The organism is Actibacterium sp. 188UL27-1 (assembly GCF_016901225.1).
Lineage (GTDB): Bacteria > Pseudomonadota > Alphaproteobacteria > Rhodobacterales > Rhodobacteraceae > 188UL27-1.
This window is the reverse complement of the sequence record NZ_JAFEUL010000020.1, coordinates 1-50,167: the sequence shown is the minus strand read 5'-3', so window position 1 is coordinate 50,167 and position 50,167 is coordinate 1. Positions and strand designations below refer to the sequence as shown.

General features: G+C 56.8%; 46 protein-coding genes and 2 pseudogenes. 25 read left to right on the top strand and 23 right to left on the bottom strand.

Going from position 1 to position 50,167, the window contains the following annotated elements:
• The 10 genes from IU397_RS19455 to IU397_RS19410 all read left to right on the top strand — a co-directional run.
• On the top strand, nucleotides 1-1,371 hold a 1,371-nt coding region (locus tag IU397_RS19455; RefSeq protein WP_204416944.1), incomplete at its 5' end, for an Ig domain-containing protein.
• 337 nt (nucleotides 1,372-1,708) lie between these two features.
• Entirely contained in the window at nucleotides 1,709-3,265 is a 1,557-nt protein-coding gene (locus IU397_RS19450; RefSeq protein ID WP_204416942.1) for a TolC family protein, read from the top strand.
• 47 nt (nucleotides 3,266-3,312) lie between these two features.
• Entirely contained in the window at nucleotides 3,313-4,059 is a 747-nt protein-coding gene (locus tag IU397_RS19445) for an efflux RND transporter periplasmic adaptor subunit (protein ID WP_204416940.1), read from the top strand.
• A 20-nt stretch (nucleotides 4,060-4,079) separates the two neighbouring features.
• Nucleotides 4,080-5,468 carry an efflux RND transporter periplasmic adaptor subunit gene (locus IU397_RS19440; RefSeq protein ID WP_204416938.1) on the top strand — a complete coding sequence of 463 codons (1,389 nt, stop codon included), beginning with the start codon at nucleotides 4,080-4,082 and terminating at the stop codon, nucleotides 5,466-5,468.
• A gap of 6 nt (nucleotides 5,469-5,474) precedes the next feature.
• Complete coding sequence (locus IU397_RS19435; protein ID WP_239479933.1) at nucleotides 5,475-7,565, top strand: biotin/lipoyl-binding protein; 2,091 nt, start codon at nucleotides 5,475-5,477, stop codon at nucleotides 7,563-7,565.
• A gap of 352 nt (nucleotides 7,566-7,917) precedes the next feature.
• Nucleotides 7,918-8,793, top strand: coding sequence for an STAS domain-containing protein (locus IU397_RS19430; protein WP_204416936.1), 876 nt, complete (start codon nucleotides 7,918-7,920; stop codon nucleotides 8,791-8,793).
• Entirely contained in the window at nucleotides 8,786-9,154 is a 369-nt protein-coding gene (locus IU397_RS19425; protein ID WP_204416935.1) for an STAS domain-containing protein, read from the top strand. The genes IU397_RS19430 and IU397_RS19425 overlap by 8 nt, the downstream gene beginning before the upstream one ends.
• The gene (locus tag IU397_RS19420) at nucleotides 9,151-9,558 is read left to right on the top strand and encodes an ATP-binding protein (RefSeq protein ID WP_204416934.1); all 408 of its coding nucleotides are present in this window, start codon (nucleotides 9,151-9,153) and stop codon (nucleotides 9,556-9,558) included. Before IU397_RS19425 ends, IU397_RS19420 begins: the two co-directional genes overlap by 4 nt.
• The gene (locus IU397_RS19415) at nucleotides 9,555-10,553 is read left to right on the top strand and encodes an ATP-binding protein (RefSeq protein WP_204416933.1); all 999 of its coding nucleotides are present in this window, start codon (nucleotides 9,555-9,557) and stop codon (nucleotides 10,551-10,553) included. The genes IU397_RS19420 and IU397_RS19415 overlap by 4 nt, the downstream gene beginning before the upstream one ends.
• A gap of 4 nt (nucleotides 10,554-10,557) precedes the next feature.
• Nucleotides 10,558-11,694 carry a sensor histidine kinase gene (locus IU397_RS19410; RefSeq protein ID WP_204416932.1) on the top strand — a complete coding sequence of 379 codons (1,137 nt, stop codon included), beginning with the start codon at nucleotides 10,558-10,560 and terminating at the stop codon, nucleotides 11,692-11,694.
• A gap of 582 nt (nucleotides 11,695-12,276) precedes the next feature.
• Here IU397_RS19410 and IU397_RS19405 read toward each other — a convergent pair.
• From IU397_RS19405 to IU397_RS19395, 3 genes are read right to left on the bottom strand one after another with little or no spacing between them, the layout of a single operon-like run.
• The gene (locus IU397_RS19405) at nucleotides 12,277-14,037 is read right to left on the bottom strand and encodes an IucA/IucC family siderophore biosynthesis protein (protein WP_204416930.1); all 1,761 of its coding nucleotides are present in this window, start codon (nucleotides 14,035-14,037) and stop codon (nucleotides 12,277-12,279) included.
• Nucleotides 14,034-14,915: a GNAT family N-acetyltransferase gene (locus tag IU397_RS19400; protein WP_204416928.1), complete on the bottom strand. Its 882-nt coding sequence runs from the start codon at nucleotides 14,913-14,915 to the stop codon at nucleotides 14,034-14,036. Before IU397_RS19400 ends, IU397_RS19405 begins: the two co-directional genes overlap by 4 nt.
• Nucleotides 14,912-16,558, bottom strand: coding sequence for an IucA/IucC family siderophore biosynthesis protein (locus IU397_RS19395; RefSeq protein ID WP_204416927.1), 1,647 nt, complete (start codon nucleotides 16,556-16,558; stop codon nucleotides 14,912-14,914). Before IU397_RS19395 ends, IU397_RS19400 begins: the two co-directional genes overlap by 4 nt.
• A 94-nt stretch (nucleotides 16,559-16,652) precedes the next feature.
• Here IU397_RS19395 and IU397_RS19390 point away from each other — a divergent pair, with 94 nt between their 5' ends.
• Together IU397_RS19390 and IU397_RS19385 are read left to right on the top strand one after the other, a co-directional pair.
• Nucleotides 16,653-17,753 (top strand): hypothetical protein, encoded by a 1,101-nt coding sequence (locus IU397_RS19390; RefSeq protein WP_204416926.1) that lies wholly within the window; start codon nucleotides 16,653-16,655, stop codon nucleotides 17,751-17,753.
• A gap of 1 nt (nucleotide 17,754) precedes the next feature.
• A complete protein-coding gene (locus IU397_RS19385; protein WP_204416925.1) occupies nucleotides 17,755-19,044 on the top strand; it encodes a lysine N(6)-hydroxylase/L-ornithine N(5)-oxygenase family protein in 1,290 nt (429 codons plus the stop codon).
• A 58-nt stretch (nucleotides 19,045-19,102) separates the two neighbouring features.
• Here IU397_RS19385 and IU397_RS19380 read toward each other — a convergent pair whose 3' ends face one another.
• The 3 genes from IU397_RS19380 to IU397_RS19370 all read right to left on the bottom strand — a co-directional run bounded on the left by IU397_RS19380 (nucleotide 19,103) and on the right by IU397_RS19370 (nucleotide 23,715).
• The gene (locus tag IU397_RS19380) at nucleotides 19,103-21,277 is read right to left on the bottom strand and encodes a TonB-dependent receptor (protein ID WP_204416924.1); all 2,175 of its coding nucleotides are present in this window, start codon (nucleotides 21,275-21,277) and stop codon (nucleotides 19,103-19,105) included.
• The gene (locus IU397_RS19375; protein WP_204416923.1) at nucleotides 21,274-22,509 is read right to left on the bottom strand and encodes an MFS transporter; all 1,236 of its coding nucleotides are present in this window, start codon (nucleotides 22,507-22,509) and stop codon (nucleotides 21,274-21,276) included. The genes IU397_RS19380 and IU397_RS19375 overlap by 4 nt, the downstream gene beginning before the upstream one ends.
• 165 nt (nucleotides 22,510-22,674) lie before the next feature.
• A complete protein-coding gene (locus tag IU397_RS19370; RefSeq protein WP_204416922.1) occupies nucleotides 22,675-23,715 on the bottom strand; it encodes a siderophore-interacting protein in 1,041 nt (346 codons plus the stop codon).
• Nucleotides 23,716-24,170: 455 nt separating this feature from the next.
• Between IU397_RS19370 and IU397_RS19365 the strand changes: the two genes are divergently transcribed.
• The 4 genes from IU397_RS19365 (at nucleotide 24,171) to IU397_RS19350 (ending at nucleotide 27,854) form a co-directional block, all read left to right on the top strand.
• Complete coding sequence (locus tag IU397_RS19365; protein WP_204416920.1) at nucleotides 24,171-25,712, top strand: phytoene desaturase; 1,542 nt, start codon at nucleotides 24,171-24,173, stop codon at nucleotides 25,710-25,712.
• Complete coding sequence (crtB, locus tag IU397_RS19360) at nucleotides 25,709-26,746, top strand: 15-cis-phytoene synthase (protein ID WP_204416919.1); 1,038 nt, start codon at nucleotides 25,709-25,711, stop codon at nucleotides 26,744-26,746. The genes IU397_RS19365 and crtB overlap by 4 nt, the downstream gene beginning before the upstream one ends.
• 115 nt (nucleotides 26,747-26,861) lie before the next feature.
• Nucleotides 26,862-27,332 carry a TspO/MBR family protein gene (locus tag IU397_RS19355; RefSeq protein ID WP_204416917.1) on the top strand — a complete coding sequence of 157 codons (471 nt, stop codon included), beginning with the start codon at nucleotides 26,862-26,864 and terminating at the stop codon, nucleotides 27,330-27,332.
• Between the two features lie 294 nt (nucleotides 27,333-27,626).
• The gene (locus IU397_RS19350) at nucleotides 27,627-27,854 is read left to right on the top strand and encodes a hypothetical protein (RefSeq protein WP_204416915.1); all 228 of its coding nucleotides are present in this window, start codon (nucleotides 27,627-27,629) and stop codon (nucleotides 27,852-27,854) included.
• Nucleotides 27,855-27,935: 81 nt separating this feature from the next.
• Here IU397_RS19350 and IU397_RS19345 read toward each other — a convergent pair whose 3' ends face one another.
• Complete coding sequence (locus IU397_RS19345; protein WP_204416913.1) at nucleotides 27,936-29,114, bottom strand: phytanoyl-CoA dioxygenase family protein; 1,179 nt, start codon at nucleotides 29,112-29,114, stop codon at nucleotides 27,936-27,938.
• A gap of 277 nt (nucleotides 29,115-29,391) precedes the next feature.
• Here IU397_RS19345 and IU397_RS19340 point away from each other — a divergent pair, with 277 nt between their 5' ends.
• From IU397_RS19340 to IU397_RS19330, 3 genes are read left to right on the top strand one after another with little or no spacing between them, the layout of a single operon-like run.
• A complete protein-coding gene (locus tag IU397_RS19340) occupies nucleotides 29,392-31,002 on the top strand; it encodes a substrate-binding domain-containing protein (RefSeq protein ID WP_204416911.1) in 1,611 nt (536 codons plus the stop codon).
• Complete coding sequence (locus IU397_RS19335) at nucleotides 31,002-31,598, top strand: 5-bromo-4-chloroindolyl phosphate hydrolysis family protein (RefSeq protein WP_204416909.1); 597 nt, start codon at nucleotides 31,002-31,004, stop codon at nucleotides 31,596-31,598. The genes IU397_RS19340 and IU397_RS19335 overlap by 1 nt, the downstream gene beginning before the upstream one ends.
• Before the next feature lie 4 nt (nucleotides 31,599-31,602).
• Nucleotides 31,603-32,691, top strand: a complete 1,089-nt coding sequence (locus IU397_RS19330; RefSeq protein WP_204416908.1) for a hypothetical protein — start codon at nucleotides 31,603-31,605, stop codon at nucleotides 32,689-32,691.
• A gap of 160 nt (nucleotides 32,692-32,851) precedes the next feature.
• Here IU397_RS19330 and IU397_RS19325 read toward each other — a convergent pair whose 3' ends face one another.
• Together IU397_RS19325 and IU397_RS19320 are read right to left on the bottom strand one after the other, a co-directional pair.
• Nucleotides 32,852-33,457 carry a hypothetical protein gene (locus IU397_RS19325; RefSeq protein WP_204416907.1) on the bottom strand — a complete coding sequence of 202 codons (606 nt, stop codon included), beginning with the start codon at nucleotides 33,455-33,457 and terminating at the stop codon, nucleotides 32,852-32,854.
• 51 nt (nucleotides 33,458-33,508) lie between these two features.
• On the bottom strand, nucleotides 33,509-33,682 hold the full coding sequence (locus IU397_RS19320) for a hypothetical protein (RefSeq protein ID WP_204416906.1): 174 nt from the start codon (nucleotides 33,680-33,682) through the stop codon (nucleotides 33,509-33,511).
• A gap of 425 nt (nucleotides 33,683-34,107) precedes the next feature.
• Between IU397_RS19320 and IU397_RS19315 the strand changes: the two genes are divergently transcribed.
• On the top strand, nucleotides 34,108-34,401 hold the full coding sequence (locus tag IU397_RS19315; RefSeq protein WP_204416905.1) for a hypothetical protein: 294 nt from the start codon (nucleotides 34,108-34,110) through the stop codon (nucleotides 34,399-34,401).
• Here the strand turns inward: IU397_RS19315 and IU397_RS19310 are convergent.
• The 7 genes from IU397_RS19310 to IU397_RS19280 form a co-directional block, all read right to left on the bottom strand.
• Nucleotides 34,360-34,803 carry a hypothetical protein gene (locus IU397_RS19310; RefSeq protein ID WP_204416904.1) on the bottom strand — a complete coding sequence of 148 codons (444 nt, stop codon included), beginning with the start codon at nucleotides 34,801-34,803 and terminating at the stop codon, nucleotides 34,360-34,362. The two genes, IU397_RS19315 and IU397_RS19310, sit on opposite strands and share 42 nt — an antisense overlap.
• Nucleotides 34,752-34,919, bottom strand: a complete 168-nt coding sequence (locus IU397_RS19305) for a hypothetical protein (protein WP_204416903.1) — start codon at nucleotides 34,917-34,919, stop codon at nucleotides 34,752-34,754. Before IU397_RS19305 ends, IU397_RS19310 begins: the two co-directional genes overlap by 52 nt.
• Before the next feature lie 90 nt (nucleotides 34,920-35,009).
• Complete coding sequence (locus tag IU397_RS19300; protein ID WP_204417003.1) at nucleotides 35,010-35,618, bottom strand: cadherin-like domain-containing protein; 609 nt, start codon at nucleotides 35,616-35,618, stop codon at nucleotides 35,010-35,012.
• Nucleotides 35,549-36,142, bottom strand: coding sequence for a hypothetical protein (locus IU397_RS19295; protein ID WP_204416902.1), 594 nt, complete (start codon nucleotides 36,140-36,142; stop codon nucleotides 35,549-35,551). Before IU397_RS19295 ends, IU397_RS19300 begins: the two co-directional genes overlap by 70 nt.
• A gap of 17 nt (nucleotides 36,143-36,159) precedes the next feature.
• Nucleotides 36,160-36,858: an ATP-binding cassette domain-containing protein gene (locus IU397_RS19290; protein WP_204416900.1), complete on the bottom strand. Its 699-nt coding sequence runs from the start codon at nucleotides 36,856-36,858 to the stop codon at nucleotides 36,160-36,162.
• The gene (gene devC / locus IU397_RS19285) at nucleotides 36,855-38,030 is read right to left on the bottom strand and encodes an ABC transporter permease DevC (RefSeq protein WP_204416898.1); all 1,176 of its coding nucleotides are present in this window, start codon (nucleotides 38,028-38,030) and stop codon (nucleotides 36,855-36,857) included. Before devC ends, IU397_RS19290 begins: the two co-directional genes overlap by 4 nt.
• Nucleotides 38,027-39,145 carry an HlyD family efflux transporter periplasmic adaptor subunit gene (locus tag IU397_RS19280; RefSeq protein WP_204416897.1) on the bottom strand — a complete coding sequence of 373 codons (1,119 nt, stop codon included), beginning with the start codon at nucleotides 39,143-39,145 and terminating at the stop codon, nucleotides 38,027-38,029. Before IU397_RS19280 ends, devC begins: the two co-directional genes overlap by 4 nt.
• A 171-nt stretch (nucleotides 39,146-39,316) precedes the next feature.
• On the opposite strand from IU397_RS19280, the gene IU397_RS19275 reads away from it, so the two are divergent.
• Nucleotides 39,317-39,940, top strand: a complete 624-nt coding sequence (locus IU397_RS19275) for a TetR/AcrR family transcriptional regulator (protein ID WP_204416894.1) — start codon at nucleotides 39,317-39,319, stop codon at nucleotides 39,938-39,940.
• A gap of 386 nt (nucleotides 39,941-40,326) precedes the next feature.
• Here IU397_RS19275 and IU397_RS19270 read toward each other — a convergent pair whose 3' ends face one another.
• Nucleotides 40,327-41,328, bottom strand: coding sequence for an ABC transporter substrate-binding protein (locus IU397_RS19270; RefSeq protein ID WP_204416893.1), 1,002 nt, complete (start codon nucleotides 41,326-41,328; stop codon nucleotides 40,327-40,329).
• Nucleotides 41,322-43,400, bottom strand: coding sequence for a TonB-dependent receptor (locus IU397_RS19265; RefSeq protein ID WP_204416892.1), 2,079 nt, complete (start codon nucleotides 43,398-43,400; stop codon nucleotides 41,322-41,324). Before IU397_RS19265 ends, IU397_RS19270 begins: the two co-directional genes overlap by 7 nt.
• A 163-nt stretch (nucleotides 43,401-43,563) precedes the next feature.
• Here IU397_RS19265 and IU397_RS19260 point away from each other — a divergent pair, with 163 nt between their 5' ends.
• Complete coding sequence (locus tag IU397_RS19260; protein WP_204416891.1) at nucleotides 43,564-44,163, top strand: TetR/AcrR family transcriptional regulator; 600 nt, start codon at nucleotides 43,564-43,566, stop codon at nucleotides 44,161-44,163.
• 91 nt (nucleotides 44,164-44,254) lie between these two features.
• Here the strand turns inward: IU397_RS19260 and IU397_RS19255 are convergent, their stop codons facing one another.
• From IU397_RS19255 to IU397_RS19245, 3 genes are read right to left on the bottom strand one after another with little or no spacing between them, the layout of a single operon-like run.
• Nucleotides 44,255-45,295: an iron ABC transporter permease gene (locus IU397_RS19255; protein ID WP_204416890.1), complete on the bottom strand. Its 1,041-nt coding sequence runs from the start codon at nucleotides 45,293-45,295 to the stop codon at nucleotides 44,255-44,257.
• Nucleotides 45,292-46,299, bottom strand: coding sequence for an iron ABC transporter permease (locus IU397_RS19250; protein WP_239479928.1), 1,008 nt, complete (start codon nucleotides 46,297-46,299; stop codon nucleotides 45,292-45,294). The genes IU397_RS19255 and IU397_RS19250 overlap by 4 nt, the downstream gene beginning before the upstream one ends.
• Nucleotides 46,272-47,111 (bottom strand): ABC transporter ATP-binding protein, encoded by an 840-nt coding sequence (locus tag IU397_RS19245; protein WP_239479927.1) that lies wholly within the window; start codon nucleotides 47,109-47,111, stop codon nucleotides 46,272-46,274. The genes IU397_RS19250 and IU397_RS19245 overlap by 28 nt, the downstream gene beginning before the upstream one ends.
• A 249-nt stretch (nucleotides 47,112-47,360) precedes the next feature.
• On the opposite strand from IU397_RS19245, the pseudogene IU397_RS19240 reads away from it, so the two are divergent.
• A pseudogene (locus IU397_RS19240) lies at nucleotides 47,361-48,338 on the top strand (IS3 family transposase).
• 604 nt (nucleotides 48,339-48,942) lie between these two features.
• Here IU397_RS19240 and IU397_RS19235 read toward each other — a convergent pair.
• A complete protein-coding gene (locus IU397_RS19235; RefSeq protein ID WP_204416888.1) occupies nucleotides 48,943-49,107 on the bottom strand; it encodes a hypothetical protein in 165 nt (54 codons plus the stop codon).
• A 308-nt stretch (nucleotides 49,108-49,415) separates the two neighbouring features.
• Between IU397_RS19235 and IU397_RS19230 the strand changes: the two genes are divergently transcribed.
• Entirely contained in the window at nucleotides 49,416-49,628 is a 213-nt protein-coding gene (locus IU397_RS19230) for a hypothetical protein (RefSeq protein ID WP_204416887.1), read from the top strand.
• Nucleotide 49,629: 1 nt separating this feature from the next.
• Nucleotides 49,630-49,857, top strand: a complete 228-nt coding sequence (locus IU397_RS19225; RefSeq protein WP_204416885.1) for a hypothetical protein — start codon at nucleotides 49,630-49,632, stop codon at nucleotides 49,855-49,857.
• Nucleotides 49,858-50,011: 154 nt separating this feature from the next.
• Here IU397_RS19225 and IU397_RS19220 read toward each other — a convergent pair.
• A pseudogene (locus IU397_RS19220) lies at nucleotides 50,012-50,167 on the bottom strand (ISKra4 family transposase); the annotation flags it as partial.

Below are 50,167 nucleotides of genomic sequence, written 5' to 3'. Positions count from 1 at the left end.
CTCCAGGGGGTTCGCATCGACACGCTGCCGACAAATGGCACGCTCACCCTGGACGGCGCACCCGTCAGCGCAGGCGTTACCATACCCGCGGGACAGATCAGCGATCTGGTCTTCACGCCGGCGGCGGACGAACACGGGTTGGATTATGACAGGTTCGATTTCTCTGTCGGCGATGCGGCTGGTGGTTTCGACATATCCCCGAACACCTTTAGGTTCGATGTGGCGCCCGTTTCCGACACCGCCATCGTCACCGTTGCGGACGTTCTGGCCGAACCCGGAGAGCGAAAACCTTTGCCATTGTCCTTGGAACTGGTCGATCAGGATGGTTCCGAGACCTTTGCTCCAATCGTGGTGATCGAAAATATCCCGCCACAGGTTCAGCTCTATGTCGGCACTTCCGGCGTCCCCGTTAATGTGATCGATGGACGTGCGGAATTAAGCCCTCAGGACATTGTGGATCTGCAGATCGTAGCCTCGGCCGATGTAACGGCGGAGTTGATGATCACGGGCTCTACGATTGATGCGGGAGGTGCACCCGAACCCTTCGCCGCGACAATCACGGGAAAGTTTGAATCCCGAGGCGGCGGTTTGTTGAGTGAGCCGCTGTCATCCCGGGTCGGCTCAACCAGCGCAGGGGGCAGCCTTGCCGGGTCGGCAGGGTCGCAATCTGCTCTTTCGTCGGGTGTGTCAGCCCAAGAACAGCGGGTGGGATTTGAAGATACGTTGCGCAACTCATCGAGCGACAATGATGCATTTCGTCAGGCAGCGGGTGTTAAGATCTACCTTACAGGAGAGGTCGATGACAAACTGATGATCGTCGAGAAGGGCAATGTCATCAAGCTGTCGAAGGGATTGTTCCAGCACAGCGACCCGAACGAGACGTTGAGCCTGACCGTAGAACTGGCAAATGGTGGCGTTATCCCCGAATGGATGACGCTCAATAGCGACGAACTCCTCTTTTCTGGTGAACCGCCGTTGGATGCTCCAGCCTCTATGGAATTCGTGATCATCGTCAAGGATAGTCAAGGAAATGAAGTAAAAACAGATTTCAAGATCATCATCGTACGTGATGCGACTGAAGCGGATCGTCAGATATCAGGCGAGAACGATCAGAACGGGTCAGACGGGGATAGTCCTCCACCAGACCTGCCTGTTCCTATCGAAGGGATTGATGGCGCACAAGTTACCGTGCCATCGACAGATGCGGTGCGCGCGGCAATAAACGCTGCCGACTGGCAGTTCGGCCAATGGGACAATGACCTGGGAGAGCGGATCGAATTTGCCGATCAACTTGCTTCACATTCGCGATCGGCACATTTGCAGCAACAGGCAGTATTTTTGGACACCTTGCTCGCCACGGTAGCGGACTAGCAAGATGGCTGGAGCGACCCAAACCCTAGACTTCCACTCTTGGGTTGACGCATGCGGCCAGGATAGAAAGTCGAGCGCATCTACCAGTTCTGATCAATGTCCACCTTTGGAATTGGTAGATGTCCCTCAACAGTTCCAGATTTTGAAAAAATCATATGGAATAGGTGAAGCGTTGGCTTGGATCCCAGGGATTCGAGTGTGAACGTTAAGCCATGCTTACCAATAAAAACAATGGTTAAGGTGATCTGTTAACGAATCGTTAACCCTGCCTGAGTACCCAATTTCACAACGAAAAACCGCTAGATTAACTGGCATCGCTGCAAAAGCGAGGGACCCTATGAGCAAGAAACGACTGAGTTTGGGATTGGCTGCTCTGATGCTCGCCGGATGTGCGGTCAAACCTGATCCGATCACTTTGGAGCAACACCAAAGGCGTATTTTCGATGACGTTGCAAAGCTGAATGCAGTCAGTGTTCCTTTAACCACCACACTTACCCTCGACGAGGCCGTTGCACGCGGACTTCTTTATAATTTGGACCATAAGGTTCAGATCATGGAAGAAGTTTTGCAAGGCGCGCGACTGACGGTTGCAAATATAGACATGCTGCCAACCCTCGCTGCGAATGCTGGGTATGAGGATCGCAGCAGCGAAAGAGCGACCCAAAGCACGACGCTCTTTTCCCGCCGGACATCGGTTGAGCCGTCGTTTTCCGAAGATGCGGAAATTCGCGATGCGGACCTGACGTTCAGCTGGAACGTTCTGGATTTTGGATTGAGCTACTTCCGGGCGAAACAACAGGCTGATCGCGCGCTCATTGCCGTGGAAAAGCGGCGGCGGGTGATGAACAACCTCTCCCTCCAGATCGAAACGGCCTATCTAGAAGCATTGACTGCGCAACGTCTCTTACCCAGGGTCGAGCGATTGATCCGCCAGGCGGACCAGGCCGAGCGTCGGTCTGCCCAGATTGAGCGCGAGGGATTGCAATCAAGCGTCGCCGCATTGGAGTATCGCCGTAATCTCGTGCAGGTGGTGACGTCGCTCAAAGAGCTTAAATCATCTCTCGCAATCTCAAAATCCCGTCTTGCCTCCCTGATGAACCTGCCGGCAGGAACGCATTTCCGGCTAGCTAACCATCGCCAGGATCGTTTGCCAAAGCTGAATGTCAAACTGGGTGAGTTGCAGAATTATGGGTTGCTATACCGTCCAGAAATCCGGGAAGCCGCCTATCAAACACGAATTGATCGCGAAAGCGTCAATCAGGAAATCCTAAATATCTTTCCCGAACTGTCGATCATCGCGTCTGCCAATTCCTCGTCCAACAAGCTTTTGTTTGACAATGAATGGCGCCAGGCGGGATTACGCGCCACCTGGAATCTGATCAATTTGGTCCGCGGGCGCAAATCAGTGGATGCGGCCAAACAGCAGGTCAAGATATCCGACGCGCGGCGGTTGGCCCTGACCGCAGCAATCCTAGTGCAGGTTTCAATCGGGGTGACCGAGTATGATCAGGCCGTGGATTCCTACGGATCAGCCCTCAAGCTCAGCAACATCGAAGGGCGGATCCTGCGCATTGCTTCAGCCAGCGCAGCGGAGGACGAGGGCACTGAACTCGACCGGATCCAACGGGCAGCTCAGGCCATCTCTGCAGAATTGAACCGCGACAATGCCTATGTCGAGGCGCGCCTGGCCCTGTCCCGGTTGTTGGTGTCCATCGGATTGGACCTATTGCCCCCCGACGCGCAGTTCACCGACCTGGCACGGACCAAGGCGATCGTCGGTACGGCACAGGCCAAGATCAATGCAGGCCAGCTTTCATCGATCTTGAACGCCAATGCACCGAAAACCATTTTGGCTGCTGCACGGCAACCCAAACCACGCAAAGCACGCCGTTGAAGAGGGGCTGCATTCCAACGCATGCCACTTGGTGTGCTGGCCTGCTATTGGGAGCGGTACTGGCCAGCACTCCGGCCATTGGCCAGGATCCGGCGGGCGATGACCTTTTTGCGCAGCTTGAACGCGATATCGGGCAGCAGATCAGGGTGCAGGTCCTGGCCATCGAAGATGCCATATTCCTGAGCCCGCAGGCCGGGCGGATCGGTGCCGTGCGGTTTCGGGAGGGCGAGTATGTCACGGCAGGTGACACGATCTTGTCTTTCGTCTGTGATGTTTTGCAAGCGGAGCTGGTTCGCGCCAAAGCACTGGCCAACCGCAAGCAAACGGAATTGCAAGCCGCCACTCGGGGCCAGCGCCTAGGTTCGGAAAGCGGAACAGCGGTTGCCATCCGCCAGGCAGAGTTGGGGGAAGCCGAAGCCGAGGTCGCCGTATCAGAAAAACAGCTTAAAAACTGTACCATCGCGGCCCCATTTGATGGGCAGATCACGGACTTAAAGGTGAAATCGCACTATACAGTTTCAGCGGGTCAAGATCTGTTCCGCCTGGTCAACAACCGCGGGCTGGAACTGAAGACGGTCATACCCGCGCACTGGTTGGGCCAATTATCTGCGGGTGATGCGTTTACCATTAAGATTGATGAAACCGGCAGGACCTATTCTGCTCGAATCGAGCGGTTCGGCGGTCGCGTGGATCCGGTGAGCCAATCGATCCCGGTTTTTGGCAGCATCGACGATCAGACCGGAGATCTGTTGTCGGGCATGAGCGGGCAGGCGGAGTTTCGACAACTCAACTAGCAAAAGACCAGGGTGTTCCATTGGCCGTATCGCAAATCAGATCGAAACAGGCCGATACTCCGCAATCTGATCCGCGTTTGCACACCCTCGCCAACCTTTTGGCGCTGGAAAAGCGTATGCGGTGGGCAAAGCTGCCAGAGCTGCGATTTGTTGCAGTCAATGAACTCAAAGAGATTGTGACCTTCAGTCAGGCCATTCTGTGGGAGCATCCTCAGGGCAAGCCGGCGCGTGGGCAGATTACGGCCCTGTCCAATGTCGCAGTGATCGATAGGACGGCCCCCTTTGCGCTGCTCACGCATCATTTAATCCGGCATTGGGCCAAGCGCGGAGAACTAGCGGCCACCCGGGTATTTACTATTGACGATCTGACCGGAACCGACACGTCGAAACTTGTGACGGATTGGAAGGAATGGTTACCAAAATATCTGCTCTGGTGCCCGCTTAATGGCCCAAAAGGTGCGGCAGCGGGTTTGCTGCTATTGCGAAATCAACCCTTTGCGGAGGGTGAGGTAAGTCTGTCAGCTACGTTCGCGGATGCTTTGTCCCATGCGTTGATCCTTGCAAAATCTCGTCAGAGCATTGTTCGCGCCGTCAGGCCGTCCCGTGCCGGGTTGATTATCACAGTCGCAGCCTTGATCGCCCTTGCCATACCGATCCGCAGCTCTGTTCTTGCACCGGCAGAGATTGTGGCGAGCGACCCTTCCCTTGTCCGATCTCCAGTGGAAGCGGTCATAACCGAGGTTCATGTCACGCCCAACAGTCCGGTGACGCAAGGCCAATTGCTGGTCAGCTACGATGCGTCGGAATTGCGGGCAAGGTTGCGAATTGCCGAAGCTGCCGTGGCACTCGCACGCACGGAATTGCGGCAAACGGCACAAAATGCCTTGGGCGATCTGCGCGCCAATGCGGAGGTCGTCTCGGCGGAGGGGCGGGTCCGTACCGCCATGCTTGAGGTTGGCTATCTGACCGAAAGACTAAGCAAGACCGAGCTTCGATCCCCCCGCGACGGGATCGCCGTGTTCCAGGATGCGTTTGATTGGATCGGTCGCCCGGTCTCTGTCGGCGAGCGGATCATGCTGGTGGCCGATCCAAATCAGACCGAGTTGGAGATTCAGTTGGCTGCCACAGATCGCATTCCGATGCCAGATCAAGCGCAGGTTGCCTTCTTCTCCGATGCGGCGCCCGCTGCTCCGGCGGAGGCGCAAGTACATTACATCAGCTACCGGGCGACCAAGACGCCGACAGACGTCATCGCCTATCGGATGACTGCTCAATGGATGGATGGTTCAAGCTCCAGCCTGACGCTTGGACAAAGAGGCACGGCTAAGATTTATGGCGCGCGTCAGCCGCTTGCGCTGCAGGTGTTTCGGCGTCCGATTGCAGCATTGCGGAAATGGCTGGGTCGTTAGGTGACCATGGTTCCGTCCCTTCGTACCGATCTAAACATCTTGCCAACTGCGCCAGCGCCGAACGGATCGCCCGCTTGGATTATCCATGATCCTATTGCCAACAAATTCCATCGCATTGGATGGCTCCAGTTCGAGATTCTGAAACGTTGGGGCCTGGGGGATCCCAAAGTAGTAGCGCGGGATATCAGCCACAGCACGACCCTGACCCCGCAACCTGAAGATATCGATACCCTGGTCACCTATCTTGGGCAAAACAATCTGCTCAACCTGAAGGGTAATGACATCACCCAAGCGGTTTTACGGCAATGCGAGGCGGGAAAATCCAATCCGCTCACATGGTTGGTGAAGAATTATCTATTTGTCCGGATCCCGCTTGTCCGCCCGGATCATGCCCTGGACAGGCTTTATCTGGTACTGTGCCCTATCTTGGCGCCATTGTCCGTCCGATTGCTGATTGCGATCGCAGTTCTGGGCGCATTTTTGGTGCTACAGGATTGGGCGGCGTTCATTGCCGGGTTTGCTGACCTGCAAACACCCCATGGCGTGGCCCTCACCCTTGTTGTGCTGATGGGGGCGAAGGTCATTCATGAACTTGGCCATGCCATTGCTGCCAAACACCATGGCTGTCGGGTTCCCGCGATGGGTGTTGCGTTCATTGTGCTATGGCCATTGCTTTGGACCGACACGACCGAGGGGTGGAAGTTACGCGATCGCTGGCACCGGCTTGCTATCGACGGAGGCGGTGTGATTGCCGAACTTGGCTTGGCGGCCATTGCTTCCATTCTGTGGGCTGTTTCACCGGATGGTTCATTCAAAATGGCGATGCATGTATTAGCCAGCGTCAGTTGGATCACCACCCTTGCCATCAACCTCAATCCTTTTATGCGCTTTGATGGCTACTACCTGTTAGCCGACGCCGTTGATCTCCCCAATTTGCAACAGCGCAGTTTCGCGCTTGGGCAATGGTGGCTTCGGAAAGTGTTGTTCGGACCGCATGAACCGGAGCCTGAGGATTTCCCCACCCGTACCCGCAGATGGCTGATCTTCTATGCGTTCTGCACTTGGATTTACCGGTTCTTCCTATTTTTGGGGATAGCTCTGTTAGTCTATCATCTGTTTTTTAAGGCCCTGGGGCTCATGTTGTTCGTGATCGAGCTCTGGTGGTTCATCGGTCGGCCGATCGTCAAAGAGATAAAGAGCTGGAGCATGGGTGCACGTAACCTCACACGAACCTGGAGAGGGCCGGTCTATCTGATCGCGTTGGGAGTGGTGGGCTATGTCCTTGCAGCCCCATTGCCGCGATCGATTGCCTTCCCAGCGGTCCTGACGGCTGAGCATGAAAGCCTTTTGTTTTCTGGCGTTCCGGCCCAGGTCACAGCAGTCCATGTCCAAAATGGGGATCGGGTAGAGGCTGGCGCCCCTCTGATTGCTCTCCAATCCGCAGAGATCCAGCTCAATCTTCGCAAAACCCGTGCCCAACAGGAACAGATCACCCGAGAGATCGCCCAGAATGGGTACACATCGGACGGGATGAAACGGTCATCCCTGATGCGCGAGGAAGCTAACCGGCTACAGGCCCAGGCGCGATTGCTGGAAACAGAGCAAGACGCGCTGATCCTTGTCAGTCCCATCTCGGGCACCATGCGTGATCTACCAAGTTCCTTGGGGGAAGGCGATTGGGTCGGTCAAAATGAACCTCTGGGCATTGTCGTGTCGGATGAACAAATCTTGACGGTTTTTCTCCCCTTCGCAGCTCGGTACCAGCTGGACGAAACGGCGCCGATCACCTTTTCCTCCAGCGGGGATCCAACGCAAACCCATGTGGCGACATGGGAGAGGATAGAGACAACACCCATCGCCACATTGGACGAGCCTGCCTTGGCATCCATGTTCGGCGGTCCGATATCCGTGACGGTGGGCCGGGGTGAAACGCTATCTCCGACAAGTACATGGTTTCGCGGGGAGGCGTCATTGCAACCGGGCGGCTCCGTCGACTATGCCCCGGGCTTTGTCATCGCCAGGACCAAGCCGACGAGCTTGGCGGCGGATTACACCCGCAGGGTGATTTCGGTGTTGGTGCGGGAAAGTGGGTTTTGAGAAGCAATGCCCGAACCAACAGTCAGAATTTCTTGAAAACCGTTCGGTGTTTGCGCCGTATTCTGAATAATCTATACTATTTTAGGACTAAATACTGCCTCTGATAGCTTAAAATGATAACTAGAGCTAATAACGTTTAGGGTCTTATGCCGAGATTTTAGAGCTTTGAATTCATATATTTCAGGCTGGAAATTCAGTGCATCGGTAGGCATTTCTGAATGCCGATCATGCCATCTATACTTTACTTTAGCGGTAAAACCGTATTTGTCTTCTGACGTGTCTATGTAAAGAGTGACACTGTTGGCACGGCCTTTATCAGCCTGCCAAGCCATCGAATATAAAGGGATTTCCGATGACTGGCTCCGCCACTTCATCCACACTTGCCATTCTTGATGAAGATTTCGACGCTGTGCTGAACTCATGGTTGAGCACCCAGGGCAACGAAGGCCTCACGCGATCTGACCTGTTTTCCGACGATGAAGGTCGAGCGCATACGGCCGCTCTTTTGAAGGCCTTTGCCCAAGGTGTGCGTGACGGTGTGACGGGTGAGGATTTTGATCTTAAAGGTGACGCCTGGATTGATCTTCGCAGTGTCCTGTCGGAGATCACGCGGGAGCGTGTCCGCATTGGCGTGGAAGCAACCGATATGGCAGCGTTCGTTCAAGCGCTGAAATCGACGCTCTTCACTCGGTTGCGCCAACGCCTGTCCGATCAGCCTGAAAAACTGATTGATGAGGTTTGGTTGATCACACGGGTCGTGGATGCCTTTGCCCTTTACACGACCGAGATTTTCATTGCCGAGCGCGAGCAGGTCATTGATCGGCAGCGGATTGAGATGTTGGAACTGTCCACACCGGTGGTGGAACTGTGGGACAGGGTCCTGACGCTGCCACTCATCGGTACACTAGATTCGGTGCGCGCCCAGGATGTCATGGAAAACCTTCTTGAGGCAATCGTTCGGGAACGCGCCGAGATGGTGATCGTCGACATTACCGGTGTCCAGACCGTGGATACCCAGGTCGCCCAGCATCTGCTGCGCACGGCCTCTGCGGTTCGGCTAATGGGTGCCGAATGCATCATCAGCGGGATCAGTCCGAAGATCGCCCAAACCATGGTGCAACTTGGCGTCGATGTCGGTAACGTATCGACCCGGTCCACAATCCGAAGCGCCTTTAACGAGGCGCTTGATCGCCTTGGCTATGGTATTGTGCGGCATAGCAATGTCTGACGCGCTGGACGGTGGGTCGATCCATATGGTCGATGGTGTTTTGCTTGTGGGGATACATGAAGATGTGACAGACACGGATATCATGGGTCTGCAGGATAGGCTTGCCGACCGGGTTGCATCTGAACGGGCGCAAGGTGTGGTGATTGATATCAGCGCGCTTGAAATCGTGGACACATTCGTGGGTCGCGTCATTGCGCAACTTGCCAACATCGCCCGGCTTTTGGATGCCCAGACGTTCTTGGTCGGAATGCGACCTGCAGTGGCGATGACGCTGGTTGAGCTGGGCATGCATTTGCCGGAAACGCGTACCGCTCTCAGCTTGACCCATGCAATGGAGCGGCTCCGCTCCAACTCCGGATGATCCGTGAAGAGGGCAAGCTGGTTGAGCGCATCAGTCTGCGCAGTGACCGGGACGTTGCACGCGCGCGTCGCGTCGTCACCCAGGCGATGGACAAACTCGGCGCTCGGGCGCTTGGGCGGACCCGGTTTGTCACCGCGGTAAGTGAGATTGCAAGAAACGCTGTCGTTCACGGCCAAGGTGGCGATATCAGCGTCTTCAGCCATGACCGATCAAAGCAGGTCAGCGTGATCTGCGAGGATGGCGGGCCGGGGATCGAGGATATCGACACAGCCCTGCAAGATGGATTTACCACTGGCCGCGGTCTTGGACGGGGTCTGGGCGGCGCGCAGCGGCTTTGCGATGTTTTTGAAATTGAGTCGACGCCGGATACGGGCGTTACGATCCGCATGGCAGTCAATATATGATGCGATGGCTCAACATCGATGACGTCACCGTTGTTTCCGCTGCCCGGCGTCTGGCGCGGCAATCGGCCTTGGATATCGGTCTGCCGCAAACCCGGGCGGAGGAAATTGCTATTGTGACAACGGAGGCCGCCACAAATGCCCTGCGCCATGGTGGCGGTGGTCGCATATTGATACAAAAGACGCCGCTGCAAACCGGTATGGGGCTGGCACTCATCGTGGTCGATGATGGACCTGGCATTGCGCATATCAACACCGCCATGGCGGATGGAAACAGCTCTCGCGGATCAGCCGGCCTGGGGCTTGGCGCGATCCGCCGCCTGTCGGACCGCTTCGATATTTGGGCGGAAGCTGGAATTGGAACTGTGGTCGCCTGCGAATTTGCCGGACCCTCAAAGGACGCTGCGCCCGGATCGCTAGCTATCGCTGGTCTTACCGTGTGCCATCCAGCCGAAACACAGTGCGGGGACAGCTGGACAGCCCGAACCAGTTCATCGGGCACCGATATATTCCTTTGTGATGGGTTAGGTCACGGCCCTTGCGCCGCAGATGCCGCAAAGCAGGCGATCGAGGCGTTTGAGACCGAGCATGGTCTTCCTGCAGACGCACTGTCACGACTCTCCCGGAAATTAAATGGTCAGCGCGGTGTCGTCGCCGCCGCTGTCCGCTTCCATTGTAACAAAAGCGCGCTGTCCTACGGAGCCGTGGGAAATATCACAACCTTTGTCATACGGGAAGGTGAAACCAAGCGCTTTCCTGTCCGCGACGGTCGGTTGGGTGGGCCGCCACTCACAGCCTATGGCGAAACCTTCGATCTGTGCACTGGCGATATCGTCGTCCTGCACAGCGACGGGCTGTCGACGGTGCGATTGAGCGATTTCAAGCATAGTCTTTTTGCGCGATCCCCTCTGACGATTGCGGCGACGTTGCTCCATCGTAATTTTCGGGGGCGCGACGATGCCAGTATCGTTGTCGTCCGGCCAAGTCTGCTCGGTTGACGCGATGTCGGAAATCCTCACATCCCTCCCGATTGAAAGCGATACGGACATCGTTGGGCTGCGTCAGGTGACCAGTGCGATGGCGGATGTGCTTGGGTTCAGCACATTTGCAAAGACGCGCACGGTCACAGCCATTGTCGAATTGGGGCGAAATGCCGTTGTCTATGCCGGTGGAGGGCGTGTGCAATTCTCGCTGGGCACCCATGACAGCTTTGTCGCCATGCGTGCCGTGATTAGCGACCAGGGCCCAGGGATCCCGGCGGCAGATGATATTCTGCACGGCGACGTATCTATTGCTTCGGGTCGTGGACTGCGCGGCGTTCGACATATCGCTGACAGTTTTCAGGTTCGGACGGGCTCTGGCGGAACCCGGATCGATGCCGCATTTGTCAGCGGTGTTCCCGCGGATAAACTAATGACCTATGCGGAGACCGCGCGGGCGGCCGTTTCAAAGATCATAGCATTTGATCCGGCCGCCGAACTGGCACGTCAAAACCGCGAGTTACTGGACGCGATCGCAACCCGTGATCTTTTGATGCGAGAGGTTCACCATCGCACCGGCAATAACCTGGCCCTGATCAGCGCGCTGGTTCAGATGAGCAGGTCCAACACAACCAACACAGAGACAAAGCAGGTGCTTGCCGACTTGGATGCCCGGATCCATGCGGTAATCAAGGCGCATCAGATGATGCAGCAGACTGCGGAGAGTGACAGCCTGTCGCTGATGGATTTCCTGCGCCAGATCGCTGCAAATGCGGAACATGCCTTTAAGGTGCAGGATCGATCCATCTCGGTGATCACGCAAGGCAACGACGTGCAGATTGAAAGCCAGATTGCCATCAACGTTGGATTGATCGTGAGTGAACTTATCACCAATGCCTACAAGCATGCCTTCTCGGGCCGGTCGTCCGGTCGAATTGAGGTAAGTTTTGAGCATTTGCCGGAAGGCCCCAGTATATGCGTTGCCGATGACGGCAAGGGATTGTCAGATGCCGGCCAAGGTCCGGCACGCGCACATTCGCTTGGTTGGAAACTGATCCGCACGCTGACCCGGCAATATGGCGGCGCAATCGAAATCGACGGGACACGCGGGCTTTCAGTGACCATTCTTTTTGATCACAGTCTTCTGCTTCCCAAGTAAATAAGCTGCTTTGGTGGTGTGCGCCGCCACAATAGTCACGTGTAGGAGGTCAGCCTCTCCCTCGGTGCGAGGTGGGTGCCCACTTCTTTGTCATTTAGACGGTCGCAGTGATATTACTGAGAAAGAGACGATTCATTAAGTGTTTGCTTGTTGAAAGGCATGATGTACTGGGGCCGTCGCGCATTTGGTAGCGTTGTATTGCTTTGAAACCACATTTTGGTGATCTTTGACGGAGGTTGCCGATGGTGTCTTTGTTTTCGCGCAAAGGTTTTCTGCCGAGCGGGCTTAAGGCCGATCATTTTGGGGTCGATGGCAATAAAACCCATGGTCAGGCTCGTTCTGATCACGCAACAGCGGCTTACCAGTGTTGTGCCATTGTCACCGACCATCCGTCGAAGCACGCGGTTGGTTAACCGCGGGCGGGCAGATCCGCCATCCCCGGCCGACCGTATCTATCGCGTAGCTTGGCATTTTAGTCCTGAAACCACGGGATAGTATGGCTTCGATACATTTGGTCGCAGACGATCCAAGTACCTTAATTTGACGCAAGCGACGACATGGCCAATAGCAGCTGCGAACGGATCAAGCCGCAGGTGGAATGGGGAGTTCCCTGGCCTTTGTCTCCTGAGGGCTTGGGCACCGGTTCAGCGGATTGGATAGATCCGTTCCGCGAGTTGGAAGGGGGCGGGCAGCGCTGTCCTCATACCCTATATCGAAGCGCACACGATTGATGCACACCTTGGGCATGGTTGGGGCGAATAGATCGAACATACGGTGGCGCTCAGCCAAGTCTGGATGCTCTGTAGCGTAATCCGAGAGGACTTGACTGAGGAGATTGTAAAAGACCTGTTCTTTGACCGCACCGGCGCGGGCGAGTCCCGCGGACAGGAATCTCAAAACAGTGATGAAGTGAGCCGTTTGAATATCGTGTACAATGTACGCTGGCGGCTTTCGCGGCAGCAGCATCCGGATTGCGGGATCGAGACCGGCCATCTCTGGAAAATCGTGATCGACCAGATCCAAATCGCCTTGGAAATCCTTGATTGCCATCCCGACAGGCACGTCCTTATCCAGAACCACTGTCACATTCTGGCCGTGGGCAATGAACCCAACGCCATAGCGACACAGGAAATGCCATAGGGGCATGACAGTGACCTGAAACAGTCTTTTCAACCAATCTTCGGGCGAAAGCCCTGATGCTTCAGCATGGGCCAGAAGCAACGGCCTGCCACAAGCGCCTTCGTGAAACAGGGCGGCGGCCATAATCGCTCGGCGGCCGGGTCCAACCTTGTGATCTGCATTGTCCCGCCAAAGAGCGCCCAGGACCTCATGATGGCGGTAGGGTGCCTCGGGTGACTGCCGCATCAGCGGATGTTCGACCCAGTGCCCCAGTGCTTCGCGCAGAACCAAGACCGTGTTGCGCAAGACGGGATCATTCTCCACGGTTGTTGCGAGCCAATCGGAAATCGCGCCGCCATGTTCAATGTATTTGCCCGGCATCCCCCGCCAGGCTGACGTGTTCAGGATACTCAACGACAGTTTCACGTCATAGGGACTACCATTGACGGGTGTCAGGGTGCGCAAGCTTGGCGAGGCGACAAAATCGGGCCCGTGGAAGCCGAGCGGTACGATGCGCCCCGTCATCAGTTCTGCGACAAATGCCTGCTGCACAACGTTCCGCCATTGCCAGGGATGGACCGGGATAATCTGATATGTTCCGCTTTTCGGGGATCGCCGATGCAATTCGGCTGCCGCATCTGATCCGATCGCGCTGGCCAGCACTGTGTCTTCCTCCGCCTCCTGTGATCGGCCGGTTCGAAGAAGGCCATTTTCGACGGCCAACCAGAACAGTTGGATTGGTTTGTGATATTCCGGTGCGTAGGCTGACAGAGCGTCACATCCCCATCCCAGGCGACCCTTGTTGGCGACGGCTTTTGGATGGCCATCAAGGGCGGCATGCAAGCTGCGGGACGGCTGCTCAATCAGGTCCTTGGCTGTGAGAGTGCCATACATGCGGTCAAGTTCAAGATCTTGATGCAGGGTGTTCGAAAGCTCCCGCAAAAACGTCGCCTCGGTCGCGGGGGACATGCCAAATTCATTGCGCGCATCCACGGTGAATTGCAGAGGACACGGAGCGGATCCTTCATCGATCGAGAGGCTGCCTGGGTCGATATCAAGATTATCCCAGATCCGGCGCGTGGCGCTGAACCGATAGATCCTGCCAGACGTCAAGGTGAGCGTATATGCGTCGTGACCTTTCGGAAAAAGTAGTTCTTCCCAGGTCAGTTCGCTGATCATTTTTGCCAAAAGCTGGCGTCTTGCCCGATCAAACCGATCCGTCATAGGGCGACCCGTCCGAAAAAGTCATCGCGGCTGCAATGCATCAGGGCGGACCGTTTATGGGGGAAGTCGAATTCCTTGATCTTGCGATAGGCCAGCGCGTCGGCGTAGCGAAGTAGTTTTTTGTTATCGATACGCGGCTCACCGACGACAAGGTCGGTCATGGGACAATCAAGAAAGATGTAATGGGTCAGTGCCCGGATCCACGCTGAGGTTCGCTTGCGACCAAGGGCTGTCACCTCACCGATCAGGCCGTGCCAGCCACGGTCCCATGGACCGGAATCGTAGTGGGCACCAAGCCGATCCTCACGTGCCCAGTAGATCTCAAAATAACCAACCGGTTGGTCGTCATAGCATCCGATGACGGAAAAGCTGTGAGGGTCCGATAGTCGATCGCTCAGAAAGGCTCGCAGATCGTCACGCGATTTGTCTTCTTCCCAAAAATAGGCAATCCTGGGGTCATTCTGCCAGCGATGGAACATGTCGAGATCGCCGTTGATGTCGACGGACCGGAAAGACACCGTCGTGTCTGCGTCGGTGAAATGTCGTTCATAAACCAAGCCTGTTGGATGTGGGGGCCGTAAGGGATGGTTGCGACCGTCAGGGCCCTCTATCAGCCCGGCACATTGGTACAAACCGGATGGATGTTTCAGCCAAGGCTCAGGCGCTTGCAGGAAACCGGATTTGTGAATGCGGGCGCGACCGTCGCGCAGGTCGATATAACCAGGCTGACGGCTGGTCAGACCGTTCATCCTCATCTCGGATGGCACCTCAAGACAGGTGACCGTCGGATCCTGGGCAAACTGTCTTTCCACCCAACGGTGAAAGGCGCGGGCATCATATGCTGGTGTAAAAGACGGGGAGTCGGCGTGACGGGTCATGCGTCCAAAGTCTCCGCAATTGGGTTGGAAAGCTCAAAGAAGGTGGCGATCTGACCGCGCGCATCGCCATCAGCCTCGTTCATGCCGCTGATGCTGGTTGTGAAATTGCCTTTGCAGGTCAGCGTTGATCGGTCGAGGAGGCGGGTATAAAGCGTGTCATCCCCCGGAGTTTGAATGCGGGCGCGGATCAGGAAATTTCGCCAGATGTCATGCAGATCCTGCTCCTCTGTAAGATCGTCCAAGACGAGGGTCGCAAGGGTGTTCAACACGCTGTTCACAACGACATAGTAGGTCACCAGACCATCGCCGAGTTCTGCGTCTACGATGTTTTCCGTGCCTTCACCGATGCCCGGGCAGGCTTGTGTCAGGCGGTCGGTAAAGCTGTCCAGATGTCCGGTGCCCTGGCAATCCCGCACCCAACCGGCAACCGGCCATCCCTCAGACAGGCCCACCATCAAGTTTTGCTGATGCGCTCCAAACAGCAATCCGTAGCGGGCCCTCAGTTCAAGGATGGGCCAGACCACCACATTCAAGAACTGGGTGAACCACTTCTTTGGTGCGTCGGGGCCCAATCTGATGAGCAACCCTCCCAAAGGGGACGGACCGTGCGGTGACGGTTCGCAAAGGGCGGCCAGCAAGACAGGCCCATTGGATGTTGCGTCACGAAAGGGATTGTCACGCAGCACGGTGATGGTCGGATCCAAGATGTTGCCGGACATATCCCGCAGCGCAGCATAACCTGGCTCTCCCAGGATATGCAGAGTTGGGAAATCTCGCTTGATTTGTTTGCCCAGATCAGAACGCAATAGATCCGACACGTGGATACCGCGGAGAACCTCCCGCAGGGAAAGATGCCGGACCGAGTTGGTGAGGCGAAGGCTAAGGGATGTTTTCACCATGAATGGTGCGTGGGTTGCATGCAGGCATCGCATGGAAGATGTCGCCGTCCAACTGCCGGATCCCTCTCCCAGATCCTTCAGGACCCCAGCAGAATAAAGGGTTTGCATGTCATCTGTTTGAAAGAGCTGCTTGGCCTGCCAAGGGTGCCATGGCAGCGGGATGAGATCATCCGGTGTGGTGCCAAGATCCGCCTGCGCAAGGGTGCGGAAGAGGCGTTCGGCGTCGGGATTTATTTGCACATGATCCGGTCGCGCCGCGACCCATTGCAGGCCGAATATTCCGGCGTGTTCCGGCGCGTATCTTTCCGCTTCGGCAAGGGTCATTTCGTCACGACTGCGCGGATTGGGGTGAAATGCGTGACCTGCCTTCAGTGCCTGTTCAGCTTGGGCAAAGGTCCATTGATCGGCCCGCCCCTGGCGCTGTGGCGCCGCGCAAATGGCATCCAAACTATCCAAAACCCGAGCTTGAAAAAGGGATCCGCCCGCAGCAGATAGATCCGTCAATAGGTCCCGAATGCTGATCTGGTGGGCCGCTGACCCTTCGCCGTGCAGTATGGTGCCGTTGCACAGAATACGTAGCCCGGATCGCGCTTTCAGTCCGATCCTGACCCGAACGCCGTGATGATCCCGGAATTGTAGCAACCCGTCGCAGAACTGGGCCTTGGCAAGGCGATCTTCACGCAGCGCGGCGTTTATAAATGCATCAAGCGCCGGTAATTCTATTTGAGTATCAGGTAGTTCCATAGATGTGCGCCCTTTTGCCAATCATCAGAATCTCCGTTTACCCGACGAGATAAAATAATTACTGACTATTTCAGTAAGGAATCACAAGGGTATTATGGCACCATCAACGATCTTTGGGCCTGTTCTTGCCGGTCATGCCTTTCAGCAGACTGCGCTGATTGGGATGGTGCCTGTTTTGGCGCAGCTTTTGCAGCTGTCAGAGCATCAGATCGGCCTGGCCGTGGCGGCAGGTCTGCTTGCATCGGCTCTTGGCATGCCAGTGATCGGGGCTGTTGCGGGAAGGCGCGCGGTTTTGTTTGGCCTTGTTGGTTTGTTGGCGGCCAATCTTGCCCTCATGGCGCTTTTGATAAGCCCAGCGCCGGTGTTTGGGTCGGCGGTCATGCTAAGCGCTCTGGTCTGTGTTCGACTGATCCAGGGTCTTTCAGTCGGAAGTCTTCTGATCGCCGCGCAGCATGCGAGCGCGCAGGGACCGTGTACCCGCCGTGCGCTTGGCGCCGTTCAATCCGTGGCCGGTATCGGACGGATCGGTGCGGCGTTATCCATCGGGCCGCTCCTGCTCCTCTCTCCGCTGGCGCCGCTCGTGCCCTCCCTCATCGGCGCGGTCCTGAGCCTGTTTCGAGTGAAGCATTTGCCGGCTCTCAAATGCACACGAACAGTCCGCCCACCCAATGTCTTGGTGTTTCGGGTGACAGCCCTGACGCAAGTGGCGGTTGGGGCGTCTCAAGTCGGGATCGCGCCTTTGATCCAAGCAGCACTGGATCACCCCCCCGCCGCTTCTGCGGGCTATGCTGGCCTATGCCTTGCTGCGGCAAATTTGGGCTTGTTCATAGCCGCAAGGTTCCTTTTGCCGCACGTCTCAAGGCAACGCGCCCGGATGGCCGCGCTGTGTTTGCTGGCCTCTGGTCTGATGATCGTTGCAGCAGGACATATCGCGATCATTGCCGCCTGCAGTTTTGTTATCGGTGCCAGTACTGCACTTTTGTTTTCCCTTAATCTGTCGGAGATCATGACCCGCAAGGATTTTGCCCAGCTTCAGGTCGCCGGTTGGAACGGTGCAATCCAAATTGCGTCGTTGGCTGTCGGGGTCGGACTGGGATCGATGCTCATGGCATTGGATCCCACTGCCCCGTTCGCCATCGCCGTGTTTTCGGGTGCCGCCCTGGCCCTGTCTCCTCCCTCAATCCAAAGGAAATGACATGACACTGGACCTCGCTGGGATCGGGATCGGCCCGTTTAACTTGAGCCTTGCCGCACTCGCGGACAACGTGACTGGCCTTGATGTGGCGTTTTTTGACCGAAAGCCCAACTTTACCTGGCATCCCGGATTGGCTTTTGAAGATAGCGAGATGCAGACCTCCTACCTGAAAGACATGGTTACCCCGGTTCAGCCGACCAGCTCATGGAGCTTCTTGAATTACCTGGTCGTGCAGGGCCGGTTTTATGACTTCATGGCCGCGCGGTTTGACACGGTCTCTCGACGGGAATTTACCGACTATATGGCGTGGGTTGCCGAAAGTCTGGGCACTTGTACATTCGCAACGAGCATTCAAGAGGTAGACCACGACGGCAACAGGTTCACGCTGAAAACGGATAGTGGCCAGACGATCCGGGCGACGTCAATTGCCGTCGGAACGGGACCTGTACCGCGCATTCCCGCTGACGCACCACTGGGTCAGAACTGCTATCACGGTATCGAGTATCTGAACCGTAAAGCGGATATGCGCGGCAAGCGCGTTGTCGTCGTGGGAGGAGGCCAAACGGGTGCGGAGATCGTCCTCGATCTTCTATCGGAACATCCCGGACCCGATGAGTTGACCTGGTTGAGCCGCCGGGATGCGTTTTGGCATCTGCAAGAAGGCAGTTTGGTCGACCAGATTTTCACCCCGGCCTATCAGCGGGCCTACCGGCAGCTGCCTGCGGAAATTCAACAGCATGCCTTGGCCAACCAGAAATACAGCAGTGACGGCTTGACCCCGGCCACTGCTGATCAGGTGTACCGTGCGCTCTATCGTCAGCGTTACGTCAATGGGCATGGTCAAACCTCCCTCCGACCAGGACGCGAGGTTACGCACATCACGCCGCGTTATGGCGCTTTTGAGCTAACCGCCACTGCGACCGACGGCCAAACAGAGGGCCTGACAGCTGACGTGGTTATCCTGGCGACGGGCTTCGAGACGACACTGCCCGATTGTCTTTCGCCTTTGGCGTCGCGTATCGATCTCCAGCCCGGCGGAGCGCTGCAGTTGGGAGACGCGTATCGGGTTCAATGGGACGGCCCAGATGACGCACCAATCTATGGATTGAATCATGGCCGTCAGTCGCACGGGATCGTCGATCCGCAACTCAGCCTGACCGCATGGCGCAGTGCCGTAATCCTGGAAGACCTCACCAACAGACATTTGTTTGCTGCATTACGCGGCAATCAGGTCGGGTTGGTCGATTGGGAAACTATGTCAGGCCCTGTCGACATTCGGATCAGTGCCTGACTGACCCGGCCCATCTAACACCAACTGGTCCTGCAAGCGTGGCGTTGGGTGTCCGGTTTCAGAACGAAACCGAATACCCAACCGCAATCCGGCGGCCTTGATCGGCGACCCGCACGGCATCGTCGGTCAGGGGATCGGTACGCACACTGCTGGCCGTCGGGTTGATTTGATCCTGGTCAAACAGATTGCTGACCCCGAAGTTGAGCGTCCCATTCCCCAATGCGTATGAGCCGCCAACGTTTACCCGTACCGTGTCGCCAAGAACAGGTTCGCCGGGCTTGTCCCGTCCGCTCGCATATACGACCTCGCCTGACAGGGTCAGTCCGTTATTGAACGCGCGATCTGTGTAAAGCGTTGCGGTGTAGGTGGAAGGGATCCGGTTGATCGGCAGCCAACTGTCAATGTCGTCATCACCATCGTCGTCAAAACGACCTTCCGTGTAGGCGACTTGCGCGCCTGCACTCCAATTCGTTCGAAACTGGTAGTCTGCACTCAACTCAGCCCCCCAGATCCGCTCTTTCTGCTGCGTGAGGGTATTTGTGGCGCTATCGAAAATGGTGCCCTCATCGGAGGTGGACAGGAATGCGGACGCATCCAGAGAAAGGGTGTCGGTCTGGTATCTGGTTCCCACCTCCCAAGTATTCACGATCTGTGCTTCTGGCCGAATGGAATCAATTGAAATGGTCTGGTTGGCGGCTGTCGGAACAGCCGACACGGCCCTGCGTGTGAAACTTCCGACATCCGGTATTGAAAATCCTTGGCTGAAACCCCCATAGAAATCCAGGTTCGGCGTTGCGCTGTAAACCGTGCCGATATTGCCCACCACCGCGCTGTAATCGAACTCACCCCCGTCCACGTCAAGCGCGGGCAAGGCTAACGGAACGAACGTGCCGCCAACCGCCCGCAACGAAACGGCATCGGGTCGTGTGAAATCCGAAACTGTCAGCGAAAACTGCTCTGCCCTCAGACCAGCACTGATTTGCCAGCGATCGCCCACTGGAACTTCCGCTTGGGCAAACACGGCGACACTGTTTTGTGACATCGGCGCAAGCACATCCGTCCCGTCTAGCAATTCCTGCTCCACCTCATCGCGACCCAAATCAAGCCCCCAGGTCAGGGTCGCATCCGGGGTGACCCAGTCGAAGGGCGATCGCATGGTGATGGAAAGACCGTAGGTGGTGGTAAAAAGCTCTGTTTGCGCCGCTGGGTCCTGCACCGTAGTGCCGGGACCATCACTGTAATACAACGTGTTGTTCGGACCTGCCTCGACAAATGCCGCTCGACGTTCGATGTCGGTCACAAAGGCCGTGACCTCAAGTTCGCCCAGCGGCGTGTCTGTGTGGCGATATGTCAGATTTGCGCTTGTCCCGCGATCTTCAACCGGTTTGCCGGTGTAAGAGCGGTTTGTGACACTCACCGGGTTTGTACTGTAATCGGTGAAAACATCGATCTCCTGTTCCAACTGGTAGCTGTCGAACCGGAACTCCAATTCATGGGGGCCACGGGCCCAGTCCGCGGCAAATCCCAGTGTGTAGCGATCTGTGTTGTCGCCATTGCCCTGACCAACCAGCGGGTCTGGGGGCAATCGGCTTCCGTCGCCATCGTAGAATTGCCCGCTATCGCTGCGCGACAGCTCAAACCGCAGCCCCAAATCACCCATACGCCGTTCATGTGACAAAAAGAGTTCGTTGCTGAAGCTGTCATCATCTCCATCCTGGAACGAAAATCGCGTGTCCAAGGTTGTTCTTGTTCCCTCACCCGCCGTCTTGGTGACGATGTTGATAATGCCGCCCGTAGCCCCGTTACCAAATCGTGCGGTTGATCCCTTGATAATCTCGATCCGTTCGATTGAGCTTGGGTCGATCAGCGAAAGCTCACGGTCAAACCCGCGCAGTTCAGATGTGCGTGCCACACCATCGATCAAGATCTGGGTCGTTCGACCGCGCAGGGTTTGACTGGCGCCACCGATCGTCCCGTTGGCCGGGGCCAGACCCGGAACGATGTCACTAAGGGCGCCCGACAGGGATTGCCCACTTGCGATGCGCCGCTGGATAGCATCGCCTTCAACGACCTGTACGGTGCCGGGGATCGCGTCTTTACCGGCCCCGGTTCGCGCCGCCTCAATCACCACGGTGCCCAGATCAAATGGTTCTTCGCCTTGCTGCGCTTGGACAGACCCAGCGGCGAAAAACCCCAGATAGGCAACACTGGACAGAAGCCGAGTCATGGTCATGGCAAGATCTCCGATTGTTTGGCAAGGGGAACAGAGCGTATGCGTGCGGGCAGGAGCGTGAGGGCCATCCAGCCCGTGACACCGGACAAAAGGGTGGCGATCAGAAAGACAGCGCCATAGCCCATATGTTCGGCCATCAGGCCTGCGATCATGCTGCCGATCATGTACATCAACAGCGTCATGCTGGTCAGAAGTGTGAAATCGGTGCCGGCCTGCCTGAGGGAAGCAAACCGCATGAACGCGGTATAAAGCCCGACGATCTCGATATACCGCAGAAAGGTGTCGAAAATGGACAGCCCAACCAGCGTCCATTGGGCAAATCCCTGGGTCGCCGCCAAGTAAAAGGCGCCAAAGGCAAGGGTGCGCCCACAGATCAGAAAGATCAGGAACCACAACAATCCCCAACGGCTGATCAATATGGCACCAATGAACGCTCCTATCAGGCCGACCGCGGCAGCGGAACCCCCGGAAATGGCCCCGATCTGAGCGAGGCTAAAGCCTTGATCCACGAGGAACGGTTGCTCCAGCGCCTTGACCAGCCCCTCTGGCAGCCGAAAGAGCAACGCGAATGCAAGCATCGCAAGAGCACCGTCAATCGACAGAAAACTGTCGAAACCAGCCCGGCCCGCATCCCGGGGCAGCGGTCTGCGATTCGCAGCTTCCGGAAGAAGGAAAAACGGCGTGATCAGAAGGATTGTCACGCTTGAAAGGATCCAAAGCGTCAGTGCCCAACCGATAAGGTCATGGAGGATCAGGGTGCCCGATCCACCGATCAGCACTCCAATGGCAACTGATGATCCCTGGAGCGCATTGCCACCCGGCTGGAGATCAGGCGGAAGATGTTCGACGGCCCATCCGTCCGACGCGATATCCTGGGTCGCCGATGACAGAGACATGGCCATGAGGATTGGGAAAAATGTTGCGGCATCTTCAAGCGGATCCAACTGAGACAACGCCAGTATTCCACCAACCGTGATCAGCAGGCATGTTGCGATCACCGTTTTGCGACCCACGCGGGCGCTGTGGCTGAGCCGGTCAATCCAGGGGGCCCAGGCGGCCTTTAACACCCATGGAGCAAGCAGCAGCCCCATACCGCCGATAACATCAAGGCCAATGCCACCGGCCCGTAAGATGGGCGGCAGGGCCGCCGCGACGAGATAAAGCGGCACCGCCTGGGCCAGATAAAGCCCAACCAAAGCAATGGATGTGCGGTTATGAGGAAGGACCAGCATAAGACCACTTTCGTCGAAGGGATTTATGCTGGCTCAGGCTGGCAAGACCTCAGATCATGGGGCTTTCGGAAAGGCAAGTATTTTTGTCGGATACTTGCTTCATGAGCGCTTACGGTGGATCTGGCCAAGCGCGCGCGGAAAATGATACCTTGAAAAGGAGGTGTTTTACTTGCTCCAATAGGCCGCGATATAGGTCTGCTGTTTTGTGATATTCGCGCTCTTTACCGCATCGCGAACGGGCTGGACCAGTGATTTTTCTGCTGCAAACCACAGGAAACGATCTGGATGCGCTGTAAGCCCAGACAGGGCGAGTTGCGCTAGATCATGCCCCTGCATAATCGTGGTGAGCCGCATACCGTCTGGTGCGTCGAAATGATAATCGCGGAGGGCTCCGCCGCTTGCGCTGATAACAACATCTCCAACCGTATTGGAGGGTAAGGTTTCCAGAATACGGGCAATGGCCGGAAACGCGGTTTCATCCCCATACATGTTGATGGCTTTGACCTTGGGGATCCCTCCGCCCCCCGGGCCGATAAATGCGACGCGATCACCAACTGCCGCTGACTGAGCCCATGCGGTTGTCCGCCCTCCATCATGCAAGAAGACATCACAATCCATCACCCCCACCGCGTGGTCAATGAAACGGGTCGTGTAGACCGGGCGGTGCAGGGCTCGCTCACCCTTTGGCCAAACCGTCGTCCCGTTCTCAGAAACATACGGCCAGTCCACCGTGTCCACATGGGCGGGTGGCAAGACCAGCCGAAAATGGATCGCGTCATCGGTGAAACTGCCCAGGCCATCGGATGCCAGGCGCATTCTCAAGAACGATGTGCCAAGTGGCGTGATGTTCTCGATACGACCGAAATGAAAATTGGCAGGGATGCCGCCGGGCTGCTTGGCATCTGACCAACGCATTTGCTCAACTGCCTCGGGGATCAGTTGGACAAGATGTTCAACAAGGCTTTCTTTTAGCATATGAAGCCGGTCCGATTTTGCTGCCCTGACCGTGACACGGGCACCGACAGGACGAATTTCAGCGCCTACGGTGCCGAACCGCGTCATGCACGTCACGGCAACGTCTGTATTGCGGACCACATCGAGGCTATGGGCATCAGCTTCCCGGAGAAGCGCGTGGCGTAGTACGGGAAATGCAACACCCGTCAAATCGGCATGACTGTGCAATTTGAGGTCTGAGATCAGGATCATAGGGGCGCTCCGTCATGCTGCCATCGCGTCGTTTTGCGAAACCGGTAGTGCGGTCCAAAGGGCTACTTCCGTCCAGCCAATCATACGCATGGCCAAAGTATTCGCGCCTTTAGACACAGAACGCGAAGCCGTGTTCCGATGGTTCGTTCGACCGCGCGATGTGGCTGGTTGGGGAGAAGCTGCAAAGCGTAACATGACACAAACACGCAACATGGCGCGGTGACAAGCCGCAAACAACTCATTGGCTTTATAAATCCGATACTTTCAATAAGATTATGACAGTCGACGCAGGCCCCCTGATGCATTGAGCCATCGGCATATGGCATCGCGCGTCTCCCCGTACAGACAGGATTACCGCGCTAGCCTGTTCCATAGCCGCTGACATTAAACCGCATTTGTGTCAGACTTTCGCAACACCAATTGTCAACTGAACTGGACAGGTGTAGCGTCAAGTCATGAGACAAACGACTCCTCCCCGCGCGATTGTCATTGGTGCCGGTCTTGGCGGTTTGGCGGCGGCCATGCGGCTGGGCGCCAAGGGCTATTCGGTTACCGTGATGGACAGACTGGACATGCCCGGTGGGCGTGGGTCGGCCATTCATCAGAACGGACACCGGTTTGATCTGGGGCCGACGATCGTGACCGTGCCCCAGGTTTTCAAACAGCTTTGGGCCGCTTGCGGGCGCGATTTCGAGGCTGAGGTCGACCTGCGGCCTATGGCTCCGTTCTATGAAATCCGGTGGCCCGATGGGTCTTCGTTCAAGATGAGCTTGAACGAAGATGACGTGCGGGCCGAGATCCAGCGCCTCAACCCCAGCGATTTGAAGGGTTATGAGCGGTTCCTTAAAGATGCCGAACGGCGCTACTGGTTCGGGTTCGAGGATTTGGGCCGCCGCCCCATGCACAAGCTGTGGGACCTGATCAAGGTGCTTCCCAAGTTTGGGATGATGCGGGCCGACCGGTCGGTCTATGCCCATGCAGCGCGGCGGTTCCGGGATGAGCGGCTCCAGATGGCGTTCAGCTTTCACCCGCTGTTCATTGGCGGCGATCCGTTCAAGGTGACCAGCATGTATATCCTGGTCAGCCATCTGGAGAAGGAGTTTGGCGTCCATTACGCCATGGGTGGCGTAGCTGCGATTGCCAAGGCGATGGCAGGTGTCATTGAAGACCAAGGTGGCGATTTGGCATTGGGCACCGAAGTTGATGAGATTTTGCTGGATGGCGGAACGGCCAAGGGTGTGCGGCTAATAGGTGGCGAGGTTGTCCCCGCGGACCTCGTGATTTCCAACGCCGATGCGGGCCATACCTATGACCGGCTGCTGCGGAACCAGCCGCGCAAACGGTGGTCTCCCGCGCGGTTGAAGCGGTCGCGCTGGTCGATGGGGCTGTATGTTTGGTATTTCGGCACGAAAGGCACGGCAGCGATGTGGCCCGATGTCGGGCACCACACGATCCTGAATGGGCCGCGTTACCGGGGGCTGGTCGACGATATCTTCCTGAAGGGCAAGCTGTCGGATGATATGAGCCTTTACGTTCACCGCCCGTCGGTCACTGATCCCAGTTGCGCGCCGGAGGGAGATGATACCTTCTATGCGCTGAGCCCTGTGCCGCATCTGGGCCATGACAACGGCGTGGACTGGCAGGCGGAGGAGCCGCGCTACCGCGAAAAGGTGACCCGCGTGCTGGATGGGCTGATCCCCGGTTTCGCCGATCGGATAAGCGCCAGCGAAGTGTTCACGCCCGAGACGTTCCGGGACCGCTATCTCAGCCCCAATGGCGCGGGCTTTTCCATTGAGCCGCGCATCCTGCAATCCGCCTGGTTCCGCCCCCATAACGTGAGCGAAGAGGCTAAGGGGCTTTATCTGGTCGGTGCGGGCACCCACCCTGGTGCAGGTTTGCCTGGCGTCATCGCCAGTGCCGAGGTGCTGGGCAAGCTGGTGCCCGATGCAGGCCCCGTGCCCTACATGATCTCTCAACCGAAGATGGCCGCCGAATGATCGACCCCGATGACATGACCCATTGCGAGGCGGCGATCCGCCATGGCTCGCTGTCATTCCACGCGGCCTCGCGCGTGTTGCCGAAACGATATCGCGACCCGGCGCTGGCGCTTTATGCGTTTTGCCGATTGGCCGATGACGCCGTGGATCTGCATAGCGAGAAGGTAGCCGCCGTTTTGCGCCTGAAAGAGCGGTTGGAGTTGGCCTATGCCGGTCGGCCGCTGAACCAACCGGCCGACCGGGCGTTTACGGCGGTGATAGAGGACTATCACATGCCGCGGACCTTGCCCGAAGCACTGCTGGAAGGGTTGGCCTGGGACGCGATGGAGCATCGGTATCAGACCCTCAGCGATCTTTTCGCCTATTCCGCCCGGGTGGCCAGCGCCGTAGGTGCAATGATGGCCGTCATAATGGGCGTGCGCGATCGCGATGCCCTGGCGCGCGCCTGCGATCTGGGTGTTGCAATGCAACTGACGAATATCGCGCGCGACGTGGGCGAGGATGCGCGGGAAAACCGGATCTACCTGCCGCTCGACTGGCTTGAGCAGGCCGGAACCGAGCCGGAAGCGTTCCTGCGCGAACCGTTGCCTACTGACCCTATGCGCCGCATGGTCCGGCGCCTGCTGGCCGAGGCGCACCGTCTGTATATCCGGGGGGAGGCTGGCATCGCGGCGCTGCCCCTGTCCTGCCGCCCCGGCATTTTTGCCGCGCGCCACATCTATGCAGGCATCGGTGGCGATATCGCGCGGGCGGGCCATGATAGTATCAGCCGCCGCGCCCATACCGGCACCGCGGCCAAGCTGGGTTGGCTCATGCTGGCCAGCGGCAAAGCGGCTTCCAGCGCAGTGATGCCACGATCCGCTGTGATCTACGCACCCGTGCTGCCAGAGGTCACCTTCCTAGTGGAGGCCGCGGCACAAACCGGACGGGCCGACACCCCTTGGGGCGAAGGCCGGACCGGCGATCTGGTCGGTCTGTTTGCGGCGCTGAAGGAGCGGGATGCTGCACAGAACCTGGGTGAGCGAGCGGCCTAAAGTTCAGGCAGTTACACACCCGGCAACTGGAAAATGTGAAGGCATCCAAGGCACCGGGCGCAGGGATCTGCGTTCGGGGTGTCGATTTCGTGCAAAATGCTCTAATTGTCCTTCCATGGATTGGATGCTTTTTATCATTTTCTTTGCAGCCTGCTGCGCTGCTGCCTCGACCGGGGCGATGTTCATGCCGGACCAATGGTACCGTGACATCGACAAACCGGGCTGGACGCCGCCGGATTGGGTATTCCCGGTCACCTGGACCATCCTTTACGTGGCGATTGCTGTGGCCGCTGCGCGGGTCGCGCCGTTATCCGAGAATGCCTACGCAATGGGGTTCTGGGCGTTGCAAATGGTGCTGAACGCATTGTGGTCGCCGGTTTTCTTTGGTCTACACAAAATAAAGGCGGGCGCGATCGTTGTGGTCTGCCTTTGGTTGGCGGTTTTGGGGGCAATGGTTGCCCTATGGTCGCTAGACACCATCGCGGGGATACTTTTTGTACCCTACCTGATCTGGGTCACAATAGCGGCCTCATTGAACCTGACGATCTGGAAGCTGAACCCGGAGGAAGCAGCGGAGGCGGCATGACCGACTGGCATCGTGATCCGCTGTACCGAGGCTTGCCCCTGGATGAGGTGCCTCGCATCACCCAGAGTGTCCGCTGATTTCTGACCGCAGCACTGGGGAAAAACTGACCCTCGGCCCCGGTTTCGCGTGTGGTTAAAGAGCGCTGGGTCAGCGGCCCTGAGTGATGTGGTTGCGCAGCCGGACCCAGCGTAATCGGCGCGGTTGACCGCCTTCTGACTCAGTTTCTACATAATTTGGCCATGCTGTGATGGCATCGACTAAGTGCTATTGTTGTTCATCATGCCGGACTAGAACATGCTGTCGTTGATTTGGATCGCAATCTCGGCACTGCCGTTGATCTTGAAATATTCCGAAACCCGCAAAGTTATTGCGTTGCTCTTGGTCGTTGTGGGTCTGGTGTTGAACCTGACGGGGCTGTTCATGGTGTCATTCGCGGTTGTTCTACCATGCATCATCGCGTTGTTCGCGTTCTGGGCCGTCAAGGATCGTCGGGCGAAGGCGATGCCGCAACCGGTGGAATGATGTCCGCCGGGTAGCCCGGCCTGCGGTCCGACATGTCAGACCGGACGCACCAGGGCGATCAGATGTCAGCGCACCACGATCCTAAGGTCGTCGGCGAGAGGACTGTTGATCAAACAGCGCGTGCAATTCCCGGTTTGGCATATTTGATAGAATAGCACGTTTCAGCAAGGCAGCTTGGCTTTCGGGGGCGAGGCCATCGGCAGGCGGATCCCGGTCAAGGTTGGTGGGAAAGGCATATCCTTCGGCTGTGGCGGCGATGACTGCGTTGAACTGTTCCTCCTCCAGATCACCGGACTGCCATGCCGCGGCAAGTGGCGCGGAAAGCGTTTTGCACATAGCCCTGCGATCAACGCTTTCCATGGCGCGCCCGAACGGGGACGAGACCTGGAAAAGGTTGACCATACGGTGGATATCGGAGCTGCGGTTCTCTCCTGCCGCGTGAAACAACGCTGGATTAAAGAACAGCGCATCGCCTTTCTGTAAGGGCAATTGCACGTAGTTTTCCTCGAAATAGGCGCGGAAATCGTCGCGCCTCCAGGCCATGTAGCCCGGCCGGTAAAGCTGTGAGAACGGCAAAAATTTAGTCGGGCCGCTTTCCACGGACATGTCGCAATGGGCCAATCCACCTTGCAGCGTCATCAGCGGCGACAGGTCGTGGACGTGGGCTGGATAAGTGGCGCCAACCTCTGCCGTCTGGAAACCCAGGTGATAGTCGCGATGGGCCGACTGCGCCTTGCCCCCTGGATGCACGACATTGATCTGGGCCGTCATCTGATAGTTTGGGCCAAGCCAGGCTTCGCTGGCCGCGTCCATCGCAGGCGATGCAAAATAGCGAATGAAGGTGTCGGGGGCCGCGGTACAGAGTTTCTGCAACGCGTTCCAGATCCGGTCATTGCTGCCCGCGGTTGCGAAATGGTCTGCACCGCCACTGGCTTCTTTTTCGATATTGATGATCTGGCCATAGACGGCTGTTGCTGCATCAATCGCGGCATGGTCGGGCTGGGCCTGTTTCAGCACGAAAACACCGGCGCCACGTTGCAGGATCGCAGCCCACTCCGCCATTAGCTCTCGGCGCTTATCGTGGCGTGCAAACTGGCTGGCAATGGCCGGGATATCATATATGGGGATGTTCTTTTCAATGGTCGCTGCATTGGGCGCGTTTGCCGGATCCTGCCTTTGCGACACGAGCGCAGCAAATTCGCCAAGATCGCAAAGCTGTGCATCGTAATAGCCGCTGGCCAGGATCTGTTGGTCTTTCATGGGGCGTCCTCCTCCTCTGCTAGAGACGAGCCTAGCCTGATCTCGGCCAATGTGGATGCAAAAATGCATGGATCGCGCTGGCCATTGGGGAACACGTAAAACGGTTTGGTCAGGAACCAATGGGCGGCCATGCCCCAATCATTTGTAACGAATTTCTAAAATAGGTGTGGCAGGACATGATCTTGCCATGCTTACGCTGGGAATTTGCCATTTCGGTGTCTACCTGCGGTCACGGAACGCGGTAATATTGATGTAAGGTATTAAAGGGTGGGTTTTGATGAAACGTTTGGCAGTGTTCTTGGCCGTAGCCGTTGTGATTGTAGGGGCGGCTGCGTTTATCCTGCCATCGGTGTTTGGCCCGTCGAGCCGATTGCACATCGTCTCCGGTTCCGAAAACCGGGCTTTGGAGCCGATCATCCAAGACTGGGCGCGTGCAAACCGCACGGAAGTCGAAATCACCTATCAGGGATCCGTCGATATTGCCCGGGCCTTGGGCGAAGGGACAGAGACGGTCTATGACGCCGTCTGGCCCGCCCACTCGATCTGGATCGAACTGGGCGACACCGACCGCGTCGTCAAACACCGGGAATCGATCCTGCGCTCTCCCGTGGTGCTGGGTATCAAACGCGATATCGCCCAGCGGTTGGACTGGATCGGGCGCGACAACATAACAATCCAAGACATTCAAGCCGCGGCAGGGGCAGATGAGTTCCGGTTGGCCATGACCTCGGCCACGCAATCAAATTCAGGCGCATCGGCCTATTTCGGGTTCCTGTATGCGTTGGCCGGTGATCCAGACGTGCTGACGCAGGATCACCTGGCCGACACGACCGTTCTGGATGGCGTGCGGGACCTGCTGGCACAGATTGACCGGTCGTCGGGGTCTTCCGGTTGGCTGAAAGACAGCTTTGTCGGACATACGGACAGCTTTGACGCGATGTTCAACTACGAGGCCTTGATGATCGAGGCCAATCAATCGCTGGAAGAGGCGGGCCAACAACCCCTGAGCATCATCTACCCCTCTAACGGATTGTCCGTTGCCGACAGCCCCCTGGGCTATGTCGACAAAGGCGACGCGGGCAAGGAAGAGGCCTTTCTAAAGTTGCAGGAGCATCTGCTGTCAGAGGATGCGCAGAATGAACTTCTGTCCCTTGGGCGCCGCACCGGGTTGATCGGATTGTCTGCGGATAGGGCCGACCCAAAGATCTGGCGCGCCGATTGGGGGATCGATCTGGAGCGCAGCATCGCCCCCGTCCCGGCGCCAACATCTGATGTGATCGGTCAGGCGCTGTCGCTGTACCAGACAGAGCTTCGCAAACCGTCGCTGACGGTTTGGGTGTTGGATGTATCAGGCTCCATGCGAGGGGAGCCGCTGAGCGAACTGAAATCTGCCATGAACCTGCTGCTGGATCCAGAGGCGGCGGCGGTCAATCTGCTGCAGCCATCGGCGCGGGATGTGACGATTATTCTGCCATTCAGCAACCGAACCGGACAACCTGTCGTTTTCAAAGGGGCTGACCCGACAGAGTTGCGTAAGGCGCAAAACATGGTCAACGGCTTGCGGGCCGATGGCGGAACGGACCTTTACAGTGCGATTGTGGTGGCCTTGCAGCAACTCGACCAATACGCGCAGGATGACACGCTTTTTGACTATCTACCGGCTATCGTTGCCATGACCGATGGCGCCTCCGACACGGCGCGCCGTGCAGACATGTTGCAGTTCATGGGGCAAAGCGGCTTTGGCAAGGATATTCCGATCCATGCAATCGCCTTTGGCAAGGCCGATGAAAGCCAGTTGAAGGAGTTGAACGACGCCACGATTGGTCGCTTGTTCAAGGCAGGAGACGATCTGGCCAAGGCCCTGCGGTCGGCCAAGGGATATAACTGATGGCCCTGACCGACCCATTGCGACAGATCCTGGCGGGTTGCGCATCGGCGGTGATCTTTCTCACGCTGTATTTCGGGCTGACCCTGGTTTGGTGGGCTGCATTCGGCCTAGCCCTTGTCAGCTATTTGGCACTGCTTCTTTTGTTGCCGCGCAAACCGCTGGACGACGAAATCGTTCTTTCGGGCACCACCACCCAGGCTGATCTGAGCGAAGCGGCCCGGATCATGGACAATGCCGCCTACCGGTTGCTGAATGCTGTGCTCCGCATTCCCGAGGAGGAACGGGGAACGGTGGAGGCAATCATCGACCATGTTCGGTCGATCCGGCAGCAAGTGTCCATCGATGTCGAAGATTACCGCCGCGCCCGCCGATTCATCACGTCCTACTTGGGCAATATGGTCGACGCTGTGGAAAGCTACGCGGATCTGTCGGAAAAGTCGCGTGGCCAGCATTCCGAGCGCCTCGCCCCCCTGGCCGAACGGATCAACAGTTTCGTGCCGGCGCTACAAAAGATTGACGCGGCCTGCCTTGAGAATGACTTTCTGGCGCTGGAGTCCCAGATGGAAGCGCTTGATTTCCAAATGAAACGAGGATGAGCGTGTGCAGAAATCAGTTCTTGGTATCGTGATACTCGGAGCCGTCGCAGGGGTGACCGCGGCTGTGTCTTTGCTGGATCTGGGTGGCCTGACCCGCAGTGTTGATCGCCGGGATCCGATCACAGTTTCGATCTATTATGGTGGCGAAAAATCAGCCTTGCTGCGCAACGAAAAAGTGCAGGAGATCTTGGAGCGCCGCTATAAGATCACGCTGGACGCAACCAAGGCCGGATCGGTTGAAATGGCGACCTCTCTGCCCGTGGCGGGGCGCGATTGCCTATGGCCCTCGAACATGGTTGCGGTCGAATTGGCGCGCGAAAACGGGCGCACGATTCTGGGCAGCGAAACCATCTTTAACTCGCCCATTGTGTTCTATGCCTGGGCTGATGTCGCGGATGCCATGATCTCCAAAGGTGTGGTGACCAAGCGCAATGATGATTTTTTAACCGCCGATGTTGCCAAGATCGGGGAACTGATCGCGACCGAAGCACGGTGGAAGGAAGATCTGGGGCTGAATATCTATGGCCCTTTCAAAGTGTTTTCGACTCACCCGGCCAAGTCCAACTCGGGCAATATCTGGTCAGGCTTGTTGGCAACGGTGCTCAACAAGGGCCGAACACCGACCGAGGATGATCTGGATATGCTGGTCCCACAGGTTAACGCGTATTTCGCGGCCATGGGGCATATGGAGGCCTCATCGGGCGACATCTTTCAGAACTTCCTGAAGCAGGGCATGGGCGCGCGCCCCATTATCGTTGGCTATGAAAACCAGATGGTGGAGTTTCTGGCGCAGAATGCGCGTTTTGCCGAGGACATCTCAACACGGGTCCGGGTGATCTATCCCGAACCCACGATCTTTGCCTCACATCCCCTGATTTCCCTGACCAGCAAATGCAAACGGTTGTCCGAAGCGTTGATCGACCTCGACCTGCAGGCTGCGGCCTGGGCAGATCACGGATTTCGGACCGGACTGATCGGTGTGGAAAATGACCCCAACGACATCGCGGAAACATCGCTACCCGAGACGGTTAACCTGGTCGTGCCCATGCCATCGGCCAATGTCATGGAAGCGATCATCGAAGCGGTCGAATAAGTGCTTCGATGCGTCCACGTCGGGCGATGACGGTCGCATCGTAAACGCCGTTTGTCGTTCATTCCCGGGGATGGTGTCGATGCTGGCTCGCCCGACCCAATCGGATAAGGCCGCCACTCGCTTTACCATTTCACCTGAATGCTGTCCCGATTGCTCAATCTCAACACTTCCGGATCATCCGAATTGGGCAGCTTGCTGTCCTGGGTGTCGGCCACAAATTTAATAACCAAATCATTGCCACTCCAGAAATAGGCCGTGCTATTGGCCCGGTCGAGTTGCGCGCGGTTGCGTCGCTGATCGTGGCGCCTCTGGGCATATCCTCGAACGTGTAGACAACGCGTTCCCCACGCTCCATGCCAGTCATGGCGGCGTCAAACCCTCGGGTCGACGGCAGGTCATGGAAGCGGAACCGGTAGGAATGATCCTCGCAGAGCACCACGTTCGGATTGGGAAATTTGTCAAATGTCGCCACCTGGCCCAACACCTGCTCGCCATCGGATCGGATCAGGTCATAGGTGCCATCATGGGTAGACGCATTTTGATTGATCGGTCGCACATGCAACCAGCCAAGATCAATTTCGGGATCAGTAACGACCCATGCGCCCCAATCGTCGTGCCGGGTGGAAACGCCAGCCTTGTTGATCTCTGACCCAGCAAAGTCCACGGTCATGATTGGCGTCAGGGTTGCACCAACCGTGCCAGTGATGGATCCGTCGATGTCCCGCAAACCGCTGGACCAAATGTAGTCACGGAAGGAAGCTGGCACGAAGTCAACCTTGTTGGCGTCGCCAACACTTTCGAACGTGATCCCTTTGGCTCAATGGGTGGCCGCCTTCTCCGCCGCTTCGTTGGTTTGGATCACGCTATCACGACCGTTGAAGTTGACGAAATGGACATTGTCGATACCGGACGGTCCATCATATATTGAGTGACCGCGATGGGGCCCTTGATCATTTGCCGCGCCATTTCCAGCTGATTTGCCGATAATCACGCCGTTGATCATCATGGAGGTATAGGAAAAAATGTGGCCCTCGTATTATCAGCAGATTTGATGCCGACAAAATCCCCGTTGAAGGCCCGTGTCCAGATTGAGCGATCAGAGGATTTGTACGCCGTGAAATCCCGGACCTCCCAGTCATCGTCAGGGTTATACAGACTGGCGCGGAACTCGGTTTTGCCGTCCCTTGGTTCGGTAGCGTGACCCTCGACCCCAAGGTTGAATTCGTTGGAATGGGCGGAGTTGCCAACAAAATCCCGGATCGCATCAGTGCGCGGATTGAGGTCATCACGTTCACCGCTGGCCGCCGATTGGCCATGAACTTGCCATGGCGCGAACCATAAGCCTACGAAATCAGACCCAGCCGCGTGATTTCCCATGATCGTGTTATTGGGGTTCTCGATCCAGAAGGTTGAGACATGGTCGAAATCGGCGGTTGCGACCGCCGACGCTTCGGACCGGGTCGCGTTGGTACCAAAGCCCAGATTGTCTTTGATCGTATTACCAAACTCGGCGGCATCCTCGGTAAAGTATGCATGGCCGATTATATCGAAGACGACGTTGTCTTCGACACGAACGTTCTGAACGCCGTGCAGGGTGATGCCTTTGTTGTAGATCTCATGGAACGCGGAGTTTTCGATGAACTGACCTGCTGCGTCACCATTCAGGTGTCAACGCGCGCCATAGCGACCCAGGATCCCTTCCTGACCTAGTTTGGTGAATTCCGCGCCGGAGATATACATCTGGGCTCCGCGCATGATCATGGTGTGGCCGCCAAACTTGTCTTGGCTGGCATTCTCATTACCTGTGATGTCTACGTTGCGACCGAGCAGTCCGACCTCGGCGCGCATGTCGACATCCCAGTTTCGAGCGTCGGTGCCACGCTTGCCATTATCGTAGCTTTCGACCTCTCCACAATGGCGATCGTCCAAGGCGCGATCCAGGACGATATCCCGGCCTCTGTTACGGATTTCCACGATGGTCCATTCTTCATCTTGTTTATGGTGAAATTCGCTGGAAGCGATGGCGATGCAATCGCCGACCTCCCACCCCGTTGGTTTATTCAAACGCAGGACGGTGTCGCCTTGTTCGGCTGTGCTGCGTAACTGTGACATGTCTCCTTGGCTGCATCGGCGGCATGGATGTTGATGGTTGAGCCCTGACCCATGGCCATCAGGAAAGCGTCATTGTCCTCGATCTGCGTATTTATGCCGGGCATCATACGGTCCATGTAGGGGCGCAGATCCGTGTCACGGTTGCGATCATCACCGGTGAGTTCTTGGGTGAAATCGCTTTGGTGGCGGTCTGCTGCCGTCCCAACCTAAAAGAGACCACCATCCATCACCAACAACCAGTCGGTGCTCAGGGTGATGTCGCGGCCATTCTGAACAATCAGTTCACCACCATCAACGACGACCGCGCCGACATCTGCGTTTTCATCCAGTAGGAACCGTTCGCCTGCTCCAGTCACCACCTGACCGTTGGTACCGAAATTGCCAAACTCTTCGGACCAGCGCACCAGGTCATCGGATTCCGGGGCCGGATCAGAATCGGGCTGTGGCGCGGGGTCCAGATCTGGATCTGGGGCGTCATCACCGACTGGGGATACATCGGCATCCCCCTGCGTGACATTGAACAGTACCGTGCGTTCCGCCATGCCACCCTTATCGTCAGAGATTACGGCGGTAAAACTGGCCTCGCCTTCAAAGCCGTCTTCAGGTTTGAAAAACATGTTGCCATTGGCGGACAGCCGAACCGCACCGCAAACTTCATCTTCGGCTTTGACGACCTTCAGCGGGTCACCATCAGCATCGGTTTCACCATGGATAGCACTAGCTACGATACCGAATGTGCCGTCGATTATCCGATCACCAAGATTGACGGTGTCACTTTCAAAGACAGGCGCGGTATTGGTGGGTTTGCCGGAAATCTGGAAATTCGCACCCCCGAGCTTTTATCGTCCGCACCCTGATCCAGAGACGAGCCGAAGCCAAACAAGACATCAATGGACAGGCTGCCGGTGCGGATGGTGACGCTGTGCTTTTCACCGCCCCATCGCTTTGACCCGCCATGGTCATCGTTCTTGGATCCAAAATCGAAGTTTTGCGTGATGTCGAGGGGCTCCTCCGTGCGCCTAAATCCACCAAGGAAGGCGTCCTGATCGGGGATGGAAGTACGATTTTCGTTCCAATATTCGCCAGTGAAGAGCACATCCATACCAAACTCCAAAACGATTATGATCACGCAAGCTGGGATCCTCGCTGCTTGAGTGGTAATAATGGCTACAGTCGGCGATCCAGATATTTCAAATGAGCCAAGCTGAAATCCGCACAGATCCAGTTGCGATGCCTTGCAATAATTCGCCATGAGATTGACTGTTTTGCAAACCTCAAAAGTTTGCTGAAACTGATCATGAAAATCGGGCAGTACACATGCGCTGGTCTTGGCTGACATTTGTTTGACGCGGCGCCCTATACGTCATCTACAATACGGCCATCTTCGAGCGTTACGATCCGGTCGGCCAATTCCAGAATGCGATTGTCATGGGTGACCATCACCGTTGTCGTCCCACGCTCGCGCCCCAGGGATTTGAGAATTTCTACAACGGTTCGGCCTGATGCCTTGTCGAGTGCTGCCGTGGGTTCATCGGCAAACATGATCTCTGGATTGGAAACCAGGGCCCGCGCGACCGCGACCCGTTGCTTTTGACCACCCGACAAGTTGGCGGGCAGATAATAGAGACGGTCCGCCAGGCCGACGAGCTCCAAGGCGTGGTGCGCTGCGCGCATCTGTTGGGCTGGATCGCCACGCCCGTGGACTTCGAGACCCATTAAAACGTTCTGGCTGGCTGTCAGGCTTTCATGCAGGTTATGCGCCTGAAAGATAAAACCCAGCCTGCGGCGCAGGGCGACCGCGTCGGCTTCTGTTGCGCCGTTCAGCTCCGCCCCCAGCAATTGAACACTGCCATCGTGAACCTCTCGCAGGCACCCCATGAGGGTCAGTACCGTAGTCTTTCCCGATCCGGACGGCCCCATCAGAACTGTCAGACTGCCCCGGGTCACCGACAGGTTCACATCCCAGATGACCTGCTTGCGCGCGTCGCCAGTGCCAAACCAATGGTTCAGCCCGGCAACCTTGATCGGCGAGGTGTTTTCGAGACGCCGGGTCAAAATAAGTCTGCCGGATCTGCCCCGGCCAATCGGCGGGTAGCGACAGCACCTGAAATTATGCAGGCTAGCAGTGTACCCAAAAGCACGACCGCTGCACGATCTGGCCCCATCGCAATGGGAAGCCCGGTTGCGGTCGCCAGACCTGCGTAAAGGGCGATTGAGGTTAGTAGTCCAGGGATAAAGCCAAATAGGGCGAGAATAATCGCTTCTTCAAACACGATACCAAGGAAGAAACTGTGGCCATAGCCCATCGCCTTGAACGTCGCATATTCCTTCAGGTGGTCGGAAACATCCACCGACAGGATCTGATAGACGATCACGATACCGACCAGTACACCGATCAGGACACCAAAACCAAAGATGATGCCCGTCGGACGTTCGGTTGTTTGATAGCTTCTATCAGCCGCAGCTGCGTCGGCCATGGTATTCACTTGGACGCTGTCGAGGGGCAAGACCTCCCTCAACCGATCCACCACAACAGTAAGGTCAATTCCATCCTGAACGTTGAGCAGGATGTGGTTCGGGGCGCCCGAACTGCGATTGGTGAAAAGCCTTAGGAAGGTTTGGTCAGAGGTGAAAAGCGTTCCATCAGACGAAAAACCGGCCCCGACGGCTAGGGTCCCGATGGCTGATAGCGTTCTTCCGTTCGCTTCAAAAATGAATGGCGTTCGTGAAGAGATGCTGCCGAGCATATCCCCTGGCAGACCGCGTGTCGTCCGATCGATTAAAACTGTATCTTCAAGCGCAAGCACGTTGAACTCGGCCGCAATATCAGGGGCCAGAAATTCGGTCTGATCCACTCCGACGCCAAAGGATTGCAAAGTGGAAAAATTGCCATCGCTCCGCTGCCATTCGAGGTTTGCCATGTAAAGCGGCGCGCCTTCCGCGACACCGGGAACACTCATCGCCTGAAACAGCCGCTGTCGCGCGACATTGCTGCCGTCGGTCAAGGTATTCGCGTCGGCAGATGACACTATGATATCGGCATCAAACAGGGCATAAGGCGCAGTCGTCGTATTGTTCAGCGCTCCCAGAATGCCCAGTTGGACAAAGACCAGAAGATTGGCGAATGCGACCCCGGCGATGGCGGCAAACAGGCGGGTCCGGTTATGCGACAGCTGCAACCAACCGATGGGCAGCCGACCAAACAGGACTGTCAGAAAGGCGGTCATGGCAGATGACGCCCCGCATCGATCCGGGTGACAACTTCAAGGTTTGTCAGACGTTCCGCCTGGCTGCTGGAGGCCGGGTCAAGGGCCACGATCACATCCACCACGCGGGCATCTGTGTTCGCTGCGGGATCGTCTGAGGTGATGGACTGGCGACCGATCTCAAGGCCAATCGCACTGACAAAGCCGGTCAAATCATCCGAAATTGCCGGGGCAGAGATGGTGACCGGATCTGAGACGGCGACCCGACCGATCATCGTCTGGTAGACCTCCGCCTCAACCGTCATTTGTGTCGTATCACCCATATCAAGCACACCGTCGCTGCCGGGCCGTTCACCCGGTCGGACGTGGACATCAAGGATTGTGCCGGCAATGGGCGCCCGGACATGTGCCTTTTCCACATCGCGCTTTGCCTGGGTATGTTGCGCGCGTGCGGCCTGCAGATTGGCCTCCGCCACAGCGATATCAGCCTGCACGCCATCTGCATTGGCATCGAACCGGGTGAGCGTTGCGCGCGCCTTTTCGACGTCGCGCGCGGCTTCGGTCGCTCGGGCAATCGCGGCATCGAGGACAGTCTTTGTGGTAACACCCCGTTCCATCAGGGCTGCGGTGCGGTCCAGGTCATCCACGGCCGCTTTTTCAGTGGCAAGTAATCGCTCTAGTGAGGCGCGCGCTTCATCCTGACCTGCACGAATTGAAACCACCGTCTGATCAAGACTTGCCTGCGCAACAGAGACATTGGCACGCGCGGTTTCCAGCAGACCTTCGAATTGCGACAGGCTGTCAAGCACGGCAAGGATTTCACCCGCGGGAACCTCATCGCCCACGCTGACATTCAGTGAGCTGATCCGTGCATCACCTGCGCCAAAGGGCGGCGCAACTGTGACAATGTCACCAAGGGGCATGATGCGTCCAAGGGCAACCACGTCTCCTTCGCTGATGACAGCGACCTCTTCCTGATCGGTCACCTGCTGGATCGCGACGGCAATCGGCGTGTCGGTGCCGCCACCGGGCTGCAGCCCCGTTACCTTGAACAGCGCTTGCAGGCCCGGCGGTTGAAAATACAGCCCCAACACGCCTCCGATGAACATGAACGGAATGAATATCAGGATAAGCAAGAACGGCCATCTGGGGCGTGCTCGTGATGATATCTGGTCACGTTTGGAGATGCCGGTGTCTTGCAGGGGCAAGCCAGTCGACTGTTGCGAGCTTTTGGTCATGATGATCCAAGAGTTATACTATTAGTTGCTGACATCTATGTCAGTAACTTTGAGGCGACAAGAGGATGAATGACAAATACTGCCCCCACCCGCAAACGGCGGAAGGATGACCGGCCCGGTGAAATCATCACCGCAGCGTTTCGCGAGTTTGACGAGAAAGGATTTGGCCGCAGCACGATGGCAGGTATCGCCGAACGAGCCGGCATCTCGAGGACCACGATTTACCTATACTACGATACCAAGGAGGCGATTTTTGAGGCAGCGATCCGTGGGTCGGTCGAAGTCACGATTGATATCGTGGCAGGCATGGCGAAAGACGCGAACGGTGATTTTCGGACTGTCTTTGCCCGGGCCATCGACCTGATCTATGCTCGTCTAGTCAGCGATGAAGGCGGGGTCATCTTGAAAACGCTCGTGGCGGAAGGCTCTGCCATGCCCGACCTGATCCTGTTCTACCGTCAGGAGATCCTGTCTAAAGGTGAAGCCGCGATACGCGCCCTGATCGAACGGGGGATTATAAACGGAGAGTTATCGGTGGCCTGCCGTGGTGACGATGTTCGTGTCTTTGTCGCGCCGGCCATTTTTGCGGCTTTGTGGCTACGCATTTTCCACAAGATCGACCCGCTGGACATCAACGCCTTCAAAGAGGCCCATGTCCGACTTGTGACAGATGGATTGCTGGCACGGCCATAGGCGGCACTTCCCGGCACCTGTCACAGTGATCGCCCACGGGTTTATCTATCACAGCCCTTTCACACGCCTGTGGCACCGAGTTGTTTTGAACGGTCCGGGCGTGATCCTAGGTGTCCAGGAGAGCCTATCCCGGGATTTCCATGACATCCTGCATTCGGGTGGCAAGTTTTAACGCTTCCCTGAACCGCGCCACCATGCGCGCATCGCTGTCTCAAGCCCTATCGTGCCATCAAGAAGGGGTATTTCACAAATGGGAAGCTGGATGTTCTGAACAAAATCGCCTTGGTTGCGGCTGCCTTCCCGACACCAACTTGATCCTGACGAAGATATGGGCCTTCCGTGTCTTTTGGCGGGTGACGCAGGTGAGCCCTTTGACCAGACAGTTTCTACCGCGGGTCACTGTCACGCCCCGCCGTCAATAAAAGCAGACCGGATAAGGAAGCTTCCAATGAAGCAAAGGACCGACCGTTCCACAAATTGCGATCATACCAATAGTGATGCCCGGCTTGAACGCCAGGCAAGCGTCTCCATAACGCGCCACCGCCATCCATCCATGTCTCTAGCTGCGATATTGGTTGATCAAAATCCAAGGCGTATCCTGTAAGTAGAACGTCACCGTCAAGCTCACCAACACGCTCGATACTGAGGCCGTAAATATTGCCATCCGCATCGGCCTGTAACATGGGGCGGGCAAATCCAATGGCTTCAATGACGTGATCCAAGGCTCCCCATCCGGGATAGTACCAAATCCCATCAGCGTTGATATCAAGCATCGAAACAGTGATGTTTTCAGGCTTTCCGATCAATTGACGTGCGACTTCGATCTCTCTTTCAAAGTGCTGCCACCGTGTTTCGAAAACCTCCTGGCGGCCGGAAACGTCAGCTAACATCTCGATGTATTCTTTGTAGTTCGTCATGCCTGGCATCAGAACGGTCGGTGCAATCGCTGATAGCTGGTCGTAAATATCCTCATTGAAATCATGCGCGACAATCAGGTCCGGCTGGAGTGTAGCGATACGTTCGATATCGACCGAAAGCCCTTGACCGATGCTTTGAAGATCGTCAATTGCGCTTTGTCCCAGAACGTCACTGACACCTCGAACATAAGGTTGCTCATCTCTGCCTTGGCGAAACCCGGTTCCGACAACGGGTGCCCCCAGTTCCATTAACGGCAGGGCGCCGCCCGTGTCCCAAGTCGCGACAATTCGTTCGGGTTCCCTTGGGATACAGGTCGCACCACGCAGATGCTCGAATGAAACAGTATCGTCAGGGCAATCGACGTTTTGACCCCAAGCGGGTAACGCGGAACTACTCACCATCAAAAGCAGTGCAACACACCGAGCGCCAAGGGACATCATCCAGGAGCTATGATTTCGCTTTTTTACCAACGGTATGTGGCTCCTATACCGATCTCCCGAGGTTTTGTTGTCGACGCAACAACAGTTCCACCTGGGATAATATTTGTCGCAGCAATGCGGTCTGAGACATTGTTGATGTAGCCATAGATTTCCCCACCATTCGCCAGGGCATAGGACGCCCGGAGATCCACAATCGTGAAGTCGTCTACTTTCAAATCACCTGTGTTCGCATCGTCAGAGTAGTATCCACTGTTGAACCTGATCTGACCGCCGATCATGAGGTTTCGGACAACCTCGTAATCAAGGCCAAAGCTCGCGGTTACTTCTGGTGCAAAGGCGAAATCATTGCCGGTGATTGGCGACAGGGCCGCATCGAACTGGTTTAATTCAGTATGTAACAGTCCCAGTCCACCAGTGACCTTGAGTCGATCACTCGGTCGATAGTCTGCGTATAGTTCGAGACCGTAAGATTCTGCACTTTCGGCATTTCGGACGATCTCATCTGGGCCAAAACCGGTTATGTTGGTAACGATGCTACGCTGTGCATTCCTAAAATCACTGTAAAATATGTTGGCGGTAAGGGTCAGCGTATCTTTCAGAAGGTTGGCGCGCGCGCCCAACTCATACGTCCAAACCTCTTCTTGATCAAAAAGGAACACAGGATCAGTACCGGGTGCGTTAAACAAGATCCCCCCGCTAACCCCAAGGCCGCCAGGGTTGTACCCTTTAGAGGCGAGAAAGGAGAAACGCAGATCTTCGTTCGGTTCGAAACCTATAGAGATGCTTGGCAGGACAGCCTCGAATGTCTCATCAAAATCAACCGTTCGCTCCAAAGTTGACCCGGTCAGAATGCTGCCAGATTTGACCTGACGATCCCGTTGGAGGCGTGCACCGCCGCCCACATCCCATTGATCATTCAACTCGTAACGCAGGTTCAAGAAAACGCCGATACTGGTCTTCTCATCGTGCAGAAATGTATCAGCGCCAGCAAAGCGAAATTCAGTTTCCTCATCAATCTGCCGCAGATAAACGCCGGTCACGCCTGTAAGGCGACCATCAGCAGAGCCGAAGTCCAGCACAACCTCGTTTGAAAAGTCTTCGCCATCTATGTCAGTTTGACCCTGATCGGACATGGCAACGTTGCGTTGCGCATCATACTGACTGAATGTCATGGTATTACGCAGTGAGAACGTGTCGGAGAACGCGTAATCTGTTTCCCAAATCAGAGAATTTGACTGCGTGGGCAAGGTCGGGGGAAAGACGTTCGACGTACGGGTAAGGTCTTCGAACGGGAGATCAACGTTTTCGGTCTGAGGGCGATCTGCGTCACTGCGCGCATAGGTCAGTTGCATCGATAGTTCAGGTATCTCCACTGGTTGCCAAAGTAAGCTGGCGCGGCCGGTGAAACTGGTGAACTGATCCACGCCGTCGACCAATTGCTGTCCTGGTGTCTCATAGTCGATGAAGGTGTCGCGACGTTGGTCATCAAATGCCAAACGGGCGGCAACGCTATCGGACAAGGGGGTGTTGGCCATGACGGAGAACCGGTATCCATCGAAAGAGCTTGTTTCGCCCCTAAACGCGAATTCACGTTTAAATACGGGGTCGTTTGTTCTGACGTAGATTGCACCGGCGATACTATTTGCGCCTTGTGAGGTGGTCTGAGGACCGCGAAATACCTCGATCGTGTCGACGTCCCAAATGGATGTTGACCCAAACACGTATTCATTGAAACCAAGCGCGCGGCCGTCCACGCTTATAGTGGCTCTGGGGAGTGAACCACTTAGCGTCGCGAGACCGCCAGAAAGGGGGCCAAGGGTTTGCTGGCCTCGGATTGTCGGCGCTTCATTGGAACTTCCGAATACAAGAACGTTAGGTACATCCAACAAAACGCCCTCGACATCTCGGACTTGTGGCCGCTCCGCGATGTCGTCGCTTCCCAGTGCGTAAACCGAGGACTCCGTGTCGAATACAGTTCGTTCAACACGTTCACCTTCCAGAACGACTGTTCCAAGGTCAAACGGCACTCCGTCTTGCGCCTGTGTATCCGCCGCAAGCATCATGGAAGTGACGGCAATGGTTGATGTTAAGGTCGTGCGCATAACAGTCTCGCTTCACAAAAGGATCGCGACGCTGAGCTGGCTATGGCTGGCTTGACGTATTTTCGCCGCCCAAAGTAAGAGCCATTCGAGTAAGGTCAACACGAAATACGTACGCCGTACCTATTACATGATAAGAAAAGTCGGGAAGTTACCAAAGAAGACGATGAAACCTCGGAAACCCAGGCTTGATACGCAGAAAGTCATCGCTGCCGGGCTTACGATCGCCCGCTCGGAAGGTCTTGAAGGTTTGTCCATGCGCCGTGTCGCACAAGTCCTCGATACTGGGCCGATGACCTTGTACAATCACATCGAAAACCGCGAAGACCTGATTGCGAGAATGGTGGATGAGATCGCTTTGCAGATCGATGTTCCCCCTCCTCGCAGCCTCCCGGCAATCGAAGAGATCATTGTCGTTGCGATGGCCGGTTATCACGTTTTGGCAAAGGAGAGATGGCTCGTTTTGCACCTTCTCTCGGGTGGACGGGGGAGCCTATTTGTCGTTCCCTTGGTTGAGCGGATGCTCACGGCTCTTCACCAAAGCGGCGTGCCCGAGGCCAAGGTCATGACGGCTTTTACCTACCTTATAGATCTGGTTTATGTCGCGATCCTAAATCAATCTAAGCACGGATACGGGTCGCGGAAAACGGATACAGACAGCGTGGTCATTTCGCATTTTAGCTCTGTACAGATTGAGCAGGCACCCCACGAGCAGCTTGAAAAAAGGCTATCTGCCGTATTGAATGCCTACCTTGACAGTGAGTAGGTCAGTTAAGCTTTGACGCGTGTAATCAGCGCTGAGCAACTGACAATGTGTATTCAGCGCACGCTTACATCCTCCTTTCAAATTGGCATAATCACCTGCCTCGACCAAATAGTAGCAGCCAACCAAAGACCGGCGCTCCGACGATTGCGGTGACAAGCCCGGCGGGTATCTGCACCGAAGCGAAATGCGTTCGTCCGATCAGATCAGCCCCGGTGACCAGCATGGCTCCCGTTGCCAGTGACAGCGCCAGATGCAAGCCCGGTCCGCTGCGAGCAAGCCGTCGCGCCATATGAGGCGCGATCAAGCCAACGAAGCCAAGCGGTCCGACAATTGCCACGGCGCTTGCAGCCAGTGCAACCGAAAGCGTTATCAGCAACGCTAGGTCCCGGTGGACAGTGGCGCCAAGACTTGTGGCAATCTCATGCCCCATACGCACGGCGCCAAGGGGCCGCGCCGCCCAGATCAGCGCGGGGATCAAGACGGACAGCGATATCGCGAGCACCAGCACACTCTCCCAGTTTGCTGCATGCACAGAACCTGCCAGCCACCTGAGTGCGACCGTCGCATGATCAAGATCCCCGTAGGTCAACATTGCCTGAGTAAAGGCGCCGAGGAACGCCGCAAAACCGATGCCTGTAAGGATGAAGCGCATGGTTGATCCACCAGCGCTTCGCATCGCGATTGCTTGTATCAGAACGGTTACGAAAAGCGCTCCTCCAAACGCCAATAAAGGGCGCAGACCCGCATGTGTTTCGGGGAACAGTATCAGCGTGCTCACCACGGCCAGCCCCGCACCTTGGCTCACACCGACCAGAGAGGGGTCAGCGAGCGCATTGCGTGTCACTGTTTGCAATATCGCCCCCGATCCCGCCAGTAACGCGCCGGCCAACGCCGCTGTCAGCGTGCGAGGGAAACGAAATTCCCAGACCACCGTTAGGGCCATCTCCGATGGAGCCTGTCCTGCAAGAGTGGCCAGAGCGCTTGCTGCGGAAAGGGGGAAGCTGCCCAGCATCAAGGATGCGAGAATGATTGCAAAGGTAAGCCCAAGGAGGGTGGCGAAGACCGCCAAAGCGCGCAGAGGCACGGCGAAGGTTACACGCCCATCAAGTTTTCGCCAAAACGTAGGGCTCACAACCGGGTCCTCACCAGCCAGACAAAGATCGGCGCACCGAGCAAGGCTGTTATGAGGCCGGTTGAAACCTCAATGGGTGCTAGCAGCATCCTTGCGGCGATGTCAGCCAGAAGCATATAGGTGGCCCCAACAACAGCTGCCCACGGCACAATCAACCTGTAGTCGTACCCGATAATTAGACGAACCATATGTGGCACCACCAGCCCAACGAACCCCATTGGACCGGCGAGGGCTACCGCCGATGCCGTCAGTGCCACGACAGAGAACAGGACTGCCATCTGCAGCTTGGCCACATCGACACCTAGCCCAGTTGCAGTATCTTCCCCCATCGCAAGTGTTGTAATTTTTCGTGCCACCCCAAGGGCGGTGACGAGACCAGCCAATAACCAACCTGTTGCCCAGAGGCCGACCTGATCGGGCCGCCCGGCGAGAGAGCCCGTGAGCCAGACCCGTAAAGCTTCGAAGACTGTTTGGTGGATCAACAGCAGGATTGCCGTCAGCGCAGTGAGGAAAGCGGTCACGGCAGCTCCTGAAAGGACCAACGTCATGGGCGTGGCGCCACCCGAAATGGCCATAGCGATGCTCCACACGACCGCCCCACTTACAAGTGCACCAAAGGCCGCGAGTGGAGGAATGGCGGCTGCGGACCCGATACCAAGGGCCGTGCCCAGCACAACAGCCAAGCTTGCGCCTGCCAGCAAGCCAAGCAAGCCCGGATCCGCCAGCGGGTTGTGTGTAACGCCTTGCATCAGCGCCCCTGCAACAGACAATCCTGCGCCGACGGCCACTGCCATCAACGCTCTGGGCAGACGCAGATCACGGATCACCACATGGTCAAAGATCGTATCATCATAAAAGAGCAAGGCTTGGACAACCGTGGTCAAGGGGATCGCCTTGGCGCCGACCGAGATGTGCCATGACAATATCAATAGCAGGCCGGCAAGTGCCAGCGCACAGATCGCTGTCCGACGCCCGGTCATCTCGCGCCCAACCTCGGGATGCAAACGGGTCTCCCGGTCTCGGGGTCACTCAGCACCGTCGCGGACAAACCGAACACTTCCGCTAGGTTACCTTCCGTGAAAACGTCGGTTACCGCCCCCGCCGCCAAAACCATCCCATCCCGCATCATCACGACCCGGTCCGCAAAGGCCGCAGCGACGTTGAGCTCGTGCATCACGATTACCAGCGTGCGGCCGTCCTCGTGGGCGATCCGGCGGAGCAACGTCATCAGATCAACCTGCACCTTGAGGTCGAGGAACGTCGTCGGCTCATCAAGTAGTAGGATTGGCGTTTCCTGTGCCAGCACCATGGCGATCCAGACGCGCTGTCGCTGCCCGCCGGAAAGTGCATCTACGGAACGATCACCGAAGCATTCTGTATCGGTCGCAGCCATCGCACGCGCTACGGCATCCGTATCTTTGCGCGACCATTGCCGGATGAACGATTGATGAGGGAAGCGTCCCTGCGCAACCAACTCGCGCACGCACAATCCTTCAGGCGCAACGGGTGCCTGCGGTAGCAGCGCCATAAGCTTCGCGACATCGCGTGTCTGCATGTTGTGCACTGGTTGGCCATCTAACAGTACCTGACCCGCTCGCGCAGGCAACACGCGCGCCATAGCTTTGAGCAATGTAGACTTACCGCAACCGTTGGGGCCGATAATCGCCGTAAGATCGCCGGTTGGAATATCAAGAGTGAGATGCTCAATCACCTGTAAGTCGCCGTAACCGACGCTTAATTCATTGATCTGCAGACGCGGCGCGCTGATCATAGTTGACGAAGCGAGGGGTATTGTCACGCGCGTGTCATCTGGCATATTTGGGCATGCTCACCGATCCAGGAAGAAATCCGATAGAATTCATAGGATTTTTACAGTACAGGTAAAAGAAGCGAAAGCACGAACGCAAAGGGATGGTTGGGATCGGCTTTCCGTCGGTTGTTGCGCTGCTATTTTTCAACGTACATGCTGCAATTGCTCTGGCGACGACGGTGCCAATTGTCGTCCCGGATGGCTTAAAGATCGTTGTTTTCTGGAGGCTCCAACTCCTGAGTAGGATGGAGCATCATGAGCAAGACGACGAACAAGTATTCCCCCGAACTGCGCGCCCGAGCGGTTCGCATGGTTCTGGACCACGCCGGGCAGCATGGGAGCCGCTGGTCGGCGATCCTGTCGATTTCCTCAAAGATCGGTTGCGCATCTCAGACGCTGAACGCGTGGGGCAAGAAGGCGAAGATTGATCGGGGCGACCGCGCCGGTGTCACGACCGAGATGGCCGAGAGGATGAAAGCCCTGGACCGCGAGAACCGCGAGCTGAAGCAGGCCAATGAGATCCTGCGGAAGGCGTCGGCATATTTTGCCCCCCTCTCGGCGATTGTACCAATCGCCTGCCGGGCAGCGGGACGGAGCGCGACCGCCGGTCCAGGACAGGATCGCCTTCATCGAGGAACACCGGGAAGCCATCGGGGTCGAACCGATCTGCAAGCACCTGCGCCGAATGTCCCATGGGGTCGTCCCTGGTTGCGCCATTGGTCTGAGCGACCAATGGACGACGATTTCACCTACGTCGCGACATGGCAGGGTTTCGTATACGTGGCCTGTGTCATTGATGTTTTCGCCCGTCGTATCGTCGGGTGGCGCGTCAGCCGGACAGCGCATGCCGGGGTCGTCCTGGACGCGCTGGAACAGACTGTGCATCAACGCCAGCCTGGGTCCGGCCTGACACATCAGTCCGATCGCGGATCGCAATACCTGTCCATTCGCTACACCGAGCGCCTGGCAGAGGCGGGGATCGAACCTTCCGTCGGCAGCGTCGGCGACAGTTACGACAATGCCCTGGCCGAGACGATCGATGGACTGTTCAAGGCCGAGGTTATCCACAGGCGTGGTCCATGGCGCAGTCTCGATGCGGTGGAATACGCTACACTCGAAGGGGTCGACTGGTTCAACAACCGCCGATTGCTGGAACCCATCGGAAACATTCCGCCAGCAGAGGCCGAAGTAAACTTCTACGCGGCTCTGGAAAGATCAGACATCGCCGCGTAACCAAGACCAATCAGCCTCCGGAAAACTCGGCGCGGTTCAACCTGTGCCGCGCCAGCCGTCAGAGCAATCGCCGCCGCCATCAGACCTCGTTTCATGACAAACCCCGCTTTTGCATAAACCCAAATTACCGCACGACCGGGCTTTGCGCCAGCAATGCCTGGATTTTCTGAGCGCCTTCGTAACAGGGACGTGCGCTAACATACCAATAAGTACGGATAATGGCCGCGCTATGCCGCCGCAATTCAGCCTTGAACTGCATCGGGTATTTGCGGCAAGATTTAGGAGTGGTATAGCTGGCGATGGCGATGACCGCCGACGGAATTGACCAACAGTCTCTTCTTAACGCCCCGTTTCGGTTCCCCTTGCACCGGACGGGGCATCATCAGTCAGCGATTGCAGCCTTGATCGGGCCATTCCGGCGGACGAAAACCGTCCAGCATCCAACGCATCGCTTGCGCGGCAACTGGGTTTGGGTTCCGGGAATTCGTTCCGTAAGTCGCTTCCCATTTCCGGATCGTGCGTGGGTCTGTTGCCAGAATTGCGGCCAGCTGCGAAAGCGAAAGGCCCAGCTTTAATCGGGCCTCTTTAAACTCATCAGAGGTCATCAGAAGAAAAGTTTGACGACAGCGGCGGTGCCCCCCATCAACGCGGCGGCAGCAAGTGCGGGTGCCAGAAAGGTGTTAACACCTATTTGCTTGGTCTCGGCCAACAGCTTGGCAATTTCCGCTCGCATCTTGTCATCCACCAATGCTTGCTCTTGTTGGGTCATCTCTGCGCCTTTCACCTAACCGGACCTCTTAGTCCTTGTTACACTTTCATTGTAGGACCATTGGTCCTATTCGTCAACATTTGGACCCATGCTCATAGACCAAAATCGAACAAACTCGGCTAGGTCAGGCGCGCTGCACCTTTTCGGTGATGTCCACGACTAGTGGATGGGAAGCCGGAATGCCGTCAACGTCGGTATTGACGTTTGGGTCTACGTTCCGGTCACAATCCGGGAAATTGAACAACGCGCCAAGACGCTGTCCGAGAATAAGCATTGGCAGGACTTCGAACACAAAGCGGAGTTTTGAGATGACCCAAATTGATTGCAGTGCGAAAAGCGATCTGGATGGCAGCATTATCGCACAATTGATGGAATGCAGTCTGCATGCGCGATACAGCAAGGACGCCAAAGGTGGCCGGTGGGCCAGAGCTCAGATCAGGGAAGAGCTCTTGAAGCGCGGCGGGACGTTGCCGCCATACACGTATGCTAAGGAAGTCAACGACAACGCGGATGTGCTGTGAGATGTCCCGATCCCGACGCAAGACACCGATTACGGGTATCACCAAGGCCGAGAGCGACAAACGCTTCAAAGAGGCTGAGCACAAGCGCGAGCGACGGAGGTTGAAAGCTGCCGACCTGACAGAAGAGACGCCACCCGATCCGAAGGCTTTTGGTAACCCTTGGGCCAGCGACAAGGACGGAAAACACCGGATCGATCCCGATAAGTTTCCAGACTTCATGCGGAAGTAGTTCTCGCTACTGTATCGCGTCAATGAAGACCTCGATGTCGGCCTCTGGGTTGGCAATGGATCGGTGTACTCCTCTTCCAGTTGCTTGCAGGTTGCCGACGGTCACGAAGCGGGATTGGGCAAAACATGGGTGTCCGGCTGTGGTATGCGCTGGTCAACCTTCCGTCGAGACCAGCGGCCCGCACGACGGCGACGCGATGGGCGCCTTTGGGTGACCACCTCATGCAACGGCGCTTTCCCATCCGTGTGTTGCCGATGTCGTCCACGCAGCCTTCTGCGCGGGACGAGGAGATCGGAAGACCATTGCGATA

Excerpts from the sequence above, each read along its gene's own strand:
- IU397_RS19425 (WP_204416935.1), top strand. The coding sequence starts at position 8,786 with ATGTCTGACGCGCTGGACGGTGGGTCGATCCATATGGTCGATGGTGTT.
- IU397_RS19245 (WP_239479927.1), bottom strand. The coding sequence starts at position 47,111 with ATGCCAGATGACACGCGCGTGACAATACCCCTCGCTTCGTCAACTATG.
- IU397_RS19375 (WP_204416923.1), bottom strand. The coding sequence starts at position 22,509 with ATGCTGGTCCTTCCTCATAACCGCACATCCATTGCTTTGGTTGGGCTT.
- IU397_RS19400 (WP_204416928.1), bottom strand. The coding sequence starts at position 14,915 with ATGACCCGTCACGCCGACTCCCCGTCTTTTACACCAGCATATGATGCC.
- crtB (WP_204416919.1), top strand. The coding sequence starts at position 25,709 with ATGATCGACCCCGATGACATGACCCATTGCGAGGCGGCGATCCGCCAT.
- IU397_RS19435 (WP_239479933.1), top strand. The coding sequence starts at position 5,475 with ATGGTTCCGTCCCTTCGTACCGATCTAAACATCTTGCCAACTGCGCCA.
- IU397_RS19225 (WP_204416885.1), top strand. The coding sequence starts at position 49,630 with ATGTCCCGATCCCGACGCAAGACACCGATTACGGGTATCACCAAGGCC.
- IU397_RS19355 (WP_204416917.1), top strand. The coding sequence starts at position 26,862 with ATGGATTGGATGCTTTTTATCATTTTCTTTGCAGCCTGCTGCGCTGCT.
- IU397_RS19345 (WP_204416913.1), bottom strand. The coding sequence starts at position 29,114 with ATGAAAGACCAACAGATCCTGGCCAGCGGCTATTACGATGCACAGCTT.
- IU397_RS19275 (WP_204416894.1), top strand. The coding sequence starts at position 39,317 with ATGACAAATACTGCCCCCACCCGCAAACGGCGGAAGGATGACCGGCCC.
- IU397_RS19450 (WP_204416942.1), top strand. The coding sequence starts at position 1,709 with ATGAGCAAGAAACGACTGAGTTTGGGATTGGCTGCTCTGATGCTCGCC.
- IU397_RS19430 (WP_204416936.1), top strand. The coding sequence starts at position 7,918 with ATGACTGGCTCCGCCACTTCATCCACACTTGCCATTCTTGATGAAGAT.
- IU397_RS19410 (WP_204416932.1), top strand. The coding sequence starts at position 10,558 with ATGTCGGAAATCCTCACATCCCTCCCGATTGAAAGCGATACGGACATC.
- IU397_RS19420 (WP_204416934.1), top strand. The coding sequence starts at position 9,151 with ATGATCCGTGAAGAGGGCAAGCTGGTTGAGCGCATCAGTCTGCGCAGT.
- IU397_RS19370 (WP_204416922.1), bottom strand. The coding sequence starts at position 23,715 with ATGATCCTGATCTCAGACCTCAAATTGCACAGTCATGCCGATTTGACG.
- IU397_RS19350 (WP_204416915.1), top strand. The coding sequence starts at position 27,627 with ATGCTGTCGTTGATTTGGATCGCAATCTCGGCACTGCCGTTGATCTTG.
- IU397_RS19315 (WP_204416905.1), top strand. The coding sequence starts at position 34,108 with ATGGTCGAAATCGGCGGTTGCGACCGCCGACGCTTCGGACCGGGTCGC.
- IU397_RS19265 (WP_204416892.1), bottom strand. The coding sequence starts at position 43,400 with ATGCGCACGACCTTAACATCAACCATTGCCGTCACTTCCATGATGCTT.
- IU397_RS19305 (WP_204416903.1), bottom strand. The coding sequence starts at position 34,919 with ATGGACCGTATGATGCCCGGCATAAATACGCAGATCGAGGACAATGAC.
- IU397_RS19335 (WP_204416909.1), top strand. The coding sequence starts at position 31,002 with ATGGCCCTGACCGACCCATTGCGACAGATCCTGGCGGGTTGCGCATCG.
- IU397_RS19385 (WP_204416925.1), top strand. The coding sequence starts at position 17,755 with ATGACACTGGACCTCGCTGGGATCGGGATCGGCCCGTTTAACTTGAGC.
- IU397_RS19415 (WP_204416933.1), top strand. The coding sequence starts at position 9,555 with ATGATGCGATGGCTCAACATCGATGACGTCACCGTTGTTTCCGCTGCC.
- IU397_RS19310 (WP_204416904.1), bottom strand. The coding sequence starts at position 34,803 with ATGTCACAGTTACGCAGCACAGCCGAACAAGGCGACACCGTCCTGCGT.
- devC (WP_204416898.1), bottom strand. The coding sequence starts at position 38,030 with ATGACCGCCTTTCTGACAGTCCTGTTTGGTCGGCTGCCCATCGGTTGG.
- IU397_RS19340 (WP_204416911.1), top strand. The coding sequence starts at position 29,392 with ATGAAACGTTTGGCAGTGTTCTTGGCCGTAGCCGTTGTGATTGTAGGG.
- IU397_RS19295 (WP_204416902.1), bottom strand. The coding sequence starts at position 36,142 with ATGTCAGCCAAGACCAGCGCATGTGTACTGCCCGATTTTCATGATCAG.
- IU397_RS19380 (WP_204416924.1), bottom strand. The coding sequence starts at position 21,277 with ATGACCATGACTCGGCTTCTGTCCAGTGTTGCCTATCTGGGGTTTTTC.
- IU397_RS19235 (WP_204416888.1), bottom strand. The coding sequence starts at position 49,107 with ATGACCCAACAAGAGCAAGCATTGGTGGATGACAAGATGCGAGCGGAA.
- IU397_RS19365 (WP_204416920.1), top strand. The coding sequence starts at position 24,171 with ATGAGACAAACGACTCCTCCCCGCGCGATTGTCATTGGTGCCGGTCTT.
- IU397_RS19390 (WP_204416926.1), top strand. The coding sequence starts at position 16,653 with ATGGCACCATCAACGATCTTTGGGCCTGTTCTTGCCGGTCATGCCTTT.
- IU397_RS19395 (WP_204416927.1), bottom strand. The coding sequence starts at position 16,558 with ATGGAACTACCTGATACTCAAATAGAATTACCGGCGCTTGATGCATTT.
- IU397_RS19405 (WP_204416930.1), bottom strand. The coding sequence starts at position 14,037 with ATGACGGATCGGTTTGATCGGGCAAGACGCCAGCTTTTGGCAAAAATG.
- IU397_RS19260 (WP_204416891.1), top strand. The coding sequence starts at position 43,564 with ATGAAACCTCGGAAACCCAGGCTTGATACGCAGAAAGTCATCGCTGCC.
- IU397_RS19230 (WP_204416887.1), top strand. The coding sequence starts at position 49,416 with ATGACCCAAATTGATTGCAGTGCGAAAAGCGATCTGGATGGCAGCATT.